Genomic DNA, 57,671 nt, shown 5'->3' on the forward strand with positions numbered 1-57,671 from the left:
GCTGAGGCTGAGGCTGAGGCTGAGGCTGAGGCTGAGGCTGAGGCTGAGGCTGAGGCTGAGGAAACGACCATTGACACAAATGAGGGTCAAGCCGATGTTGAGTTAACTGGTCCCGAATTGGAGGGGGCGATCGCTGACAACGATATCGATGCGGAACAATTCACGGTCGCTGATATGTCGGCAGCTTCTGATCAAGAAACAGTCACGGCAGAGAGTGTCGACGCGTCGGAGCCATTCAAAACGGACGAAAGCACGCAAACGCTGCCGGAGGCCGACGACCACGCAGATCAACCTGAAGACATTGAAGTTGGCAATGAGTCAGATGAGATGGTCGCGTTTGAGCAGGATGTTGAAACAACTTCAATTCCTGACGACCAAATGCCCGAGACAGAACCTGAAGCTATCGAAGCCTTGGCGGAACAGGCCGAGCCAGAAACGACCTCTGTGACGCCAAAGGAAGACGAAATATCGGCCGCAATCGATGACGCGCCGTTTTTTGATGAGGAGCCAGAAGCAGAAGACCATTCGGACAGCCCGCCACTGGACGCGACAGAGGTTGCAATCGATGCGGAAGAACGCCCCATTGGTGATGCCGATCCGCTCGCCGCCACGCCAGCAGAAGACACGAGAGCGACTTCTAATGAGAAAACACACGACGAAGCTGCGGAACCCCAGAAGGCGCCCACGCATGAATTTCCGACGATCTCGCCAGAGGAAGAGGAATTCGACAGCCGCCTTGCCGATCTGGTCCGCAAGGTCGAAGCGAAGCGCAAGTCGCGGGAAGCGTCCGCGACACGCGTAAAATTCACGGACGCGCGCTCGACCGCGTCAGAGGACGACGGACCCAAGGACGACTTTCTGGATTTCATGAGTGCGCCGACGCCCAACGACCGCAAGTCACTGCGAGCCGAAGTGAAGACGCCAGAGCCACAAGACCCAGCGGAAGAGAGCGTCGACGTTGAAAGCGAGCCGGCCCCTTCTGATGAAGCCGACTTCTCTGATTTCATGAGCGGCGGGCGCAAGTCAGCCCCGACCGGAGGTATTCCGGGGGCCGCCGGACTAGACCCAAAGGACGTCGAGTAAATGAAAAAGCGGCGCCGGTTTTACCGACGCCGCTTTTTTATTTGTGCAAAACTCGATTAGTTGGCTGGGGTTTTATCAAAGCCCAGAACCCGCAGCGCCAAGGGAACCTGACGACCTGTCAGAACAGGCCAGCGGAAATGCCCCCCTGCGCGGCCCGGTACGCTGAAATGCAGACCATCGGAAACCAGTGCGGAGGACTGTTCAACGCAGACTTCGAAGACATGCAGCGGAAGGCCGCGCTCTTCGACAACGATGGACCCGCCATTGACCAGATCAACCGCTTTGATCGCGACATCCGGTGCACCGAACAGATCGGCAAAACGGGGATGCGAGAAGATCAGCTTTTGATCGCCCGTAACCCAAGCGGTGCTGGGATTGCCCAAAGCACCGGCCGTGATGCGCACAAGAGCGGAGTCTTCTTTCATCCACGCCAGAAGTTCGCGGACCTGAATAACCTTTTGGAACCCAAGCTTGGCCGTGCAGACGAAGTCGCCTGCCTTCAACTGGGTGACCGGCGTCAGGCGCGACGGGGTGCGGACAAGAACCGAAGAGCCCAGAGCCTGCGCTGTGCTGGTGGCGATTTGCGGCGGCGCGAGATCGTCGTGATCAATCGCGTCATATGTTTCGTTCTGAGCGATCGAAGACTTGCGCGACACCACACTGCCTACGGCATCCGTGATAGAAAACAGCGCATTTACCAGCGATGGTGTCAAAGTCGGCAATCCCGATTGGTCTGTATTCGTCAAGCTGTGATTACGCGGCATAGAAACCCCCAAGTAACATTTCGCGTTCATTTATCGGTGTGCGAGAGGCCGTTTGGCGGACCCGCTGTGGAATTGTGCCTGCATTCTTCGTGCCAAGATCGCTTTGTTGAGTGGGTCATTAAGCCAACGCCAAAACGCTCAGAAAAAAGAACAAGGAAACTGCTAAAAGGCGGGTGACCTGAAACGGGGTCTGCGACGTCGCCGCATAAGCTTGGTTCTGTGCAGAATTCGTAGACCGCTTCATGGAAATGCCCTTTCACAAACGCACTCAAAAGTTGCGCGCTGAGATGAGGATAAGACCGCGATGGGTTATTACCTACATGCGGACGGTCTGTATAAAGGGGCGATATTGCTGTCTTAAGGTGGACTTAGCTCTTTCGATACAAGCCCAGTCGCACAGGATAAAAATTCTACCTATCTACTATAGATGGAATAGTCCGTAGGGATATCACGCTAATATGACCGGCGAGTCAGCCGTTATAAGTCCTTTGCTGGGATGCCCATGACAAGAGCGCTGATTCACTCTTCTTCCAGAGCGGTTTCAGGGCCTCGATTTCCGAATTGGACACCAGCGCCCCATTCTTCTTTTTGCCCTCGATCCCGTAAAGGGATTCCCGCAGACTGGTCAGACCGAAGCTTGCGCAGCTTCCGGCGAATTGGTGCACGACAGCCGCCAGTTCCGGATCGTTTGTAGACATCCCCATCAACCTGTCGGTTGTGGCGCTGCCTTCGGCGCGCAATCGGTTGATCAGGGTTTCGACCTGTTCGAACCCCAATGCACTTGCCAGTGCCTCAAGCTGCGACGGATCGAAATACGGCAACTTGGTTCCGTTCTGATGCGCGACCTTGTCGCTTGTAATCACCGCATTCGAATAGGCGACTTGCGCCAGAATACGCTTCAACGCGTTTCGTTCGATGGGCTTTGACAGGCAGTCCTGCATGCCTGACTTTAGAAATCCTTCGACCTCTTCGGGAAGGGCATGCGCTGTCACTGCGATGATCGGGGTGCCGGATGATGCCCCGTCCCCTGCCCTGATCTCGATTGTCGCTGCAACCCCGTCTTTGACCGGCATCGAGATGTCCATCAGGATCAGATCGAACAGGGTCTCATTGGCCAATTCAACGCCTTCTTGCCCGTTTGCCGCTTCGGTCACCTTGTGACCTTCCGAATTCAAAAGCTCGCGCGCAACGAACCTGTTGATCTCGTTATCTTCGACCAGAAGAACCGAAAGCGACCGCTCTCCGGTCGGAGTTGTGATCGGGACTTCGACGTCATCGTTGACCACATCCGAATGATCGACACTGTTGAACGGAATGCGCACCCAGAACAGGCTGCCCTCGCCGGGTTCACTTTCTGCACCGATTTCGCCGCCCATCATGTTCACCAGACGGCGCACAATCCCGAGGCCGAGACCAGTGCCACCGGCCTGACGTGCGTACGAGCTGTCGAGCGTTTCGAAGTCCTGGAAAATCCGTTCGATATCGTCTTCGTCGATCCCGATGCCGGTGTCGATGACACGGAACTCGATCGTTCCAGCCGGAGCATCCATTTCTTCGACTTCGATCTCGACCTCGCCGTTGCGCGTGAATTTCACGGCATTGCTGACAAGGTTCAAAAGGATCTGGCGCAGACGCCGTTGATCGCCTCGCACCCAGTTTCGTTCCGGACCGACCCATGACCAGTTCAGGCTGTCGCCATTTGCTGTCGCCATCGGACGGTTCGTATCCACGATGCCCTTCAGCAAATCCGGCAGCGCAAAGGCGCGGTCTTCCAGCGTCAGCTTGCCTGCTTCGTATTTGGACAGGTCCAACACATCGTTCACAAGGCTGAGCAACAAGCGGCCCGAACTTTCCATCCGGTCCAGAAGTTCATTTTCACGCTGGCCTGTCGATAAGGGCCTCAGCAACTGCATCGTGCCGAGAATGCCGTTCAGCGGCGTGCGCATTTCATGGCTCATTACAGCAAGGAACTCGGACTTGGCCTTTTCCCCCGCCAAGGCGCGGTCACGCGCATCGCGCAGGGCGTCCTCGGCATTTTTCCTGCGCGAGATGTCTCGGATATAGGCGACATACACTTGATCTTCGCCACCGCCAGATCGGTCGATGGAAACCTCAGCTGGGAAATAGATGCCGTCTTTGTGCAGCGACTGGATTTCAAACCGGCGGCTGCCGGCGGGCAAAGGTTTGCCGGTTCCGATGAAATCAAACTTTTCCTTGGTCTCGGTCGGCGAAAAGAGGTCTTTCAGATTTATGGTCGCGGGATCTTGAAGCGCCCCGAACATCGTATCCGCCGCGGGGTTTTGCGTAAGAATACGCCCACGGGAATCCGCCAGTACGATTGCATCCAGCGACGTTTCCACGATGGTTTTCAGCTGTTCGGACGCCTGTTCAACCTCGGCCGCGTGGCGCCGTGCGATGGTATTCATCTGCATCAGTTTGGCCGCAGCGACGATCAGAATGGCCAGCAGGATCATCACAAAGACGGCCAGAATAACCAGCGTCTTCATAACTTCCTGACGACGGTCGCGCGTGTTTTCCGCAAAAGCTGCCAGACCCGCCAAGGTCATTTCACGTGCGACAGGGGTAATTTCGACAGCAGCTTTTTGCAGATCGGGTAACGCGGCAATCAATTGCGGGTCATCGCCGTCAATGATTGGAACGGTTTCCTCTAGAAAGGTCAGAAGCCGCTCTAAAGATCCGGCGAAGTTTGGCGAGTTTCGCAACTGGATGAACGAATTGCCGTAAAGCAATGTCGACATACGGCTATAGAAAACATCAAAGCGACGGCGCAAATTCCGCAGGTCGGCCGGATCGCTGCCATCGGTTTCCAAAGCAAGCCGGTAGCGCAGCAGTTCGACATCTACCTGCGCGACGGTCCATTGGGCGTTGTCCGATGTTGCAGTGCTGATTTTATCGATCTCTTTCGAGATCATCCAGCTGAGGCCCACGACAAATGCCAGACAAACCACTACCGTTGCCGCTAGTAGTTTGACCGACATTAATCGACGCATTACAGCGCGAATTCTTGTGCCAACGGACACCAACGTCTCCCGCGCGATTAAGCACTAATTGTGCTACTCGACGATGATCCGGTCCAATTGCCAGATGCTTCGCGAGTAGATCACTTCGGTTTGATAATTCGGGGAACTGTCGTAGGGATATACGACCCACAACGGGCCTTTATCGCGTACGGACATTTCCTCGCCATTGTTTGAATATGCAACAATCGGACCATTCTCGACCCAGTCTTCCGCCGGGATTTCGACCGAATAGTCGTTAATGGCCGTTGCTTTCAAATTGCTGCCTGTGGCCCCCACCGCGTCCATCAGAACCTGCAAGGAAACACCTTCGAAAGACTGCTTGCCTTCTGTCCAGATAGTGGTCGTCTCGATGGTTTCCGCGCCAAGCGCCTGCAGCATTTCGCGATCGAACGCGGCATCACCATTGGAGGTATTTGAGTTCTCGATTGCGCCGCTGACCGTCAGCAACACAGGACCAGCCGGAGCATCAAGTTCGGCACTGAAACCCATGACCGGCAGAAAAGTTGCGACTGCAAATGCAACGCGCGAAATTACGGTATTAGTCATAGAACCAACCTTTCGATAACGCCGTTCAATATGGCAGGTTAAAAATAGCGCTGCAGTAGAGCATAAGTTGAAAATCAGTATCCATTGGTATAGGTTTTCACGACGCTAAATTCAAATTGCGTGTTAAAACACTGAAACCGATAGACGGGAATCTGCCACAATCCCTATCCTTTTAAATAGAACCTTCAGATACTGCAGATATACTTTGTTCCGGATCAGTGCGCTTTTGCACCAGTTCGTTGGGCTTACGACTGCGGCAAAATCGTAGGTTTGCTTAGGGAAGAAGCATGTTCTATCTTAAGATAAACAGACTGAAAGCAGAAAAGGCGGGTAGTCTAGGCATATGATGACCCTGAGGCGCATTCACAATGACTGAAAGCTCGCAACTGCGCATTCTGGTTGCAGACGATCATGACCTTCTCCGGGACATGCTTCAACTTTATCTCGGAAAAGAACCAGACATATCGGTCGAAACCGTCGCCGATTTCAACGCGGCATTTGAACGGGTCAAGGATGATCCGGTTTTCGATCTGGTTCTGCTTGATTACTCGATGCCCGGCATGACCGGTCTGGAAGGGATGCAGCGCATTCAGGACCTTCCCGGCGATCACCGTGTCGGTATCATTTCCGGCACAGCGACACGCGACGTGGCCCAAGAAGCCTTGGAAAAGGGCGCGGCGGGTTTCGTGCCCAAAACGCTGTCGGCCAAGTCATTGATCAACGCGGTCCGCTTTATGGCGGCGGGCGAACAGTTCACGCCCATTGAATTCCTCCGCGCCCCCGAGCCCGAACGGAACCATCCGCTGGCCCAAAAACTGTCGCGCCGCGAAATGGATGTTCTAAAGGGACTGACCGAAGGCAAATCCAATAAGGAAATCGCCCGCGATCTGGATATCCGCGAACCGACGGTAAAGCTGCACGTCAAAACGTTGTATCGAAAAATTGGCGTGGCAAACCGGACGCAGGCCGCTTTGATTGCCAAGGAACAAGGGCTTTACTGAGTCCGAAAGGCCACATCTGTTCTTGCATCGCTCTACTTTGTTGACACAAAACGAGAACATGAGTAGAACAAAATGCGACAAACTTGAAGGGGTGTCGCAATGCTTACGAAAAAACAGCTGGATCTACTGCACTTTATTCAAAAGCGCGTCGCCCGCGACGGCGTACCGCCCAGCTTTGATGAGATGAAAGAGGCGCTGGACCTGCGGTCCAAGTCCGGCATCCACCGCCTGATCACGGCCCTTGAAGAGCGTGGCTTTATCCGTCGCTTGGCGCACCGCGCCCGCGCAATCGAGATTGTAAAGCTGCCCGATACGCTGGCACCTTCTGGCGCGACCTTTACCCCGAAGGTCATTGACGGTGATCTGCCCGACAGCACACCTGCTGCGGCCAAGTCGATCACGATTGAAGCGACCGAACTGCCCGTGCTTGGCCGGATCGCAGCGGGTGAGCCCATTCAGGCCATCAACGACATCCCGCCGGAAATCGCTGTGCCCAGCCAGATGCTGAGCGGACCGGGCAAGCATTACGCGCTTGAGGTCAAAGGCGACTCGATGATCGATGCGGGCATCAACAACGGTGACGTTGTGGTTATCCGCGAAACATCGCATGCCAGCGACGGCGATATCGTGGTCGCGCAGATCGAAGGTTATGAGGCAACTCTGAAGCGGTTCCGCCGTAAGGGCGACGCGATCATGCTTGAGGCCGCGAACCCAGCCTATGAACCGCGCATTCTGCCGTCCGGATCTGTTTCGGTGCAGGGTCGTCTGGTCGGGCTGATCCGCACTTATTGATCTGTCCGCAACAGTCCGGTGATCCTTTGGTTTTCCGGACCTTCGGGAACATCCCCGTGCCACATGCGAACCCCTTTCCGATGGCGTGCGGTCACCGCGCGCCATTCTTTTTTGTCGCGATACAATGCGACAGCGCCCGTCTGACGCAAGGTCAACGCGTCAAAGATCAAACACCGCAAATTAGGCAGGGTCTGATTGCTGACAACCACCTCGCCCTGATGACAGCCTTCGAAACTTTGAAGGGCACGCTTACCCGATACATGCTGGATGCCTGTATTGTCGGGCCAAAGCGAAGCGGCCTCACTTTGCGAAAGTGCGGAGCCATCATTTTCCAACCAGATACGCGCAGCAAAACCTGCGCCTTTCGCTTTGCTTAGTGCCCTGCCCTGATCCGTCTGAACGCCAACCAGCCCGCCATCATGTGCAATCAAGACATCAGGCCGTGTGGCCCCGCCCCAAATCCAGGCGGCGATCACGGCCGGTGCTATCCCGATCCACCGCAATCTGCCCTGCCACAGTAGGCAAAACAGCCCGGCCATTGCGCCAATGGGCAACACACTTGCAGGTGGCGAAGGCACGAGTTTTACAGCCTCATCCCAACTGCTGACCTGATGGGCGACGGTTAAAATCCAGCTCAGCCCCCATTCCATCGCCCAAAGCCCGATACCTTCCAGTCCGAAAGGCATCAGCAAAGCCGCCAGAACACCTGCGGGCATAACCACAATCCCCATCGCCGGAACTGCGATGAGGTTCGCGATCAAGCCAAACTCAGCAAATCTGTTGAAATGCGCCATGGCGACCGGTGCTGTGGCCAAGCCCGCAATGAGCGAAGACAAAAATACAGCCGCGACAGGGTGCAACACCCGCGGGATTTTCTGCGTCACATCAGAGCGTTGCCATGCACCGAACACAGCGACCAACGCGGTCGTCGCCGCGAATGACATCTGGAAACCAGGTCCCAGCAGCGTCTCTGGCCTGAGGACAAGGACGATAAGCGCCGCCAACGCCAAGGCGCGAAACGACATCACCCGACGGTCAAAGATCACAGCCAAGAGCGCCACGGCCACCATGACGAAGGCCCTCTCGGTCGCGACGTTTCCCCCGGAAAGCCCTAGGTATCCGGCACCGACTGCCAATGCCGCCACCGCAGCCAGCTTTTTTACCGGCCACAAAAGCCCCCAAACCGGAACAAGCAACAAGACAAGGCGCAGGCTGGCGAAAACGAACCCGGTCAAAAGCCCCATGTGAAGTCCGGATATTGCCAACAGATGCGCAAGGTTGCTGTCGCGAAGGGCGTCCAGTGTTTCCCGCTCAATCGCGCTTCTGTCACCCGTCATAATCGCGGCAGCGAAAGCCCCGACCTGCCCTTCCAACTTTGCCTGCACACGTTCAGACAAAGCGTGCCGTGCCCGCGCCCACATCGGCCCGTCAGTCGGCGGCTCTAGGACCAGCGCAGGGATGCGGGTGTAGCCAACTGCCCCGATGCTCTGGAACCATGCATGCCTTTGGAAATCAAAACCATCCGGTTCCGCCGGACCCGGCGATTTCGAAAGATGCCCCGTCATGATCACGCGCATGCCCGGTTCAGGATCAATCCAACGCTGATCACCGTGCAAAGACACACGCACATGGTGCGGCGTTCGATCTGGGGCCATATCCTGTAGCACCACCTGATCCAGCAGCAATCGCGGCTTGTCGCTGGATGATCGGTCAATCGCTATGACACGGCCTTCAATCGGACCGTAATACCGGAACTCGATCAAGGGCGTCGCGACCATTTGCGCCCGAACGCCCGCAATCCCGAAGCCAGCCGCGAAGACCCCGATACAGACCAGACCGATTTGCAACGTTTCGTTTACAAAGCGTCGGGATAAAGCGGCACCTAACGCGACAAAGAACGCAAGCCCGATCAGCTCAGCAGACGGATCAGAGCGAAGTGAGAAGAATGCGCCGATGCCAATGGCAAGGACAACGGGAACCCAAGGAAACAAATGCCCGCGCTGCCGGGCGAGTTCGCTTTCCAGCAGGGTCCAAAGGCGTGGCATGCTTGTTCTTCATCCCCTTGCTGGGTATGGGTGCGCAACGCTAACCGCATCAAGCTTATCGAAAGGTTAAGCAATCCAATGTCTGACCAAGTCATCACCCGTTTCGCGCCGTCCCCCACTGGCTATCTTCACATCGGTGGCGCGCGCACTGCGCTGTTCAACTGGCTGTATGCACGCGGTCGCGGCGGCAAATTCCTGTTGCGGATCGAAGACACCGATCGCGCACGGTCCACACCCGAGGCGACCGAAGCCCTGTTGAAAGGTCTGGCATGGCTGGGGCTGGATCACGACGGCGAGGTGATCAGCCAGTTTGAACGCGCTGACCGTCATGCCGAGGTGGCCCACGAGCTGCTGGCCAAAGGTGCTGCCTATAAATGTTTTGCCACGCAGGAAGAGATTGAGGCCTTCCGCGAAGCTGCGCGTGCTGAAGGCCGTTCTACCCTGTTTCAAAGCCCGTGGCGTGATGCCGATCCAGCAACGCATCCCGACGCGCCTTACGTGATCCGTCTGAAAACCCCGCAGGATGGCCAGACAATCATCAAGGACGAAGTTCAGGGCGAGGTTAAGATCGGCAACGATCAGTTGGACGATATGATCCTGCTGCGCTCCGACGGTACGCCAGTTTACATGCTGGCGGTGGTTGTAGACGACCATGATATGGGCGTGACCCATGTGATCCGCGGCGATGACCACCTGAACAACGCTGCACGTCAGATGGGGATCTACACCGCAATGGGTTGGCCGGTGCCGGTTTATGCCCACATACCACTGATCCACGGCCCAGATGGCAAGAAGCTGTCGAAACGCCATGGTGCGGTCGGTGTCGAGGAATATCAGGTCATGGGCTACCCGGCGGCCGGTATGCGCAACTATCTGGCCCGTCTTGGCTGGAGCCACGGGGATGACGAATTCTTTACCGATGAGCAGGCAAAAGAATGGTTCAACCTTGAGGGAATCGGCAAAAGCCCGTCGCGTCTGGACTTCAAAAAGCTGGAAAACATCTGTGGACAGCACATTGCTGCGGCAGATGATGCTGCGCTGCTGCATGAACTTGAGGCGTTTTTGAAAGCCGCTGGCAAACCCGACCTTACGGAAGTGCAAAAAGACGGTATGCAGCGCGGAATGTACTGCCTGAAAGACCGGGCCAAAACATTCCCGGAACTTCTTGAAAAAGCTGAATTTATCATGGCTTCCCGCCCGATTCAGCCGGACGAGAAGGCCGCAAAGGCATTGGATGATGTATCCCGTGGTATACTGAACCAATTGACGTCGCAGTTGCAGAATGCTAGCTGGTCCCGTGAAGAATTAGAGGCGGCCGCCAACAGCGTCGCCGAAACGAACGGCGTCAAGTTTGGCAAAATGGCAGGCCCCATAAGGGCCGCTTTGGCCGGACGCGCAGTGACCCCGAGCGTATTTGATATGATGCTTGTTCTTGGCCAGCAGGAAAGCCTGCTGCGACTGGAAGAAGCGAGCGCAGGAGAATAGTGGCCCTAAAACGGTCCCCGTTCTTGGCGCTAATAGGATAAGCGCACAATCGGGCCCACCCCGGGCCCGATGTCGTAGCAAACGAAGGGATGAAACATGGCCGATACTCCGAAAACAGCCACGCTTACGATTGACGGACAGTCTTATGATCTGCCCATTTATTCGCCAACGGCTGGACCCGATGTAATCGACATCCGTAAGTTGTACGGTCAGGCAGGAGTCTTTACCTACGATCCGGGCTTCACCTCGACTGCGAGCTGCGATTCGACCATCACATTCATCGATGGCGACAAGGGCGAGCTGCTGCACCGTGGCTATCCGATCGACCAACTGGCCGAAAAATCGCACTACCTCGAAGTCTGCTACCTGCTTCTGTACGGTGCCCTGCCGACAGCTCAGGAACTGGAAAACTTCGAAAACATGGTGACACGTCACACCATGATACACGAACAGATGCACAACTTCTTCCGTGGTTTCCGTCGTGACGCACACCCGATGGCGACAATGGTTGGCGTCGTTGGTGCGATGTCCGCGTTCTACCACGACTCGACCGATCCGTCTGATGCCCGTCAGCGCGAAATCGCGTCGCACCGCCTGATTGCGAAGATGCCGACAATCGCTGCAATGGCGTATAAGTATTCGATCGGTCAGCCCTTCGTGTACCCGCGCAACGATCTGGATTACGCGTCGAACTTCCTGCACATGTGCTTTGCCGTTCCGGCGGAAGAGTACGTTGTTGATCCGATCCTGTCCCGCGCGATGGACCGTATCTTTACCCTGCATGCTGACCACGAACAGAACGCGTCGACATCGACAGTACGTCTGGCGTCGTCCTCGGGGGCGAACCCGTTCGCATGTATCGCAGCCGGCATCGCCTGCCTCTGGGGCCCTGCCCACGGTGGTGCGAACCAAGCCTGCCTCGAGATGCTGAAGGAAATCGGTTCCGTAGACCGCATTCCGGAATTCATCGCGCGTGCGAAAGACAAGAACGATCCGTTCCGTCTGATGGGCTTTGGCCACCGCGTTTACAAAAACTTCGACCCGCGTGCGAAGGTGATGAAGCAGTCCGCAGACGAAGTTCTGGACCTGCTGGGTGTCGAAGACAACCCTGTCCTGCAGGTTGCGAAGGAACTGGAAGCAGCCGCTTTGGCCGATCCGTATTTCGCAGAAAAGAAACTGTTCCCGAACGTGGACTTCTATTCGGGCATCATCCTCGAAGCGATGGGCTTCCCGACATCGATGTTCACACCGATCTTCGCTGTGTCCCGTACCGTTGGCTGGATCAGCCAGTGGAAAGAACAGCTGGGCGATCCGCAGATGAAAATCGGCCGTCCTCGTCAGCTGTATCTGGGCGATACTGCGCGCGACTACACAGACATCGAAAACCGCTGATTTCAGCGATACATCGACGACTGAAAGCCCGGCCAAACGCCGGGCTTTTTCGTTTCCGGCGCGCGTTAACTATGTGACTCGTTTCCTTTTGGTTAACGCGGGCGGTTTTCCTAAAATTTGTCTCAATGAATGGAAGGATTTGAGACAATGGAAGCTGCAACTTTGATGATCCTCGGCCTGATGGCTGCCCCGACAGACGACAAGCAGGCGCATTACTACGCCGGTGCGGCGGTCGCACAGGTCGCTCAGGAAAACGGATTGTCTGCTTGGGAAAGTTGTGGCCTGACGCTGGCTGCCGCCGCCGCGAAAGAAGCGTGGGACGCCAACAGTCATGGCACGGTCGATGGGTTCGACGGGCTGGCAACCATTGCTGGATGCCAGCTGACCTATCGGTTCTAAGCCTTAGCGGCCTTCAAACTCTGCAGGACGTTTCTGAACAAACGCCATGACGCCTTCCATGAAGTCACGGGTTTTGCCGCATTCGCCCTGCAACTTGGCCTCAAGCGCCAACTGTTCGTCCAGTGTGTTGCCAAAGCTTTCGCGCATGGCCTGTTTGACCCGCGTGTAGGCCGCTGTCGGACCCTTCGCCAGATGCGCTGCACGAGCCTTCCAGTGGTCCGCGAATTCGTCATCAGCGACGTATTCCCAGATCAGACCCCATTTATCGGCCTGCTCTGCCGTGATCTTGTCGGCAAACAGCGCGGCACCCATCGCCTTCGCCAGACCGATCTGGCGCGGCAACGCCCATGTGCCGCCCGCATCAGGGATCAGGCCGATGCGCGTGAAGGCCTGCACGAAATACGCGCTCTCGGACGCGATCACCACATCCGCCACCAGTGCAAGGTTCGCCCCTGCCCCAGCTGCCGGACCGTTGACCGCTGAAATGGTCGGCACGGGGCAATCCACAATCGCCTTCAGCATCGGCTCGTATTCGTCGCGCAGGGTGCGTTCGACATCAAAGCTGGCCATGGCTGAGCGGTCGCCCAGATCCTGACCGGAACAGAATGCTTTCCCATTGCCGGTGATCACGACAACGCGGGCGGTTTTGCCGGCCTCGGTGACAGCATGGGTAATCTCGGCCCGCATCTGGGTGTTCAAAGCATTCATCAAATCAGGGCGGTTGAGGGAAACGACAGCAACGCCGTCGACGACCTCATATGTAATGGCTTCGTATTGCATGATATCCTCCTGCCAAGTTGCCCGCATCAAACACGCCGCGCGGACAAAAGGCAAAGCCCAACGCGGCGTCACTGTGCAGGAAAACCGAAACGGCGATTACGCGCTGTCGCGACGTGCCACCCGTTTGATCAGATCAGCGGCCTCGGGCGGGATGGGCGCTTCTTTCCGCATATAGCGCGACCCATCCAGATTACGTTCAAGCGCACCGACTTCGATCAAGGTGCGCCGGATTTGGGCCGCGTCCCTGAAGGCGGTTTCCTGATCGATCAGGGCGCTGATTTCACGCTCGGTCATCGGCGTCCGTGCAGGCAAACGCGACCACACAACATAGCAGCACAGATGCTGGGTCAACGTGCGGGCGGGCCATTTGGCAAACCGCCCATCACCGTCAAAGTAACGCGCGGCGCGGGCCACTTGCGTACCATTCACCGGCGCAGTTGGCGTGTTTTTCGCCCGCAGGTGTTGATAGTTCCGATAGCCTGCCGCCTTGGAAATCCGGTCCAGAAATTCGGCATGTCCAAGGTCAGTTTCAATGTCCTTGCGCAACCGTTTGGCAAAGGACGACAGATCATCAAGGTGAAAAGAAATAACGTCGCGCGTCATAGCAATCTCCAACGCGATACCAGACCCGAAGGGTTGGATTGTCCGCCCTTGATCCAAGGTATCACAAAGGTGATGCCATTAGCGTCAATCAAACAGGTTTAGCATCGGCGGAGCCTGGGTGAACTGCGGACCCTGCGTGCACGCTAGCACAGGTCGCAGGCGGACCCAAGATCAGTCGTTCAGGATTTTGTTCAGCCGTTCTTGTTCGCTGTCGCTAAGGCCTTTGTCGTCAACGACCGGAGCAGCCGCACGGCCACGCACGTACAGCGCCCCCATCAGAAGCGCGATCAGGAACATAGCGGGGCCAGCCCACCACAGCAGGCGGTTCCAGCCATCCGTTGTCGGGTTCAGCAGAGCGAACTCGCCATAACGTTCGACAATAAACTCGACGACTTCGTCGTTAGTGTCCCCCGCCACCAGACGTTCGCGCACCACGATCCGCAGGTCACGGGCCAACGGCGCGTTGGATTCATCGATGCTCTCGTTCTGGCAGACCAGACAGCGCAACCCTTTCGAGATTTCGCGCGCCCGTTCTTCCAGAACCGGATCATCCAGCACCTCGTCCGGCAGCACGGCCCAAGCTGGTCCGGTGCTGACAAAGGTAGCGGACAGCAAAAGCGACAGGATCAGAACAAGTTGTTTCATTCTGCGGGCACCGCTTTTGCTGTGGTTTTCTTGGCACCGGCGGCCACACGGAACCGACGGTCTGTCAGGCTGATCAAACCACCCAATGCCATCAGGATAGAGCCACCCCAAATCCAGTTGGCCAGCGGCTTGATGTAGGTCCGCATGACCCAGCCACCGCCATCCTGCGGATCACCGATCACGACATAGACGTCGCGCAGGAATTTGTAGTCGATTGCGGCCTCGGTCGTCGGCATCTTGGCGACGGGATAGTCGCGTTTTTCAGGGTACAAATGGGCCACTTCCACGCCGTCGTCGTACACAGCGACTTCGGCCATGGTCGAGAAATAGTTCGGGCCACGCACCTGCTCGACGCCGATCAGTTCAAGCTCGTAGCTGCCAACTTCGAAACGCTCGCCAATGTTGGCCACGCGGATATCTTCGACCTGCCACGCCATCAGGCCCGCAACACCGACCATGGTGATACCGAGACCACCGTGGGCCACCGTTTTCCCCCAATCAGCGCGCGGAAGGCGCAGCAGACGGCCGATGTCACGGTTCTGGCCTGTGCGGCTCCATAGATCTGTCAAAGCACCGCCCACCAGCCAAGCGCCAAGGAACACGCCGACAGGGCCAAGGATCGTGCGGCCTGTCTGCATCGTCCAAACCAGCGCGGCCAGAAGAACAGCGATGACAAAGGCAGGTGCCAAGGCACGGATCACGCGACCCACTTTGGCCCGCTTCCACGGTAGCATCGCGCCAACCGGCAGGATCAAGCCCAGAACCAGCATGAACGGCGTAAAGGCAGAGTTGAAGAACGGCGGGCCAACCGACAGTTTCCGATCAAGGAACATCTCGGCCACCAAGGGCCACATGGTGCCGACGAAAACGACCAGCGAAGATACCGCCAGCAGGATGTTGTTCGCCACCAACGCGCTTTCGCGGCTGACCAGACCAAAGACACCCTTGGCCTGCATCGCATTGGCGCGGGCGGCAAAAAGCATCAACGCACCACCTGTGAAGAACACCAGAATACCAAGGATGAAGACGCCGCGTTCAGGATCGTTGGCAAAGGCGTGAACCGACGTCAGAAGGCCCGAGCGCACAATGAATGTCCCGATCAGAGAGAAGCCGAAGGCAAGGATCGCCAACAGGATCGTCCAGCTTTTCAGGCTCTCGCGCTTTTCGACCACGATAGCGGAATGCAGCAGGGCCGCTGCGAACAGCCACGGCATAAAGCTCGCGTTTTCAACCGGATCCCAGAACCAGAAACCGCCCCAGCCAAGCTCATAGTAAGCCCACCACGATCCCAGCGCGATACCGATGGTCAGAAACACCCACGCCGCCAGCGTCCAAGGGCGCACCCAACGGGCCCACGCCGCATCAACGCGTCCCTCAATCAATGCCGCCACAGCGAAGGAAAAGCAGATCGAAAGGCCCACATAGCCCAAATACAGGAACGGCGGATGGAAGGCCAAACCGGGATCCTGAAGCAGCGGGTTCAAATCCTGCCCGTCAAACGGCGGTACCGCCAAACGCAGGAACGGGTTCGAGGTGAACAGGATGAAGGCAAAGAAGGCCACGGCGATTGCGGATTGAACCGACAGAACCCGCGCCCGAAGTGTCGGCGGAAGGTTGCCGCCACACCACGCGGCCATCGCACCGAACAGTGTTACGATCAGCACCCAAAGCAGCATGGATCCTTCGTGGTTGCCCCATGTGCCGCTGATTTTATACAGCATCGGCTTGGCTGAATGCGAGTTCAGCACCACCAACCTGAGCGAAAAGTCCGACACGACAAAGGCATGCGTCAGCGCGCCAAAAGCCAGTAATGTCAGGATAAATTGTATTGTGGCTGCAGGTTCAGCCACCGCCATCCAACCGGACCAGCGTTTATGGGCCCCGATTGCCGGAACCACCATTTGAACGATCGCCACTAGAAAGGCGAGGATGAGTGCGAAGTGACCGAGTTCTGTAACCATGCCCAATGTATAGGGTCAGTCAGCGAACTCGGCCAATAGATTCGGCGTTCAAAAGTTGGTCAACTTGTCACGCGTCAGTTTTGCAGGCGCTTCCAGTCTTCCAGTGCACGATTTGCCGAAATCAAAGCCACTTCCGGAACAGGCTCTCGGCGCAGGTTCTCGATATCAGAAATATGCTGGACGACCTGCGGGGTGGCGACCATCGTAGCGGCGATATCTCTCTGGAATTGCTGCCCTTTCGCCTGATATCGCGCCCCGAAATAGAAACTGACAATCGCCCCCAAAAGCCACCAAAGCGGCTCTGGCACCAGCGCGATACCCGTCATGCGCGCAGCAAACCACACGGGGTCCACCATCGCAGACACAAACAACCCCAAGGTGCCCAGCGCCATAGCCGGTCGCGGCACGCGGTTCAGCGCGTCCATGAACCGGTCGAACCGGCCCTGTCGCATCAGGGCGAACTCGGACGCATACTGATCCAAAGACGCGGACTTCATTGTCATATCCCGCGCGGCCTGCGCTTCGGCGTTCACGCGGAAAACCTCGGCGGTTTCAACGACAACATTGCGTCCACCGCCAAACAGAAACTGCCACATCTGATTGATCACGCCCATGCCGCCACCCGTTTCTGAAACTCGGCTTGCGACAGGTGAAAACGGGGCGAGATGAATTCCTCGGCCCGTTTGATCCAACCGCCTTTACCCCCGCTACGGCTTCGGGCGAATTTGCGCGATGCGGGCCTACGATCCGCCAAGGCAAAATAATAGTTGCGACGCGCGATCCCGTAGGCATCCGCCAGATGATTAGGGGCCACAGAAATTGCCTTGGCCGCCGCCGCAATCGTCTGCGGGCCAATCACACCATCCACAGTAACCTGCATCCCCATGTCCGTCAGAAGCCGCTGCAAAATCTTAACCGCGTTGGCACCTGCGTTTACGTACATATCAAAGACAGACGCCTGCACCGCATCGGGCAGTTCACCGATCCGGGGTTCCACAAAGTAGTGCTGCAGGAAAATTTCGACGGCCTGATCCTTGGTCAAAGCCCGAACATCAGAATGATTCACCCGTCCGTCGCCATTATTATCGCGCCCCAACCGCACTAAAGTCGCAAGCGTGACCCCGAATTTCGTCGCCCCGCCGGGATCGTCTGGATCGTTTACATAGCCGCCTTCGCGGCCAACGATGTCTTCGGCGATCTGCCGAAGCCGTTTTTGCGCATTGCCCATATGAATTGCCTCATGTGTATTGTTTTATGAGGCCAGAGGCTCGCTGTTGCGGCCTTAAAACCGGCTGACAGCGCCGTTCGGTCAAAGTTTAAATTGGGTTACAGAATGCATGCCGACGACATAATCAAACTGCTTGAACTCGAACCGCACCCCGAGGGCGGCTATTACCGCCAGACGTGGGATGGCGAAGAAGAGCCAAGGGCAAGTGGCACTTGCATTTTTTTCCTGCTGAAGGCCGGTGAAAGCAGCCATTGGCACCGTGTGGATGCCACCGAAATCTGGCATTATTACGCAGGCGCACCGATTGAATTGTCGCTGTCTGCGACGGATGCCGGCCCTAAGGAAATCCACCGTTTGGGCCCCGATCTGATGGCAGGTGAACGACCCCAGATCATCGTGCAGAAAGATCATTGGCAAGCCGCGCGAACAACGGGTGAATGGACCCTTGTCGGCTGTACGGTATCGCCCGGTTTCCAATTTGCGGGCTTCACCCTCGCACCCGCAGAATTTGACATTCCCGGCAGCTAATCTGCCCAAAATTGCACCAATGCCTAAGTATTATGCGGTATTTTGAGGTTTCGCCCTAACTTTGCGCATCCGGAAAAACAATCAAACCGGATCTACTTAGGGAGGGACTAATGAATCTTGTAACTGCACTTGCCATCGTCATTGGCGCGCTTGCCGTTGTGGCAACCTACATCTGTCTTGGACTTGGAACAGGCCTGCAAATCTGGGCGCTGTTCATCGCTTGGGGCAGCTTCTTTCACACGGGCGGCGACAATGACGCGCTGGTGAAATCTCTGACAGCCCATGTTTGGGGCATCATCGTTGCAACCGTCGCGCTGTTCGTTGTGGGCACCGTTGGCGGTGGCGCTTTGATGGCGTCCGTAATCGTCGGCATCTCGGTTGTTGTGCTGATCCTTGGCGCGCATGTGCCTGCGCTCGGCGCGATTCCGGCGGGCGTTTACGGCTATGCGTCAACCGCTGCCTTCATGTTGCTGACAGGCGTTGCTCTGACAGAAATGAACGCGCTGCTGTCTGCGGCCGGTATCATCGCTGTTTCGATGATCCTTGGCGGTATCTTTGGCATCGTCAGCGGCAAAATCGCGGGCGCACTGGCCAAGTAAATGTCTTTTCCAGCCCCGTTTGACGCGGGGCTGGAATTTCTAAGTCAGTCTCCGCGATAGCGCAGAACGTAATCCACCAGACCACGGGTCGAGGCATCCTTGCCATCGCTGGGTTGTTCGCCCGTCACAATCGGACCCAAAGACGTGGCCAGCTCTTTGCCCAATTCAACGCCCCACTGGTCGAACGAATTGATGCCAAGGATCACGCCTTCGACGAACACGCGGTGTTCATAAAGCGCGATAATCTGGCCCAGCATTTCCGGCGTGAGCTTCGGATAAATCAGTGTTGTCGACGGGCGATTGCCTGGGAACACACGGTGACGCGCCTGACGCTCCAATTCGTCGCCTTCAAACTTATCCGCCACCTCGCCGCGTGCCTCGTCCAGACTGCGGCCTTTCATCAGCGCCTCGGATTGCGCCAGACAGTTGGCGACCAGTAGGTCATGGTGATGCTGCAAATTGGCCTCATGCCCTGTAGCAGCCACGAGGAATTCACAAGGGATCACCCGCGTGCCTTGGTGGATCAGCTGATAGAATGCGTGCTGCCCGTTCGTGCCCGGCTCGCCCCAGACCACGGGGCCAGAGTTCACGTCCAGATCGGCGCCGTCCATCGACACGCCTTTGCCATTGCTCTCCATCTCGAGCTGCTGAAGGTACGCAGGCAAGCGCATCAGTCGGTTGTCGTAGGGCAGAACCGCGCGGGTCGCGTGTCCCAGTCCCTGATTGTGGAACATCCCTACCAATGCCAAAAGCACAGGCATGTTTTCCGCCAAGGGTGCCGCGCAGAAATGACGGTCCATTGCCTGTCCGCCACGCAGGAACGCGCGGAAGGCATCCGGCCCGATCGCAATCATCAGCGACAGGCCAATCGGCCCCCACATGGAATAGCGGCCGCCGACCCAGTCTTCGAACCCGAACACACGATCTGCGGGAATACCGAACTCGCCGGCTTTTTCCACATTGGACGACAGCGCGATAAAGCGGCCTTCATCGCTCACACCCTTATCGGCAAGCCACGCCTTGGCGGTGCGGGCGTTGGTCATTGTCTCGATGGTGGTGAACGTCTTTGACGCGACGATGAACACGGTGGTTTCAGGGTTCAGACCGCGCAGGGTGTCCGCAATATCCGCGCCATCCACGTTGGATACAAAGTGGCAGCTCGGACCATCGTGATAAGGCGCCAAGGCCTTAACCGCCATCGCCGGACCAAGATCAGACCCGCCGATCCCGATGTTGACCACATCCGTCACATCGCTGGACCGGATCGTGTCGGACAGATCAGACATCCGGTTCAGCGTATCCAAAACCTCGGGCATCACATCCTGCCCGTCGACCATGACCGCATCACCATCAAGGTTGCGCAGCGCCGTGTGCAGCACCGCGCGCCCTTCGGTTTCGTTGATCTTTTCGCCTGCGAACATGGCGTCGCGACGCGCAGGCACTTCTGCTTTTTCCACAACATCCAAAAGCGCCGCCAGAATGTCGTCGTCGATTTGCGTCTTCGAGAAATCGAACAGCATATCCAGCGCGGTCAGGCTGTAGCGCGATGCACGGTCGGCATCCTTGGCAAACAGGTCTTCGATCCGGCGCGATTGGGTCGCATCGGCCAATGATTTAACGGTGTTCCACATGTTGTCTTACTCCGCCCAGTGAACGGTTGCGCCGTTTAGAACGGCGTTGATGGGTGCATCTTTGGGGGCTTTGCCCTTGGCATTTTCCAGCGCAGCGCGTTTCTCCGCGCCAAAGATCAGGATGTGCTTGGACATTGCGCCATCCAGCGCCTCGGCGCTTAGCGTGATGCGCGGCTCTGGCGCACCGGGGGCACGCATCGGCAAAAGGACAGGCGCATTCGGTGCCAAAGCCTCGTCCAACTTATCCGCCTCGGGAAAGATCGACGCCGTGTGCATATCCGCGCCCATTCCCAGCAGAACTACGGACAACGGCAACTGCGCTTCAATGCCTTTGGCCAGTTCGCCCAAGCCCTCTTCCGGTGTGTCGTACGGCGCGTAAAGCGGCAAAAGGTTTGCGGCGGCAGCCTTGTCGGTCAAAAGCCGTTCGCGCAGCAGGCGTGTGTTGGACCGGTCGCTATCTTCCGGAACCCAGCGTTCGTCGGTCAGCATGACATTGACGCGATCCCAATCCAGATCGACGGCGCAAAGGTCATCAAAGACCGGACCGGGCGATGTGCCGCCCGGAACTGCCAAAGTCGCACTATCGGACTGCGACAAAGCCGTGCGCAGTTCACCCGCGATCAGGTTTGCCAGATCAAGCGCCAGCATATCGCGGTCAGCGTATTCTACGAATTTGTAACTCATGCCTTGATCTCTCTCCAACGGCGACCGTCACGATGCATCAGCATCAGCGCGTCCTCTGGGCCCGAGCTTCCGGCATCATAGGGTTTCGGCACATCATTGCGCGCGACCCAGCTTGCTATGATCGGATCGGTCCATGCCCAGGCTGCCTCGACCTCGTCGCCACGCATAAACAGGGTCTGGTTGCCACGGATCACGTCCATGATCAGACGCTCATAAGCATCCGGCGCATCCTCGCCATCCGGCCCTAGTGCCTCGGCAAAGGACATGTCCAAAGGCACGTCGATCAGGCGCATACCGCCCGGCCCCGGTTCCTTAATCGTCACTCCCAGCGTCATTCCTTCGTTCGGTTGCAACCGGATCGACAGGACGTTGCGATGACGCCCTGCTTCCTCACCAAAGATGCTATGCGGCGCGTCTTTGAACACGACGGCGATTTCCGACGCGCGGGCACGCAATTGCTTACCTGTGCGGAGGTAGAAAGGCGTCCCCGCCCAGCGCCAGTTCGATACGTGCACCTTCATCGCGACAAAACTTTCGGTGCGCGACCGCGGGTTTTCTGCATGCACGCGGTAACCCGCCTGCTTTTCATCTGCACTGTACTGACCACGCACAACGTGATGCGGCTCGACCGGATCAAGTGCGCGAATGACCTTCAGCTTTTCGTCGCGAACAGCATCGGGGTCAAACTTGGCCGGCGGTTCCATCGCGATCAGGCACAGCAACTGCATCAGGTGGTTCTGAACCATGTCCCGCATTGCGCCGGATTTATCATAGTAGCCGCCCCGCCCTTCTACGCTGACGGTCTCTGCCACTGTGATCTGGATGTGATCGACGTATTGCGCGTTCCACAGCGGTTCGAACAGCATATTGCCAAAGCGTACGGCCATCAGGTTCTGGACCGTTTCTTTGCCCAGATAATGGTCGATGCGGTAAATCTGTGTTTCGTCGAAATGCTGCGCCAATGTCGCGTTCAGCGCCCGCGCGGTTTCCAGATCGTGGCCGAACGGCTTTTCCACAACGATGCGGCTATCTTCGTTCGCAAGGCCGAATGACCGCAGGCGTTCGGCGATATCCCCAAACAGCGACGGACCGACCGAGAAATAGAAAGCGCGGACGACTTTATCTCGCAGACGCCCTTTAAGGGCCTCCCATCCGCCTTCGCCTTTGGCGTCAACTGTTTCATAGCCCAAACGCTGCAGGAATTGGTCCAACTGGTCTTTTTCGTAATGCGTTCCGCCAAATTCCTGAACCGCTTCGCGAACGAACTGACGATAGCCGTCGTCATCCAATTCGCTTCGGGCTGCACCAATGATTTGCGCTTCGGGCGGCATTTGCCCTGAACAGAAACGGCGGAACAGACCAGGCAGGATTTTGCGGCGGGCCAGATCGCCCGTACCACCAAAAATAACAAGGTCGAAGCATTCGACAGGAATAACGCGTGAGACCATAGCGGCATCTACTCCGTTGTTTCTATGTGCGCCGAGAAGCGATCACATATTTTCGTTAGCGCTAACGCAAGCTTTCGCGACGTGCTTTACCGCAGGTTTGCGCAGGAGTCTAACACCTCGATGCATGAAATAAAGAAAACCGTTCAGTTTCATCGCATCCGCTTAGCAAAACTGCCTTTTGCGTATCGGCAAGTGATGGCCGATTGCCTGTTCTATACGCTTGTTTGTTTCTCGTATGCATGTCACGAAATGCCTTTGACACAAATCAGAGGCCGTTCATGCCCGCACGTAAAATCATCATCGACACAGATCCCGGACAGGACGACGCAGTTGCCATTCTTCTGGCTCTGGCCTCGCCGGAAGAGATCGACGTGCTGGGTATCACTGCTGTTGCGGGCAACGTGCCGCTTTCCCTGACACAGAAAAATGCGCGCATCGTCTGTGAACTGGCGGGCAAGCCGGACACCAAAGTGTTTGCAGGCTGCGACACGCCGATTGCACGAAAGCTGGTCACGGCAGAGCATGTGCATGGCAAAACCGGGCTTGATGGCCCCACTCTGCCCGATCCAGAAATGGAACTGGCGGATGGTCATGCCGTCGATTTCATCATCGACACGCTGCGTGCCGAACCCGAAGGAACAGTGACGCTTTGCCCGCTTGGGCCGCTGACCAACATCGCAACCGCTTTGACCAAGGCACCCGACATCGCGAACCGCATTCAGGAAATCGTGCTGATGGGCGGCGCCTACTTTGAAGTTGGCAACATCACACCCACGGCCGAATTCAATATTTACGTCGACCCCGAAGCCGCCAAGATCGTTTTCGCCTGCGGTGCACCCATCACTGTGATGCCCTTGGACGTGACGCACAAAGCGCTGGTAACAAAACCCCGCAACGATGCGTTCCGCGCACTTGGCACGCCGGTGGGTGTGGCCGTGGCCGAGATGACGGACTTCTTCGAACGCTTTGACAAAGAAAAATACGGCTCACAGGGCGCGCCCCTGCACGATCCTTGCGTCACCGCCTATCTGATCAAGCCCGAACTGTTCACCGGTCGCCACATCAACGTGGAAATCGAAACGTCCTCTGATCTGACGCTGGGCATGACCGTGGCGGATTGGTGGCGCGTCAGCGGGCGCGAACCGAATGCAACCTTCATGGGCGACATCGACGCCGATGGGTTCTTTGACCTTCTGACAGAACGATTGGCACGCCTGTGAAATCTTTGCACCTAGCAACCCCCGAAGATGCCGCGCGCCTCTTTCCTCTTGTGGCAGCGTTCCACACCGAACGCGGGTTCGAGACGACGGAAGAGCAGCAAAGCGCCGCTTTGACGCCGCTTCTGGAAGGCACGCCACATGGGGCCGTCTGGTTGATCGGCCCGCGCAAAGCGCCAGTGGGTTACATCGTGGTCACCTTCGGATGGTCCGTAGAATTCGGCGGGCTTGATGCGATTGTCGACGAACTTTACATCCGCCCGGCTGTGCGCCGTCGTGGCATGGGGTTCGAAGCCCTGAACGGTATTGCCAAAGCGCTGAAAGACGCTGGTGTTCGTGCGCTGCATCTGGAAGCGGACCGTGATGATGAAGACGTGCATCGCTTTTACGCCCGTGCGCGGTTCAAAGCGCGGGAAAACTACATGTTCATGAGCCGCGCCTTGTGATGCCCATGGCGCTGTCTGCCGCCGCGACCTATATCTAGGCCATGACAGTCCATATTCCCTTCGACAACACCTACGCCGCGCTGCCGGAAGGCTTCTATGCGCGCCAGAAACCTACTGCGGTTTCAACACCTGCGCTGATCGCGTTCAACAAGGATCTGGCCAAGGTTCTAGGCGTGACGCATGACGATCTGACCGATCTGGCGCAGGTCTTTTCCGGCAACGCGCTTCCCGACGGCTCCACCCCAATTGCCCAGCTTTATTCGGGCCATCAGTTCGGGCAGTACAACCCGCAGCTTGGCGACGGCCGCGCGATTTTGCTGGGCGAGGTTGTTGGATCAGACGGCCAACGCCGCGATATTCAGCTAAAGGGGTCTGGACAGACACCATTTTCCCGCATGGGCGACGGGCGTGCGTGGCTTGGTCCGGTCCTGCGCGAATACGTGGTCTCCGAGGCGATGCATGCGCTTGGCGTTCCGACCACACGCGCATTGGCGGCGGTTTCCACCGGTGATCCGGTCCTGCGCGAAACGCCCCTGCCAGGCGCGGTCCTAACCCGCGTCGCGCAAAGCCATATCCGCGTGGGCACGTTCCAAGTCTTTGCCGCGCGCCGCGATCTGGATCGCCTGCGCACGCTTTACGCCTACACCGTCGAACGGCATTACGCGAATGCAGAGAACCCGCACGATCTTCTGGATGAGGTGATCCAGAGGCAGGCAAAACTGATCGCCAAATGGATGAGTGTCGGTTTCATTCACGGCGTCATGAACACGGACAACTGCACCCTTTCCGGCGAAACGATCGACTACGGCCCCTGCGCCTTTATGGATGCCTACGATCCTGAAACGGTGTTTTCGTCGATCGACCGCTACGGCCGCTACGCCTATATCCGTCAACCTGACATCATCGTGTGGAACATGGCGCAATTGGCCACGGCGCTGGTGCCCCTGACAGACAATCCCGAGGCCTCGGTCGAACGGTTTACCGAACAGGTCCACGGGATGCCCGAACTGATCCGCGCGGAATACGAACGCCTGTTTAGCGCCAAGATCGGCATCACCAACCTACAAACCGGTGATGTCCCGATGGTGACCGATCTTCTGTCTCGCATGCATGAGAATAGTGCCGATTTCACCAACACCTTCCGCGCGTTGCTGACCGACAACGCACGTGATCAGTTCACCGATCCGATGGCCTTCGACCAATGGGCAGAAGGCTGGCAAGCCCGCATTGCCAGCGAACCAAACCCACAGGCCCTGATGCGCCAGACCAATCCGGCGATTATCCCGCGCAATCACCGCGTTGAAGAAATGATCGCGCGTGCTGTCGACGGCGATTTTGCCCCGTTCCATCGCCTGAATGCGGCCTTGGCAAACCCGTTCGAAGACAACGACGAATACGCTGATCTGACCCGTGCGCCGCTGCCGGACGAACGGGTTCTGGCCACCTTCTGCGGCACTTAAGGGGAACGGCGCAGAGTCAAAGCCCTTCCGCAAAGGGCTTTGACTACCTATCTTAGCGTCAAACACAGTTATCGGAGGACGGCGCATGAGCCTGATGAAAACATTGACCAAAGTGGCGCTTGGCTATGCGGTGGCCCGTGGGGTGGATCGCGTGTCATCTGGTGGTGGGCTTTCGGCGCTGCTGGGAGGCGGCGGCAACGCTCAGGTCAAAGGGCAACACCCAACAACCGAAGCCGGACGCCAGATGACCAACGCAATGGGCATGGGTGCAGGCAATCCGATGCAGTCCATGTTCCAGCAACTGCGCCAGACTGGTCTGAACATGCCGGGCCTCGGTGCCCCTGCCGCGAAACCCGGTGGCGGCCTTTTGTCGTCTCTACCTGCAGGAGGCGTTGCAGCTGCAGGCGCGACCGCAGCGGCGGGTGCCGGCGTTGGCGCGCTGTTCGACCAATTCAATGATGCCGCTGACAGCGGCCAGTCCGAAGCCGACGCGGCCCTGATGTTGCGCGCGATGATCCAGGCGGCAAAGGCCGATGGTCATATCGACGAACAGGAAAAAGCAGCCATTCTGGACGTCGTGGGCGACGACGCGACCGAAGAAGACATCGCCTTCCTGAAAGCCGAACTGTCTGCACCGCTTGATCCCGAAGGTCTGGCCGCAGATACGCCGGACGGCCAGAAGCTAGCGTTGTATTCCGCGTCGCTGATGGCGATCCGCGTCGATACGGATGAAGAGGCGCAATATCTTGATCGCCTTGCCCGCGCTCTTGGGCTGGATGAACCCACGGTTAACGCCCTGCATGTGCAGATGGGCAACTCCGCCCTTTACGCTTAAATCCCGAACAGGCCCGCCCATCGCGCGGGCCTATTTTTTATCAAAACGTAAAAATTTCTTCAGACCTCTGGTCAGCTGTTCCGAAACGGAATAGCCCTATGCTTCTGCATTCACAGGAGCCAGTCTTGGACAACCTTCGCGGCATCATTTTCATGGTTCTCGCCATGGCGGGCTTCGCCATCGAAGATGCGTTCATCAAAACCGTCGCCGATCAAATCCCGCCGGGGCAGATCCTGATGATCATCGGTGGATTGGGCGGCATAGTGCTATGGGGCATCGCCGCGTTGCAGGGCATTCCCGTCTGGACCAAAACTTTCTGGATGCGCCCCGTTCTGATCCGCAACCTGACCGAGGTTGTAGGCACATTGGGCTTTGTAAAGGCGATCACCTCGATCCCCCTTTCGGTTGCCTCGACTATCGCGCAAGCCATGCCACTGGTGATCACCATGGGCGCCGCGCTGATTTTCAAAGAAGCCGTGGGTTGGCGCCGTTGGAGCGCGATTGGCGTCGGGCTTTGTGGCGTGCTGATCATCATGCGCCCAGGCTTTGAAGGCTTTGACCCGAACGCGCTTTGGGCGGTGCTGGCGGTGTTCGGGCTGGGCGGCCGTGATCTGGCGTCGCGGGCGGTGCCGCGTCAGGTGCCAAACACACTTCTGACCGCCTACGGGTTTTTCATGCTGGTCCCGACCGGCGCGATACTTCTTGCGTTTTCCGGTGGCGCGGGCACGCCCACGACACAAAGCTGGCTGATGCTGACCGCCGCAATCAGCGTCGGCATTCTGGCCTACTACGCGATCACGCTTGCGTCCCGCATCGGCGAATTGTCGGTTATCTCGCCCTTCAGATACACGCGGATTGTATTCGCTCTGATTTTGGGAATCACCATCTTTGGCGAACGCCCTGATTTGCTTACATACGTTGGCATGGCGCTGATCGTCGGTTCTGGCATCTATACTGTGCTGCGAGAGCGAAGATTAAAGAAAAGACAGCGCTAACAAAGCCCGCCGCAAACTTGTTACCGCTAACAGTTTAGTTTACTTCGCCTTCGCCTCTGCTATAGAGCGGTCAAACAGGCCATGCGAGGGACTAGCCATGAGCACCATCATTGATATTCACGCACGCGAAATTCTGGACAGTCGCGGCAACCCCACCGTTGAAGTCGACGTTCTGCTGGAAGACGGCACAATGGGCCGCGCGGCGGTTCCGTCAGGTGCTTCGACCGGTGCCTATGAAGCCGTAGAAAAGCGTGACGGTGACAAGTCCCGTTACATGGGCAAAGGCGTTCTGGATGCCGTTGCCGCCGTAAACGGCGAAATCGCGGAAAACATCGTTGGCTTCGATGCGACCGAGCAGGTCGAGATCGACATGGCGATGATCGAACTGGACGGCACCGACAACAAAGGCCGTCTGGGCGCGAACGCGATCCTTGGTGTGTCCATGGCCGTTGCCAAAGCCGCAGCCGAGTTCACAACACAGCCGCTGTTCCGCTACATCGGCGGCACATCCGCCCGCACCCTGCCCGTTCCGATGATGAACATCATCAACGGCGGCGAACACGCGGACAACCCGATCGACATTCAGGAATTCATGATCATGCCGGTCGCTGCGGAAAACATCCGCGACGCTGTGCGCATGGGTTCCGAAGTATTCCACACTCTGAAAAAAGAACTGTCCGCCGCTGGCATGTCCACAGGTCTGGGTGACGAAGGCGGCTTTGCCCCTGAACTGGGTTCGACCCGCGACGCCTTGGACTTCATCCTGAAATCCATCGAAAAAGCTGGCTACAAGCCGGGCGAAGACATCTACCTTGCTCTGGACTGTGCCGCGACCGAATACTTCAAAGACGGCAAGTACGAACTGAAGGGCGAAGGCAAATCTCTGACATCCGCAGAAAACGTTGCCTACCTTGAAGCGCTGGTAAACGATTACCCGATCATCTCGATCGAAGACGGCATGTCCGAAGACGACTGGGACGGCTGGAAAGCCCTGACAGACGCCATCGGCGACCGCGTTCAGCTGGTGGGTGACGACCTGTTCGTGACCAATCCTGCCCGTCTGGCAATGGGGATCGAGCGTGGCTCGGCGAACTCCATGCTGGTGAAAGTGAACCAGATCGGCACGCTGACAGAAACGCTGCAGGCCGTCGACATGGCCCACCGTGCACGCATGACAAACGTTATGTCGCACCGCTCGGGCGAAACCGAAGACGCGACAATTGCCGATCTGGCGGTTGCAACGAACTGTGGCCAGATCAAAACCGGTTCGCTGGCGCGGTCCGACCGGTTGGCAAAGTACAACCAACTGATCCGCATCGAAGAGATGCTGGGCGACACGGCCATCTACGCAGGCCGTTCGATCCTGCGCGGCTAAATCAGCCTACCCAGACAAACAAAAAGGGGCCCAAGTGGCCCCTTTTTTTCATGTCCGGTTTTCGAACCGATCAGCTTTCGGGTTCCTGATAAACGCCCTGCTCTTTCAGCGCGTCCACCACCTCTTTCGGCATGTAGGTTTCATCGTGCTTAGCAAGGATTTCCGACGCCTCGAAACGGCCATCGATAAAGCGGCCAGTGCCAACCATACCCTGATTTTCTTCAAACAAATCAGGCAGAACGCCCGCATAGACCACAGGGATGCTGGCACCGCCGTCGGTCACATTGAACGTAATCTCTTGCCCTTGTCCCCGGACCAGAGTGCCTTCTTCGACCAACCCGCCGATGCGGAACACCTCGTTCGGGGTTGGCGGCTCTTCTGCGACCTGACTGGGGGACCGGAAATAGTTGATCCCGTCGCGCATCGAATAGCCGATCAGGGCAGTTGCACCGATCAGGGCGACAACGGCCAAAGCGACCACCTGAATACGCCGGCGTTTTTTGAGCGATTTAAGAGCCATCAAGTCCTCCCACGGGGTTTGCCCATAACATAGGTGCTAACCCCCGCTTTGAGGAGAGGCAAGGTCGCGACCAAGCGCCGCGAACCTTGCGATTGCTTACGCAGCAGGCATCCGACGTTCCGCGATCTCGGCCCACCACGAACACCCGACCGGAATAGCGTCGTCATTGAAGTTGTATTCGGGGTTATGCACGTCGGCGCTATCGCCGTTGCCCACCAGAATATATGCTCCCGGGCGTTCCTCCAGCATGAAGGCGAAATCTTCGCCGCCCATGACCAAGGGCGCCTCTTCACACTGGCCGGACACTGCGCGCGCAACCTCTGCGGCGAATTCGGTTTGGTCATCGCTGTTGATCATGACCGGATAGTTCCGCTTATAGTTCACGGTCGCCTTTGCGCCATATGCGGCCGCGATGCCGTCGCAAATCTCGGAAATACGCTTTTCGGCCAGATCGCGGATCGCGGGGCTAAGTGTGCGGACCGTTCCCTTCATCGTCACCCGCTGCGGGATCACGTTGAACGCTTTGGAGGATGTCTCAAAGCTTGTGATAGACACCACCAGTTGTTCAACCGGATCAGCGTTACGGCTGGCAATGCTTTGCAGACCCAGAACGATGTGCGACGCCACAACCGTGCTGTCGATGGTTTCATGCGGTTTCGCGGCGTGACCACCACGGCCCTCGATCTCGATCTCGACCAGATCGGCTGCGGCAAAGAACGGACCCGGACGAATGGCAAAGGTGCCGATATCGTGCCCCGGCCAGTTGTGCATGCCGTACACTTCCTGAATACCGAATTTTTCCATCATGCCGTCGGCACACATTTCACGGCCACCGCCGCCGCCCTCTTCTGCGGGCTGGAAGATCACCACGACGGTGCCATCAAAGTTGCGCGTCTCGGACAGGTACTGAGCCGCGCCCAGCAACATAGCTGTATGGCCGTCATGACCACAGGCGTGCATCGCCCCCGGCGTTTTTGAGGCATAGTCCAAACCGGTTTGTTCATGGATCGGCAGCGCGTCCATATCCGCACGCAGACCGATCACCTTGCCAGAGGACGTCGATTTACCTTTGATTACACCGACAACGCCCGTGCGCCCGATGCCTTCGACCACCTCATCGCAGCCAAACGCGCGCAGCTTGTCGGCCACGACCTTGGCAGTGCGAACCGTGTCGAACAGGATTTCAGGATGCTCATGCAGGTCGCGGCGCCAAGCTGTAATTTCGTCGTGCAGTTCGGCGAAACGGTTTTTGACAGGCATGTGAGACTCCGAATTTGATCATTTGATCAAACCACCCTACGCCGATCAAATGCCGCTGCAAGCGGTATCCACGCAAATGCGCTTTGCACAGGAATGCGAAAGGTCAGGCGCCCAAACAAGTGGCGTCAGATGTTAGGCCCTGGACGCATGGCGGAACCATCTGCAAAGCGGTTGAACCGGAACCGCGTCAGATCGTGTGACAGGGTCTGACCTGTCAGCAATTGCGCCGCGATCTTGCCAAAGGCAGGCCCGATGCCAAAGCCATGGCCACACATCCCAGTCGCCACAGTCAGCCCTTTGATATCGGGCACATTATCAACCACCGGAACGACATCCGGCATAACATCGATCATCCCCGCCCAGATGGCTTTGGCTTTCACGACGCCAACTTCTGGAAAGGCCGCTGCCATTTCATTCATACATTCCTGCGCTTTTTTCAGGTTCGGCGCGGGGTTCAGGATGCGCATCTGCTCAAACGGGCTGACCTCATCTTCGCCCCATCTGCGCGGCGTGCCCCATGCATCCGGAAACCCCTTGGGCGCATGGGTTTTCAGACGCACATCAAACCCACCCTGTTTCAGCAGGGGCAAGTATTTGAACATCGTGCGAAAGGCATCCGGCCCGATGTAGAGCTCGGACAAGGTTGAGGGGGCCAATGTGTACCCGCCATCCTGCCTTGGCCGGAAAGCAACCTTACTGTCGACCGCGGCAATCCCCGTGACCTGCGGCAGTGGTTCGGTCGCCAGCGCCGTTGACCGAACCGAAAGCTGAGGGATGCTGACACCGTGGCGTCGCAAAAACAGCGCTGACCACGCGCCAGCGGCAACCAGGACGTTTGAAGACACGATGCGTCCACGTTCGGTCACGACACCTGATACACGCCCAGCCGAGATATCCAGCGCACGCGTGGCGCAGTTTTCAATGATGGTCGCCCCTGCCTCACGCGCCATGCGGGCAAGTGTAGGTACGGCCACCCAAGGTTCTGCCTTCAGATCGGTAGGGGTCCACAGCGCACCGGCCCAGGGTTTTTGCGCCTCGGGCAAAATGCCCTTCAATCCGGCTTTATCCACCAGCTTCGAAGACACGCCAAAGGCCGCAGCGTCGTTAAGCCAGTCCTGATAAGCGGCCATGTCCTTGTCCGACTTCGCCAGATAGGCCACACCCACCTGCCGCAAGCCCAGCGCGCCGTTTGCTTCGCCTTCCAACTCTTGCCACAGGCGCTGCGCCTCTTGCGCGATCGGAATTTCATCCATGTCGCGGCCCTGAACACGGATCCAGCCCCAGTTGCGCGAAGACTGTTCTGCCGCGACGCGCCCTTTGTCCAGCACCGTCACCTGCACACCCTGCCGCGCTAGCCAAAGGGCCGTCGTGATGCCAATCACACCAGCACCGACGATGACCACATCCGATGCCTTCGGTAGAACAGCCTGATGTTCAGGCGGGGTCTGAAGCTGGAAGGGAAAGCTCATGCGCCACAGGCCTTCAAAAGTCGCTCCATAAACTTCTGACCAGCGTTCAACTGGGAAATCTCAATGTATTCGTCCGGTTGATGCGCAATGCCGATATCTCCCGGCCCACAAACCACGGCATCGTAACCGGCGGCCTGAAAATGGCTGGCTTCCGTTCCATAACTGACATGATGCTGCCCGTTGTCGCCCGTGATCTGGCGCACCAGTTCTTCGGCCAGATTGTTCTGGGTGGGCGCAAAGGCTGGCAATGTGAACGTTTCCGAAACCTCGATCCAAGCCTCTGGGCAGACAGCCTGCATCTGCGCCTCGACCCTACGCACTTCTTCAAAGAACGCGTCGCGCCATGTGTCGGGACTTTCGCCGGGAATGATGCGGAAACCGAGGTGGAATTCACAATCCTTGGCGGTGATGTTGTGGGCTGTTCCGCCATTGATCGTGCCCACATGCACGTTCGTACAGGGCGGATCAAACAGCGCAGCCATTTCCGACGGCGTCGCAGCCATCTGCGCATCGTTCACACGATTGGCCCACGTGATCAGTTCCGCGCCATACATGATCGCGGATACACCTTTGTGCAGGATCGATGAATGCACCTCGATCCCGTGAACATGGACGTGAAAACTGACACCGCCTTTGTGGCCTGTCACCGCGCCCATCATGGTCGGTTCGCCTATGATCGCGACATCAGCACGCGGCACGACACCCTGCATCGCGTCAATCAGTGGCGGTGCACCGGTGCAGCCGATCTCTTCGTCATAGGACAGCGCAATCTGGAGCGGACGCGTGACGCCCGCGTACTGCGCCTCGACCAGCGCCCAAATTGCCAGCGCGTCAAACGCCTTCATATCGGTGCTGCCACGCCCGTACAGCCGCCCGTCCCGTTCGGTCAGGTCCCACGGCGATGTCGTCCATTCCTGCCCGTCCACAGGCACTACATCAGTGTGACCGGACAGGATCACGCCCCCTTCCTGATCGGGCCCCACATGCGCGAACAAAGCGGCCTTGTCACCACTTTCATCCCAATGGCGATGGCATGTGATCCCGTGCCCTTGAAGATACTCTTCGACCCAATCGATCAACGGCACGTTTGTGTCACGACTGACTGTGGGAAAACCGACTAGCGTTTCAAGGATGTCTCGGGGGGAAAGCCGCGTGGTCATGTGCGCCTCTTGTTTATTTCGAGGCCGAGGAAACGCGCTTCTTACCCTAAGCGCAAGGGGCGCCTAGGGGTTTTTGATCAAAATATCAGGCAGAATGCCCAGCGATTGGGCATGCAAGACGTGGGCAGTTACGCCTTTTCAAACGTGATCTTACGGCGCAGGAACTGTGTCGCCTGACCGGATACCTTCTTCGGATCACCCGTCGTCAAAAACTTGGATTCTGTACCCGAACCGACCATCTGCGGATGGCGTTCAAGATAATCCGCCAAGCTTTCCGCAACCAATGTCGCCTGCGAATAGACCTTTACGTCATCGCCCAATGCGTCACGGAAGATGTCTTCCATCAGCGGATAATGCGTGCAGCCCAGAATTGCGGCGTCAGGATCGGGCATTTTACGCTTCAGCGCGTCGACGTGGGACCGCACCAAGGCATCAGCCAAAATCATGTCGCCGTCTTCGATCGCATCAACCAGACCGCCGCAGGCCTGCGCTTCGACATCCACACCAACAGCACGGAACGCGAGTTCACGTTGGAACGCGCGGCTGCGCACAGTGGCAGGCGTTGCAAACAATGCGACGTGTTTCACTGCCACCTCGCGCGGGGGCGAGTTGTCGCCCCACTGGCGTTCGGTCAGCGCCTCGATCAGGGGCACGAATACGCCTAGAACCCGCTTATCCTTGGGAATCCAGCTCTCCTGCATCCGGCGCAGGGCCGCAGCACTTGCCGTGTTACAAGCAAGAATAACCAGATCGCAGCCCTCGGCCCAAAGGCGTTCGACCGACCATGTCGTCAGATTGAAGATGTCTTCCGCATCCCGCACGCCATAGGGCGCATGTGCGTTGTCCCCCAGATAGACAAAGGGCACATCAGGCAGACGCTTGGACACAGCGTCAAGAACGGTCAGACCGCCCAATCCGGAATCAAAAATACCAACTGCCACGGTCGATGCCTCTCTGCCTGTGCCGCCTATTTATATGATTTAACTACGGCGGTGTTTTTCTTCAAACTCGAAACCTGCATCGAAGGATTCGAGAGGTGTCGGAGAAAGCTCATATGTGGCTTTCCGTAGAAAATCCATCATTCCGCGCGCATCCGATGACCGCGTGGCAAGTTCTTGCGGCGATATAGGCTTTCCGATCACAAGCCGGACCGGTTTATCCACCCTGCGCCGGAATTCATGGATCAGCAGCCCCATGCGCAAATTGGTGTGCATGTGGCTCGCCAACTGGAACAGTCGCGAATTGTGGCCTTCGAAAAAGATCGGCACGACTGTTGCGCCGGACTTCGCGATCATGCGTGCGGTGAAACTGCGCCAGTCCGGATCCATCGGGCGCATCATCGGGCGTAAGGCTGTCGAAACAGTGCCGCCGGGAAAAATACCGATACAGCCGCCATCCCCCAGATAGGACAGCGCCGTCTTGCGGGTTTGCAGGTTCAGAGCGACGGCTTCTTTGTTCTCATCAAAGGAAATCGGCAGGATAATCTTGTTCAGGTCTTCGGCCTTGCGGAACACACGGTGCGCCAGAATGCGGAAATCGCCCCGTGTGACCGACAGCAAGTGGCCATGGATCAGCCCATCCAGAATGCCATAAGGGTGGTTGCCGACGACAACCAAAGGGCCCGTTTTGGGGATGTTGTCCAGCGCCCCCCCGACCACATCCAGTTCAAGCCCGTAGCGGTCGACCATGACCTGCCAGAAATCGCGCCCCTGCGCGACCTCATGTTCATAGCCCTGCGCCCGCTTGATCAGGCTGATCCGGCCTGTCGCATTTTCCATGAAACGGATCAGTGCCTGTCCGCTCTTGCTGCGGGCAGAATGTGAATAGGAAATTTCCCGGGCGACCTGACGCGCGCGTTGCATCAAACCAGCCTCCTCAACACGGTTCGCTTGGCAAATTGCTGAAGCGAACCGCGAAAGGTGTAAAGGAAAAAGGACGTTACTCCGCCGCTTTGTCGTAGGGTGTGCCGCCAGCTTTTAATGCTGCGATGAGCTCTTCGCGCTCTTTCTCGGCCTTGGACAGATTGGCGAGTTTGACCGGACCGAACCCGCGAATTTTCAGCGGCAATTCGGCCAAAGCAACCAGCGCGTCCATCGTGTTTGCATCCGCCTTGGGCAGCCACTCGGCCATATCCCTTTCGTATTGCTTGATCAGAGCGCGTTCCATCCGGCGCTCTTCAGTGCGTCCGAATGGATCAAACGGCGTCCCGCGTAGGCCCTTTAGCCGCGTAAGGATTTTGAAGCCTGTCAGCATGCCTTCGCCAAACTCACGTTTCTGCGGACGCCCGTCAGGGCCATCCTTGCTGATCATCGGAGGGGCCAGATGATAGGACAGGCTTACATCGCCGTTGAACTCTTTCTCGACCTTTTCACGGGTCTTCAGATGAAGTCGGGCAACTTCATATTCATCCTTATATGACAACAGCTTATGATAGCCTTTTGAGACAGATTCTTTCAGATGGACATCCTGAATAGGATCGACCATTTTACGGAAGCGCTTGGCAAGACGCGTACCCTGATACTCCACCAGATGATCCGCGCGCATCGCAATTTTTTCGTCCAGAGTCTTGGGCTTAGCGACCACCTTTTGAGTCATCAGCCCTTCGGCTTCCTCGGGGTACAAAACGGCCCAACGACCGATTTCAAACGCCTTCTGGTTTTTTTCAACCGCTGCGCCGTTCAGCTGGATCGCATCCAAAATCGCCTGTTTCGGCAACGGCACCAGTCCACGTTGCCATGCGGCACCAAGGATCATCATGTTGGAAAAGATGCTGTCACCAAGCGTGGTTTTCGCCAGCTCAGATGCGTCAAAGAACCGAACACCATCTTTAAGTCGCGCTTCAAGAGAAACCCGCAACCTATCAGCAGGTAACGAAAATTCCGTATTTCTTGTAAAATCACCCGTGATGATTTCGTGGCTATTCACCACCGCACCAGTGCGCCCGTTTTTCGTCAGCCCAAGCGTCTTGGACCCTGCGCTGACCACCAGATCACCACCGATCAACGCATCCGTTTCGCCGGTGGCGACACGAATGGCCGAGATGTCGTCAGGCGACTTGGCCAAACGCAGATGGATGTGAACCGCGCCGCCCTTTTGGGCCAGCCCCGCCATCTCCATCATGCCGGCACCCATGCCGGCAATCTGCGCAGCTTGCGCCAGAACAGCCCCGATAGTGACAACACCCGTGCCGCCCACACCTGTCACAACGACGTTCCACGTCTTGGCAATTTCGGGCAGCGCCGGCTCAGGCAAATCCGGCAGGTTCAAGTCCATCGCCTCGCGCTTTTTCAGCTTGGCCCCTTTGACGGTGACAAAGGACGGGCAGAAGCCCTTGAGGCACGAGAAATCCTTATTACAGGACGACTGGTCAATCGCCCGCTTGCGGCCGAATTCGGTTTCGACCGGAACGATAGACACACAGTTGGATTGCACCCCACAATCGCCGCAACCTTCACAGACATCCGTGTTGATGAACACGCGACGGTCCGGATCGGGGAACTGCTGACGCTTGCGGCGACGGCGTTTTTCGGCGGCGCAGGTCTGAACATAAATGATGGCTGTCACACCGGGAATGTCGCGCAGACGTTTCTGAACAACATCCATTTCCGCACGCGGATGCCAGTCCACATCAGACGGGAAATCTTCGCGCCGCGGCTCTTCTTTTTCGTCAAAGACAACGGCAACATGCTCGATGCCCATTGCCTTAAGTTCGCGCGCAATCCGGTCGGGGCCCAGCCCGCCTTCGTTCTTCTGACCGCCGGTCATGGCGACCGCATCGTTGAACAGGATTTTATATGTGATGTTGGTGCCCGCCGCGACGGCCGCGCGAATGGCCTGAATGCCCGAGTGGTTATACGTGCCGTCGCCAAGGTTCTGGAACACATGCTCGCGTTTCGAAAACGGCGCTTCGCCGATCCAGTTGGCCCCTTCCGCCCCCATGTGCGTAAAGCCAAGTGTGCTGCGGTCCATCCACTGCACCATGTAATGGCAACCGATGCCCGCGTAGGCCCGCGACCCTTCCGGTACTTTGGTTGACGAATTGTGCGGACAGCCCGAACAAAAATACGGCAGGCGCGCTGCGATTTCTTCGGCATTGTCGGCCTTCCGCGCGTCCGCCAGCTGGGAAAGGCCCGCGCGGATGGCATCGGTGTCGCGCCCTTCCTCGATCAGGATATTGCCCAGCTTTTCCGCGATCCAAACGGGATCAAGTGCGCCATGGACCGGAAACAGTTCTTCACGATGGAGCGCACCTGCCCCGCCCTTGTACCAGCCATAGACCCGACGCCCGCGACGGTCGTCAAAGATGGCTTCTTTGATCTGCACCTCGATCAGCTTGCGCTTTTCTTCGACGACGACGATCAGATCCAAACCTTCGGCCCAGTCATGGAACGTTTCCATATCCAGCGGCCACGTTTGCCCCACTTTGTAGGTGGTGATCCCTAAACGTTCGGCTTCGTTTTCATCGATGTTCAGCAAAGACATCGCATGGCACAGATCAAGCCAGTTCTTACCCGCCGCGACAAACCCGATTTTCGCGCCGGGCTTACCCCAGACGCGCTTATCCATTTTGTTGGCCCTCGAAAACGCCTCGGCCGCGTCACGTTTGTGCTGGATGATCCGTTGTTCCTGCGCATGCGGTGTATCGCCCAGACGGATGTTCAGACCGCCCTCGGGCATCGGATAGTCTGGCTGTACCAATTGAAGCCGATCCAGACGCGCATCGACCACCGCCGTCGCCTCGACCGTGTCTTTCATGGTTTTTAACCCAACCCACAGGCCGGAAAACCGCGACAAAGCCAGACCATATAGACCGTAATCCAGAATTTCCTGCACACCCGCTGGTGACACGACAGGCATATACACATCGACCATGGCCCAGTCAGATTGATGCAGTACGGTCGAGCTTTCGCCTGTGTGGTCATCGCCCATAGCCATCAGCACACCACCATGTGGCGACGTGCCTGCCATATTCGCATGGCGCATCACATCGCCCGAACGGTCCACCCCAGGGCCCTTGCCGTACCAAAGTCCGAAAACGCCATCATAGCGCCCCTCGCCCCGAAGCTCGGCCTGTTGCGATCCCCACAGCGCCGTGGCCGCAAGGTCTTCGTTCAGACCTTCCTGAAAGGTGATGTCGGCCTCTTTCAGCCATTTGCTCGCGCGGGTCATTTGCATGTCGACCGCCCCTAGGGGCGAGCCGCGATAACCGGTCACATAACCGGCTGTATTCAGCCCAGCGGCACGGTCCCGCGCCTTTTGCATCAACATCAACCGAACAAGCGCCTGCGTGCCGTTTAACAGCACACTTTCCTTGCTAAGATCGAACCGGTCATCCAAAGAAATTTGCTGAATGCCCATCGTACGCCTCCCGTCGCTCAATGTTCATGCACGTAGGGTAAATATAGGTCACAATTTCTGACCTGCCTAGAATTTTTTACAGAAACCATTGGCGTCCTGTATATTTACACCCTAAGTGGGTCGTTGTTTCGTGCAGGATAGAAAAAGCGCAGGATTGTAAGTTAAATGGATTGGGACAAGCTAAGAATATTTCACGCGGTGGCCGATGCGGGTAGCCTCACGCATGCCGGTGAACAGCTGCACCTGTCACAATCTGCGGTTTCACGCCAGATTCGCGCGCTTGAAGAAGCCCTCGATACCACACTTTTCCATCGCCACGCACGCGGACTGATTCTGACCGAGCAAGGCGAACTGCTGTTTGATGCGACCAAGTCGATGAACAAACGCATTGATGCGGCAACCGCGCGCATCCGCGACAGCGAAGAAGAAATCTTCGGTGTTCTGCGTGTGACGACGACCACGGGCTTTGGCTCTTTGTGGCTCGCCCCGCGCCTTCCCAAGCTCTACGAAAAATACCCCCAGCTGAATATCGATCTGATGCTGGAAGAACGCGTTCTGGACCTGCCGATGCGCGAGGCCGATGTTGCCATCCGTATGAAAGAGCCAAGTCAGGCTGACTTGATCCGCAAGCGGCTTATGAACATCAAGATGAAGCTCTATGCGTCGCCGGACTATCTGAAGGAACACGGCACGCCCCAGACGCTGGAAGACCTGAGCAATCACCGCCTGATCTGCCAGAACACCCGCACCGCACAGGTCAATGCGGGCCTTCAGCTGGTCCAGATGTTGATGACTTATGACATCAAAGCGACCCTGTCCGTGAACAATTACTTCGGTGTGTTGCAGGCCGTGATCTCGAATCTGGGGATTGGAGTGTTGCCGGATTACATCATCGAGGATTTCCCCTCGGTCGTGCGCGTTCTGCCCGACGTGGAATCCGGCGAAGTGCCCGTATTTTTGGCCTATCCGGAAGAATTGCGCCATTCCAAGCGGATAGAAGCGTTCCGCGACTTCGTTCAGGAAGAAATCATTGCCCACCGTCGGCATTTGCAGGCCATGGCCAGCAGTTCAACTTGAGGTATGCACTAGGCGCATAGCAGAAATGCTGCGCCTGCGGCATATCGTTTCTTGATCGACTCATTTCCGATCACTAAATGAGCAATTGAACGATGTAGCGCCTCTTGGCGCAGCGTCTTCAAACCTCCCTGTTGGACTATGGCCGAGCTTTGCTCGGCCTTTTTTTTGGTTTGATGTAATTTGAACAGTTATCCGCGTTTTGGCGGGATCGAGTAGGTCAAGTTCGCACGGGCCACCGGTTCGGCCATGCCTTCGGAATAAAGCAGCACATCACAAACGCTCAGTGCGCGGCCCAGTTTCAGCACGCGGCATTCCGCCAGCACGTCTTTGCCAGACTCGGGCTTGCGCATGAAATCGATCGAACAGTTCGTGGTCACGGCAAGCGCCTCTTTCCCGATCCGCGCCATCGTCGCGACGTAAGCCGCGACATCGGCCAGCGCGAACATCGCAGGGCCGGATACCGTACCACCGGGGCGCAGGTGCTTTTCATCCTCGAACAGACGCATCACCAACAGATTTTCGTCCAAACGATCGATTCCGAACATGCCCCTGACCTGCGGAAACACCTGATCAAGATAGGGCATCATTTCATCTTTGGTGATCTTGATCGTCATTCTGCTTTCCTCCCGCTTTTCGTTCGCTAAGCTGGCCCGCAAAGGGAGGGAGAACAAGATGGCAATATTGGAACGTCGCGACACTGGCGCCATTGCACATTTGCACATGAACGCGCCGGAACGGCTGAACGCTTTGTCCGATGAAATGTTGGCCGCGCTGCAAGAACAATGTGATGCGCTGATGCAGGATCGCACGATCCGTGCGGTGATCCTGTCAGGCGAAGGCAAGGCATTTTGCGCAGGCCACGATCTGAAACAGATGACGGCCGCGCGCCAGAACGAAGACGGCGGCAAAGCCGCGTTCAAGGATCTGTTCGACCGTTGCGCCCGATTCATGCAAAGCCTGAACAAACTTCCCCAGCCCGTCATCGCACAGGTCCATGGCATTGCCACGGCCGCTGGATGCCAGTTGGTCGCGACCTGCGATATGGCCGTCGCTGCCGAAGGAACGCGCTTTGGCGTGAACGGCGTGAACATCGGCCTCTTCTGTTCGACCCCGATGGTCGCGCTTAGCCGAAACATCCCGCGCAAACATGCGTTTGAAATGCTGACAACAGGCCAGTTCATCGACGCCAGCCGCGCGCAGAAACTGGGGCTGGTGAACCGTGTTGTTCCCGCTGACCAGTTGGAAAGCGAAACATGGGCGTTGGCCGAACTGATCGCCTCCAAACTCGGGGCAGCTATGAAGATCGGGAAAGAGGCATTCTACAACCAGATCGATCTGCCCTTGGCCGAGGCATACAGCTATACCGGCGACGTCATGGTCGAAAACATGCTGCATCGCGACACAGAAGAAGGCATCGCCGCCTTTCTGGAAAAACGCGATCCGGATTGGGATCAGGACTAACACCCCGTGACAATGCAGGGCAGAGACACTATCTGCCCTAGCATGACAAAAACGCTTCATATCATCGGCGGCGGTATGGCCGGATCCGAGGCCGCATGGCAGGCCGCACAGATGGGTGTGCCCGTGGTCATTCACGAAATGCGCCCCAAGGTCGAAACCTTTGCCCACCAGACGGGCAACTTCGGCGAAATGGTTTGTTCCAACTCGTTCAGATCGGACGACCATGAACAGAACGCTGTCGGCCTGCTGCATTGGGAAATGCGTGCCGCAGGTGGCCTGATCATCTCGACCGCCTATGACCATCGCCTGCCCGCAGGCGGTGCGCTGGCCGTTGACCGCGATCCTTTCGCGGAATCCGTGACCAAGGCCCTGATGGATCACCCGCTGATCAGCGCGTCTTATGAAGAAATCACCGAACTGCCTGAAGACGGCCATTGGATCATTGCGACAGGCCCCCTGACCTCTCAAGGTCTGGGTCAGGCGATTGCGAATGAGACGGGCGCCGAGTCTCTGGCGTTCTTCGATGCCATCGCCCCCATCGTCTACGCAGACAGCATCGACATGTCGAAAGCGTGGATGCAGTCCCGCTATGACAAGGGCGAGTCCGAGGAAGAGCGCAAAGCCTACCTCAACTGCCCGATGGACAAAGACACTTACGAGGCCTTCATCGACGCGCTTCTGGCCGCCGACAAAACCGAATTTCACGAAGGTGAAACGGCTGGCTACTTTGACGGCTGTCTGCCCATCGAAGTGATGGCAGAACGCGGCCGTGAAACGCTGCGCCACGGCCCGATGAAGCCTGTTGGCCTGACAAACCCGCACGCACCCGAAGAAAAGGCATATGCCGTTGTGCAGCTACGCCGTGACAACGCGCTGGGTACGCTGTTCAACATCGTGGGTTTCCAGACCAAGATGAAATACGGCGCACAGACAGACGTGTTCCGCATGATCCCCGGTCTCGAAAACGCGCGTTTCGCGCGACTGGGCGGCATCCACCGCAACACCTTTATCAACTCGCCCACGCTGCTGGATGCGCAGATGCGTCTGAAATCGCGCCCGAACATTCGCTTCGCGGGTCAGATCACAGGTGTCGAGGGCTACGTTGAATCCGCCTCGATGGGCCTTCTGGCGGGTCGCATGGCCGCCGCCGAAATCCTTGGCATCGAACTGCCCGTCGTCCCCCAAGACAGCGCTCATGGCGCGCTTGTGCACCACATCACAGGCGGGGCCGAGTCCAAGACCTTCCAGCCCATGAACGTGAACTTCGGCCTGTTTCGCCCGCTTGAGGAAAAGGTCAAAGGTGGTCGTCGTGGCCGCAAGGACCGCTACAAGCTTTATACAGATCGCGCTAAGGCAGTCTGGACGGAATGGCTTGAACAGGCACCGCAAAAGGAGGCCCCAGAATGAACTATGTGCTCGCGCTTTTCCTGCCCCCTCTGTCGATCCTGTTGGCGGGCCGCCCGTTTGTGGCGATCATCACCTTCATCATCTGGATCCCCGCGATCATCTTCTCTGGCGGTCTCACGCACCCGATGTTCATTCTTCTGGCGTGGATTCTGATCTACCAAAGCCACGAAGACCGCCGCGCCCGCCGGATGAATCGCGACTAGGCCAATGCGCACGCGCTTTGCCCCCTCACCGACCGGCCCTTTGCACTTGGGCCACGCCTATTCAGCCTGTTTGGCCCATGACATGGCAGTCGCCGAGGGGGGCACTTTCCTTCTTCGGATCGAAGACATCGACCAATCCCGTGCCCGCCCTGAGTGGGAGGCACAGATTTACGACGATCTGCACTGGCTGGGGCTGAACTGGCCCACACCGATGATGCGCCAGTCCGACCGGATGGCGGCCTATGACGCGGCGCTCGATCAGCTCTGGGATGCAGGCCTACTATACCCATGTCACTGCAATCGTCGCGATATCCTTGCCGCCTTGGACACCCCGCAGGAAGGTGTCGAGCCACCTGTAGGCCCCGATGGCGTGATCTATCCTGGCACGTGCCGCCCCACCACGGCCCCCTCAGGCCCGCGCCCCAAAGATGCAGCGCTACGTCTGAATATGGCCCTCGCATTGGAACGGCTGGATACGCCGATCACCTATTCGGAAACCGGCACCGTCCCGATGATCGTCAGCGCAAATCCTTTGGCTGAAATAGGCGACATCGTCCTCGCCCGCCGCGACATGGGCACCTCTTACCACCTGTCCGTCACGGTCGATGATGCGGAACAAGGCATCACCCACGTCGTTCGCGGCGCTGATCTGGCCGAAGCCACACAAATCCATGTGCTGCTACAGCGCCTGCTGAACCTGCCGACCCCGACCTACCATCACCACAAACTGATCAGGGACGAAAACGGCAAACGGCTCGCCAAACGGGACGACGCCAAGGCCATCGCGCTCTACCGAGAACAAGGCAAAAGCCCTCAAGATGTCCGTCAAATGGTAGGACTGTAATTCAATCCAAAGGCGTCATCAGCTCGACTTCTTCGCCATCCCGAACGGCCGTGTAAAAACAGCTTCGGCGGTTCGTGTGGCACGCGGGCCCCACCTGACGCACAACGGCCAACAGGCAATCACGATCGCAATCCAATCGCAGGTCCACCAACGTCTGCACATGCCCCGAGGTTTCGCCCTTCACCCAGAACGACTGACGCGAACGCGACCAGTATGTCACCTTGCCCGTCTCTAACGTCCGGGCTACGGATTCGGCGTTCATCCACGCCATCATCAAAACCTCGCCCGTCCCCTCATCCTGAGCGATACAGGGGATCAGGCCACGATCGTCATAGACCAAGGTCGCAGGATCAAAGGACATGGGCAAAAACCTTTTTGAAAGATGCGCGCGAACGCTTATCTAAAGAAGACCACGGGAAAGGGAAAGCCATGGCAGGCGACAGCGATCTGATCAAACTCTACTCTCAGCGCATTCTGGCGCTGGCTGCGGATATTCCCAACACAGACCGGCTTGAGGCCCCTGATGCAACGGTCAAGAAACGCTCACCCCTGTGCGGATCGACCGTCACCGTTGATCTGAAAATGACCGATGGCCGCGTCAGCGCCTATGGCCAAGACGTCAAAGCCTGCGCTTTAGGTCAGGCCGCCGCGTCCGTCGTCGGCAGCGCTATCGTCGGCTGCACTCACGAACAAATTACAGCGGCACGCGATGCCCTGAAAGAGATGCTCAAAAACGACGGCCCCACGCCACCCGCCCCCTTCGAGGAACTCGAAGTTCTGCGTCCCGCGGCGTCCTACAAAAACCGACATGCATCGATCCTGCTGGCACTGGATGCCGCCAGCGAGGCTGCGGAAATGGCGCTGTCTGAAAAAACCGCCTAACCGCGCGCCTGCACCAAACATCCCCAAACAGACCATCCCGAGGCTCTGGCCAACAGCCAGAGCCGAGATAGACCTGCGCATGACCGCAGGTCATGCCCTGCTGGGAAACGCCCCATCCAAAAGAAAAAAGACCGCCCCTCGGGAAAAGGGCGGTCAAAGTGGCGTGTCTCACGTGGGATCCGGTTGTTCCGCAAAGCGATGGGGACAGGCGTGTCAGTCGCTGGCATCAACTAGGGCAGAGATGCAAAAGGCGGTCCGGCGTAAGGACGCAGGCAGAAAAGCAATCAGACTCAGAGATGAAGCGCCCCGACAAGGATCACAACCAAAGACAAAGCGCCCAACGCATCCTGCAGGATTGTATCGCGCGACCGGTCCATCGTGGTTTTGATCTGCTTAATCATGGCAACCTTCCTCATTGTCTGGTTGCCCTTTTGTTCTCATAGATTCGCCCTCATGTAAAGAACTTTTTAAGAACATTTGAGAACATTACAGAACAAACAGGAACAAATCGGGTTAACCGACCTTGATCAAACGGATCGCCTCATCCTGCCGCATCAGCCACAAAAGCGTTCTTGCGGCTTCTCCACGCGGGCTTTTCAGTTGTGGGTCATCCGCCATCAATCGCCGCGCATCGCTTTGTGCCGTGGCCATCAAACCGGCCTGATGTTCCATATCCGCGATGCGGAATCGCGGCAGTCCGGACTGCGCCGTGCCGATCAAATCCCCTGCCCCGCGCATTTCCAGATCCACCTCGGAAATCCGGAACCCGTCTTCGGTTTCGCGCATCGTCGTCAGGCGCTTCAATCCCCCTTCGCTTAAGGGCGGTTGATAGAGCAGCAAACAGGTCGAGGCCTGATCGCCCCGCCCGACGCGCCCGCGCAACTGATGCAACTGGGCAAGACCAAAGCTTTCGGCGCGTTCGATCACCATGATCGTCGCGTTGGGCACGTTCACCCCCACCTCGATCACCGTTGTCGCGACCAGAACAGCCGTTTTGCCGGCCACGAACTTGGCCATCGCTGCGTCTTTGTCCGCCGCAGGCATCTGCCCGTGGACCAAACCCACGACATCGTCACCTAAAACCGCGCGAAGGCGTTTGAACCGTTCATCCGCTGCGGTCAGATCAATGCTTTCGCTTTCTTCCACCAGCGGGCACACCCAGTAGGCCTGACGCCCTTCATCAATCGCCTTACGCAGGTGATCAACGACCTCGTCCATGCGTTCGTTTGACAACAAAGCTGTCTTGATCGGCTTCCGACCGGGCGGTTTTTCGTCCAGCACGGACACGTCCATGTCGCCATATTGCGCCAAGGCCAGACTGCGCGGGATCGGCGTGGCCGTCATCACCAGAACATCAGCCACCGGTCCCTTTTCACCCAGCTCAAGCCGCTGCCGGACGCCAAAGCGATGCTGTTCGTCCACGATGGCCAGCCTCAGGTCGTGAAACACCACATCCTTCTGAAACACCGCATGCGTGCCCACCAGCACATGGATATCGCCACGCGCCAACGCCGCCAGTTTGGCGGCCCGTTCTTTGCCCTTGTCGCGCCCCGTCAGGATTTCGATCACAACGCCCGCGTCTTCCGCCAAGGGCTGAAGGCTTTCGAGATGCTGCCGCGCAAGGATTTCCGTAGGCGCCATCATGACGCCCTGCCCTCCAGCCTCGACCGCGATCAACAACGTCATGAAGGCCACCAACGTTTTGCCCGCGCCTACATCCCCTTGCAAAAGCCGGTTCATCCGCTGCGGCGAGGCCAGATCAGCGGCGATATCCTCCATCGCGCGTTCCTGTGCACCCGTCGGCCGATACGGCAATGCTGCCAAAACCTTGGATCGCAACCGCCCGTTTCCTACGGTCGCCCGCCCCGGGCTGGCCTTTCGCGTGGCCCGTGCGATCGCAAGCGTCAGCTGATGCGCCATGAACTCATCATAAGCCAACCGCCTGCGGATCGGTGACGTGGGCAGCACATCATCCATCCGCTCGGGCCGATGGGCCGCCCGCATGGCATCCGCCCAAGACGGCCAGCCCTCTTTCTCTTTTTGTGCAGGATCGATCCATTCCCGCAGATCAGGCAGCTTGGACAACACATCGCTGCTGGCCCGCGTCATCAGCTTTTGCGTCACACCCGACGTCAGATGGTAAACCGGTTCGAATAAAGGCAGTTCGTCCGCCTCGCTTTCGCGCAGAATATGATCCGGATGCACCATCTGCGCGATACCGTCGAAAAACTCGACCTTGCCCGAGACTATGCGCGTCTGGCCTGTGGGCAGCACCTTGGACAGGTAATCACCACGCGCATGAAAGAACACAAGCTGGAAACTGGTCTGCGCATCCTCGACGTTGATCCGGTAAGCCCCGCCTTTATTCCGCGCCGGACGGTGGTCGCCCACTGTGACTTTGACGGTCAAAACCTTAGGCAATTCGGCACCTTGCACCGTGTCCACCGGACGGCGATCGATCATCGAATAGGGCAGCGTGAACAACAGATCACGCGGCGCTTCTATGTGCAGGTGTTGCAGGTTCTGGGCAATCTTGGGCCCGACACCGTCCAGCGTCTTTAAATCCGCGAAAAGCGGGAAAAGTATCTCGGGACGGCCGCTCATGCCTGTCCGATCAGATCCAGCCAAGCGTCTTCATCAAGGATTTCGATCCCCAATTCTTGCGCCTTCTTTTCTTTCGAACCGGCACCGGGCCCCGCAATCAGAATATCGGTCTTCTTGCTGACGCTGCCGGATACTTTCGCGCCCAACGCCTCGGCCCGCGCTTTGGCTTCCGCGCGTGTCATTCGCTCTAAAGTGCCGGTAAAAACAACGGTCTTGCCCGCGACAGGCGACCCATCAGTCTGCGGTTTGGCCGCCTCTTGAACATCCAGATGGGCGACAAGCCGGTCAATGGATTCCCGCTCGGCCGGTTGGTTCATGGTCGACACCAGAGATTGAGCCAAAACCTCGCCCACGCCATCGATGGCGATCAGATCTTCCCACGCAGGACCGGAAAAATCGGCCGCTTCGGTGACCGCTGTTTCAAACGCGGACCATGTCCCATAGTGGCGCGCCAGAAGATTTGAAACGACCTCGCCAACGTGGCGGATACCAAGGCCAAAGATCAATCGACCCAAGGCAATTTTCCGACGCTCATCAATCGCGTCGAACAGGTTGTTGGCTGATTTTTCACCCCACCCTTCGCGGTTCTTCAATTGCTGAAGGCCCGAGCTGTAGTTTTCCCGCAAAGTGAAGATATCGGCAGGCTCTTTGATCCAGCCATCGCGATAGAACTGCTCGACCTGCTTGGCGCCCATGCCTTCGATATCGAAAACAGCACGAGACACAAAGTGCTTCATCTTTTCAACGGCTTGCGCGGGGCAAATCAAGCCGCCAACACACCGGCGGACAGCGTCGCCTTCCTCACGGATCGCCTCGGACCCGCACTCTGGGCAGCTGTGCGGAAACTGATAGGGCTCGGCATCGGCGGGGCGTTTGGACAAATCCACATCAGCGACCTTCGGGATCACATCGCCTGCGCGATAGACCTGAACCCAGTCACCGGCGCGGATATCCTTGGGATTGCCGTTTTCATCAGGCCGGATGACTTCGCCCTTTGCGCCAAGGCCCGCGATATAATCTTCGTTGTGCAATGTCGCGTTCGACACCACGACACCGCCCACCGTCACCGGTTCAAGACGCGCCACAGGGGACAAAGCGCCTGTACGACCGACCTGAATGTCGATCCCCGCCAGCCGTGTCCACGCCAGTTCCGCGGGAAACTTGTGTGCCGTCGCCCAGCGCGGCGTCGTCGACCGGAACCCAAGACGGTGCTGCAGCGCCAGATCGTTTACTTTGTAGACCACGCCATCGATGTCGTAGCCCAAGGTGGCACGCTGTTCTTCGATGGCTTTGTAATGCGCCAACATCTCGGACGGGCCGTCGCAGAGTTGGGTCAGAGGATTGGTTTGAAAGCCCAGCGCTGCCAGCCTTTCGATGGATTGCATTTGCGTTTCCGCAAGAGGTTCAGAGTGATCACCCCACGCATAGGCAAAAAAGCGCAAAGGCCTCGCGGCTGTTATTTTCGCATCCAACTGGCGCAGGCTTCCGGCTGCGGCGTTGCGCGGGTTTGCGAAAGTCTTACCCCCAGCGGCCTCTTGCCGTTCGTTCAAGGCCGCAAAATCTTCGTGGCTCATGTACACTTCGCCGCGCACCTCAAGAACCTCGGGCGCGCCCTTAATTTCTTGCGGGATGTCGGCAATCGTTCGGGCGTTGGCTGTTACATTTTCACCGACCGAACCGTCACCGCGCGTGGCCGCTTGAATGAGCCGACCATTTTCGTATCGGAGGCTAAGGGAAAGACCGTCGATTTTCGGCTCAGCCGTGTAAACAAGTTCCGCCTCGGCCGAGAGACCAAGATAGCGGCGGATACGGTCATCGAATTCCGCGACCTCTTCTTCCTCAAAAAGGTTCGACAATGACAACATCCGGACTTTGTGTTCGATCTTGTCGAAACCCGATGCCGGAGCTGCGCCAACTTGGTCGCTTGGGCTGTCTTCTCGTTTCAGATCGGGAAAACGCGCTTCGATCTCGGCATTGCGCCGTTTCAGACGGTCGTACTCCGCATCGCTGATTTCAGGGGCGTCGTCCGTGTGGTACGCTTGGTTTGCCTCGGCAAGCAGGCCAGAAAGGCGCTCCAGTTCGGCACGCGCCTCATCAATTGTCAGCTTTTCGATTGAAATCTCAGTCGCGGTCATACCAGTGCGTCGCCCATCAAAACAGTTCTACAGATGTGATAGGGCTGTGATCCGCATTTATCCAGTGCCCGTGGCAAAGAGCCTGCCATTCGCAGCACGTGGGTCCGAAATTCTTAAAAATGAATGCCCCGCACCTTATAAAGGCACGAGGCATTTCCCGGGGACGCGGGAGGAGACTTCAGGCGCTGGCGGCCAAAGCGGGCTCTTGCCCTGCGCTCGACTGAGGATCACGCAGAACGTATCCGCGGCCCCAGACGGTTTCGATGTAGCTCGGTTCACCCGTTGCTTCGCTCAGCTTCTTGCGCAGCTTGCAGATAAAAACGTCGATGATTTTCAGCTCGGGCTCGTCCATTCCACCATAAAGATGATTCAGAAACATTTCTTTTGTAAGCGTCGTGCCCTTCCGCAGGCTGAGCAGTTCAAGCATCTGGTATTCTTTGCCCGTCAGATGAACCGTTTCGCCACGTACATCGACCGTCTTCGCATCCAGATTTACGTTGATCAGACCCGTCGAGATAATCGATTGCGAATGACCTTTGGAACGGCGAATGATCGCGTGGATACGTGCGACCAGTTCTTCGCGATGGAACGGCTTGGTCAGATAGTCGTCCGCCCCGAACCCGAAACTTTTCAGTTTACTTTCAGTGGCATCGTCACCCGACAGGATCAGGATCGGCGTGCTGACCTTAGCGTTCCGCAACTGGCGCAACACCTCGTGGCCGGTCATGTCCGGCAAATTGATGTCCAGCAGGATCAGGTCATAGTCGTAGAGTTTCGCCAGATCGACGCCCTCTTCGCCCATGTCCGTCGAATAGACGTTCAGATTCGCATGGGTCAGCATCATTTCGATGCTTTTGGACGTGGTCGGATCATCTTCGATCAGAAGGACGCGCATTTTTTTCGTCTCCGCGGGTTAGGTCGTGTGTCGGAGGGAGTTTGGGGCTTATTGGTTAATCACCCCTTACTATACATGCGCAAATTAAAAACACAACTTAAAGTTGATTTCTTTCCGGGTGCCAAGTTGCGTGTAAAGCTGCTTTGCCATCAGCAAGGTAGGACGAAATCCATTCGCCCAATTCATCCTCGCTCAAATCATACTTCTCATATGCTTGTTTTTTAGTAATCAACCCGAACATGACGCCTTTGACAACCAAAAGTTTACGCGACGCCACCCAACGCACGGTATTCGTGGGTGGCAGGTCGGCCCGCGTCATCACGGTTCCGTCTGGCAGTGAAACGGCCCTTGGCCCTTCGATCTTCTTCAGATACATGTGTCGCTTCCGTTTTCGGTTCGCAGTCATCTGCGGACATCCTACTTAAAGAGCAGTGAAAGCGGTCCTTGAGAGTAGTTCGGATTTTCCTATATTTTGTCCGACCTGAAAGGAGGTCGCGATGGCCCTCGACACGACACAACTGAACTCCCTTGGCTTCCCCAAGCCCCCATCCGAGACCCGTGTGGTCGTCGCCATGTCCGGCGGCGTCGACAGTTCGGTTGTGGCTGCGCAGCTTGCAGAGGAAGGCTATGACGTCGTTGGTGTGACCTTGCAGCTTTATGATCACGGGGCTGCTTTGGCCAAAAAAGGCGCGTGCTGTGCGGGCATCGATATCCACGACGCGCGGCGCGTGGCCGAGGAAATGGGCTTCCCACACTACGTTCTGGATTATGAGAACATTTTTAAGGATGCGGTGATTGACGAGTTCGCCGAAAGCTATCTGGCGGGCGCAACCCCTGTCCCCTGCATCCGTTGCAACGAACGGGTAAAGTTCAAGGATCTTCTGGAAACCGCCAAAGACCTAGAAGCCGACTGCATGGCGACCGGTCACTATATCCAGCGCAAGATGGGCGCGAACGGGCCGGAACTGCATTGTGCCGAGGATGCGAACCGCGATCAAAGCTATTTCCTGTTCTCGACCACGCCGGAGCAGCTTGATTACCTGCGCTTTCCGCTGGGCCATCTGCCGTCCAAGGATGCGACCCGCGCCTTGGCGTCCAAATACGGCCTGCCGGTTGCTGACAAGCCCGACAGTCAGGACATCTGCTTTGTCCCAGACGGCAACTACGCAAGCGTCATCGAAAAGCTGCGCCCCGGTGCTGCTGAACCTGGCGACATCGTACATGCCGATGGCCGCGTTCTGGGCACACATCGCGGCGTGATCCACTACACGATCGGACAGCGCCGCGGTCTGGGTATCGGCGGACTGGATGAGCCGCTTTATGTGGTCAAACTGGACGTGGACACGAAGCAAGTTGTTGTCGGCCCGAAGGAAATGCTGGCTACCCGCACCATTCCTGTGCGCGAAATCAACTGGCTCGGGGACGAGCCGTTCACTTCGCAAAAGGAATGGCATCTGTCGGTCAAGGTCCGTTCGACCCGCCCGCCGACCGAGGCCGTGATCCGCCCTATTTCGGAAACTGAGGCCGAGGTTGAACTGATGGTTGCCGAAGAAGGCATCTCTCCCGGTCAGGCTTGCGTGTTTTATGCCAACGAAGGATCGCGCATCTTTGGTGGCGGCTGGATCTGGCGCGGGTATTGATCCGACATTCTGAACGGTGTCTGTCCTATCCTTCCAAACATGTTTAGGCTGATTGAAATCAATTGGCCTGAACAAAACACATTTGGAAAACGGATATCATGATCGCCTATGTCACCGTCGGCGCGAACGACATTTCTCAGGCAAAGCGTTTCTACAATGCGATCCTGCCTTCGCTTGGCTATGCGCTGACTGAAAATCACGAGGGCCTAAGCTATTCATTGCCCGTGCCTCAGGGTGAAACACCTGTTTTTCCGGATTTCTATGTAAAGCCGCCTTTTGACGGACAACCGGCCTCGGTCGGCAACGGCAACATGGTCGCGTTCGAGGCGCCTTCCCAACACGTGGTCCGCGAACTGCATACCTCGGCGTTGAAGGCTGGTGGAACGAACGAAGGTGATCCCGGGTTTCGCGAAGCGTATAGTCCTACCTTCTATGTCGCCTATCTTCGTGATCCCGAGGGCAACAAGATCGCGCTGTTTTCAAGCAATCCAAATGAACCGACGCGCGACGAATAGCCGGGCAAGCTCAGGCCACCTATCCCAACGGCAGCGGCGCGTCCGCCTTGGGCTGATCCATAACGATCTGACTATGTACGCGGCTGACGACGGGATTGGCCAGCAGCACCTCGTGGATCAGTCGGTTCAGTGACGCCAGATCAGGACAATAAACACGTAGCAGGTAATCGGCCTCGCCCGTCATCGTCCATGCCGAGGTGATCTCGGGCCGTGTTTTCAATAGCCGTGCAAAGCTTGCCCCGTGTTCGGCTCCGTGGCGATCCAGTTGCACCTGCACAAAGGCCTGCACCGACAGCCCCAGTTTCGCCGGATCAAGCCGCGCGGCGTAGTGATGGATGACACCGGTTTCTTCCAGCTTCTGACGCCTCCGTCCTGCCTGACTGGCCGAAAGGTGCAGAACCTCACCCAGCTCTTGCGCTGTGGCCTGACCGTTTTTCTGAAGGTGCTCCAGCAAACGCAAATCGACCGGATCAAGAATCATGCGCAAACTCCGCGTCATTTCACAAATCTATGCGCAATATATACGATTTTTCAAAATCCATCACCCACAATACGCACAACCCGCATCAAATCAGAGGGATACTGGCCTAAAATAACAGGAGGTTCCCATGGGCCCATTTCCACACGACGCACCACAATCCACAATTACACCCGAAAACCCCGCAGGCACCGACGGGTTCGAATTTGTCGAATTCGCCCATCCAGAGCCGCAGGAACTGCGCGATCTGTTCACCAAGATGGGCTATGCCCACGTCGCCAATCACAAGACAAAACAAATCGAGCTTTGGCAGCAAGGCGATATCACCTACGTGCTAAACGCCGATCCTGACAGCTTTGCGGCCAAGTTTGTGGAAGAACACGGCCCCTGTGCCCCGTCGATGGCGTGGCGCGTTGTCGACGCCCAACATGCCTTTGAACATGCCATAAAAAACGGCGCAGAGCCCTATGAGGGCGATGACAAAACCGTCGACTGGCCCGCGATCAAAGGGATCGGTGGCAGCCTGCTGTATTTCACGGATCAGTATTACGACACCTCGCCGTACAACGCGGAATTCGACTGGATCGAGCAAAGCAAACCGCGCGGCGTGGGCTTCTATTACCTCGATCACCTGACCCACAACGTGTTCAAAGGGAACATGGACAAATGGTTCGGCTTTTATGGCGAGCTGTTCAATTTCCGCGAAATCCGGTTCTTTGACATCGAAGGCAAATACACCGGTCTGTTCAGCCGCGCCCTGACGTCGCCCTGCGGTCGTATCCGCATTCCGATCAACGAAGATCGCGGCGAAACCGGCCAGATCGTTGCCTATCTGAAGAAATACAAAGGCGAAGGCATCCAGCACATCGCCGTGGGCGCGCGCGACATCTATGACGCCACTGACGCGATTGCTGACAATGGACTGAAATTCATGCCGGGCCCGCCGGACACCTACTATGACCTAAGCTTTGATCGCGTCTCGGGCCATTCCGAGCCACTGGACCGCATGAAAAAGCACGGCATCCTGATTGACGGCGAAGGTGTGATTGATGGCGGCGAAACCAAAATCCTGCTGCAGATTTTCTCGAAAACCGTGATCGGCCCGATCTTTTTCGAATTCATCCAGCGCAAAGGGGATGACGGCTTTGGTGAAGGCAACTTCAAAGCCCTGTTTGAAAGCATCGAACGGGAACAGATCGAAAATGGGGAACTGACGGCTGCGGAATAATCCGCAGCCCCCTCAGAATTTTTGAAGCGCCAGAACCGCGTTCAAACCACCAAAGGCAAAGGCGTTCGAGAGGGCGGCTTTGACCTTGGCCTCGCGCGCTACGTTCGGCACCACATCCAGCGCGCATTCCGGATCGGGTTCTTCATAGCCAATCGTCGGCGCGATGATCCCGTCTTTCAGTGCCATGATGCAGGCCAACAGCTCAACCGCGCCTGTGCCCCCGATCAGGTGACCGTGCATGGATTTGGTCGACGACATCATCAGTTTATCCGCATGGGTCCCGAATACATCCGCAACAGCGGCGGATTCGGTTTTGTCATTGGCTGCCGTGCCTGTTCCGTGTGCGTTGATATAGCCGACGTCGGATTTGTTAAGGCCTGAGTTTTTCAACGCCCCAGAGATCGCCCGCGCGGCCCCCTGCTTGGATGGCATAACGATGTCAGCGGCATCCGATGACATGGCGTACCCCACGACCTCGGCCAAAATCTCGGCCCCGCGTGCTTTGGCATGTTCGTATTCTTCAAAGACAAAGATGCCCGCACCTTCGCCCTGCACCATGCCATTGCGTGTCGCGGAAAACGGGCGGCAGGCGTCTTTGGACATAACGCGCAGCCCTTCCCACGCTTTGATCCCGCCAAAACACAGCATGGACTCGGACCCGCCTGTGACCATGACAGGCGCCATGCCGGAGCGAACAAAGGAAAACGCCTGCGCCATTGCGTGGTTCGACGACGCGCAGGCAGATGCCACGGTAAAAGACGGGCCTTTGATGTTGTACTGCATGGAAACGTGGCTACAGGCCGCGTTGTTCATCAGTTTGGGCACGACAAAGGGATGAACGCGGTTCTTCCCCTCTTCATACACAGCGCGATAGTTTTCGTCCTGCGTGGTCAGGCCGCCACCCGATGTACCCAGAATAACGCCTGAAGTCGCCGCCAGCTCGCCCTCGAACCGGATACCGGACTGCTGGATCGCCTCTTCCGCGGCAATCAGGGTGAACTGGGTATAGCGGTCATACAGCGCGATTTGCTGGCGATTGAATCGCTCTTCAGGCTCATATCCATGAACCTGCCCGCCGATCTTGATGCCCAGACGGTCCACATCGCGAATATCCAACGGGCCGATCCCGCAGCGGCCTTCGCGCATGGCCTCGAAAGTGGAAGGAACGTCATGGCCCAGCGCGTTGATCGTTCCCGCGCCGGTGATAACGACGCGTTTCACGACTTCTGCTCGCGGATCAGCTGCTCGACCCCTGTCACGATGGACGCGACCGAGGATATATCAAAATCGCTTTCTTGCGGGTCGTTGGCATTGAAGGGGACCGAGATGTCAAAGGCCTCTTCAATCGCGAAAATGCATTCGACAAGGCCCAAGGAATCAATGCCCACGTCTTCCAAGGACATATCGACAGAGACGTCAGAGGGTTCCAACACAGCCTGTTCGGCAATGATTTCAATCACCTTCTCAGTCACGTTGGCCTGATCTGTCATTTGGGTCGCCCTTTGGTCTGCGCGTTCTGCGAACGATTTAGGTATTAGATTCGCCGTTTGAAACAGATTTTCGTAACAAAGATACGTCACGGAACAAGCGCGGCAAACGACGAAGCCCTTTGTAGACTTCGATGTGCGTTTCCATCTTCATGGCGGGATAGCCCAGCATCACGCGGCCTGCTGGAATGTTCGACAGAACAACGGTGCCACCGCCAGTGATGACGTTCTCGCCAATGTTCAGGTTGTCACTGATTCCGGTCTGTCCGCCCAGAACAGTCCCTCGCCCGATCTTGGACGATCCGGCCACACCGGTTTGAGCACAGATCAGACAGTCATCTTCGATCACCACGTTGTGGCCGATCTGGACAAGGTTATCGAACTTTACACCGTTGCCGATAAACGTGTCGCGCACAGTGCCACGGTCGATACAGGAATTTGCGCCGATCTCGACGTCATTGCCGATAGTGACACCGCCCAGCGAATGGATACGCGCCCATTGCTGCGCATCCGTCGCGCCTTCGGCCCCCAGACTTTCGCGCGCCTTTTCTACGCCCGACGGCTCAGGCGTGACGAATGAGAACCCATCACCACCGATGGCTGCCCCTGGCTGGGCGATAAAGCGATCGCCAATGGTCACACGCGCGCCGATTTTCACACCAGAGTGCAGAACCGCACCAGCACCCAGTCGCGCGTTCCAGCCGACGTGGCAATGCGGGCCAATTACAGAATTGTCGCCAATCACAGCCTCGGGGCCGATCACAGCCAATGGGCCGATCGTCACATTCGCGCCAATCTTTGCAGAAGGGTCAACGACCGCCGACGGGTGAACGCCGCTGCCATAGCCCTGCCCCGGATCCATCATGCCCGACAGTCCCGCCATCGCGAAACGCGGACGCGGGGCAACAATCGCGGCTTTCAGGCCGAACGCCCGCCAGTCGGCCCCATCCCACATCATGGCTGCTTGCGCCTGACCATCTGCCAATGTCTCGGCAAACTCGGGCTTGATCGCCATCGCCAGTTGATCTGGGCCGCAGGCAGCCGGTTCGTTTACACCGGTCACGACCAGTGTTTCATCGCCATGCACGGCTGCACCCAGCGCTTTGGCAATTTCACCCAAACTGTATTTCATGGCAGGCTCCGGTCTGACTGACCGCTGGTTTAGCTTTCTCCGGAGATAAGAGCCACCCCTGCCCGTTCAAGCGCCGACCATACCGCTGCGTCACGCCCGTAGATGTCGTCACGGTACTGGGTGCGGCCTTTGGCCTGCGTAAAGGCCGTGCGGTAGATCAGGTGCACCGGAACGGGCGCTTCCAGATTGACGCGGGTTTCGCGGCCGGTTCGCAAATGTGATTGGAACACACCAACCGGATCGGATTCTTGCTTGGCCAAAAGCGCGTAGGCAAAGTCGAACGGATCGTTAAGACGCACGCAGCCATGCGAATACGCGCGCACTTCCCTTTGGAAGAGGCTCTTGGCAGGCGTGTCGTGCAAGTAGATGTTGTACTTGTTCGGGAACATGAACTTAACCAGTCCCAACGCATTGCGCGGGCCCGGAGGTTGACGCATCGCAAAAGGAAAGCTTTGTGCCGAATATTGCGAAAATCCATTGCCTCGGTTTACTTTGCGACCACGGCTGTCTGTGATCTCTAGATGCCCGACAGCCCCCGGATTGCTTCGAAGAAGGGGCAAATATTCCTTCACAACGATGGACCGCGGCACGTACCAGCTGGGGTTCACAACCATGAACTCCATAACATCGGAAAACTCGGGCGTCCGGCGGTCGGCATTGCGGGCACCTACCACGGCGCGGGTTTCAAACGTGACTTTCTGGTCGTCATAGATACGCGCCATGAATTCGGTTAGGTTCACCTTGATGTGGCGCTGCCCCCAACCTTCCGGCTGGTTCAGCCAGCGTTCACGTTCCATAGCGACAAGAACAGATTTCAAACGATCCTCGGCGCTGACGTTCAGCGCCTTCAGGGTTGCGTCACCCGCGACACCGTCTGCTTCCAGACCATGATCCAGTTGAAACGCCTGAACCGCAGACACAATACTGGTTTCA

53 protein-coding genes and 1 pseudogene (1 of these 54 running past the window's edge) are annotated in these 57,671 nt (G+C 57.4%); 23 read left to right on the forward strand and 31 right to left on the reverse strand.

Features of this window, described 5'->3' with window-relative positions:
- A pseudogene (locus tag AC4FIA_RS04640) lies at positions 1–1,083 on the forward strand (hypothetical protein); the annotation flags it as partial.
- 56 nt (positions 1,084–1,139) lie between these two features.
- Here AC4FIA_RS04640 and AC4FIA_RS04645 read toward each other — a convergent pair.
- The 3 genes from AC4FIA_RS04645 to AC4FIA_RS04655 form a co-directional block, all read right to left on the reverse strand.
- Positions 1,140–1,796, reverse strand: a complete 657-nt coding sequence (locus AC4FIA_RS04645) for a Hint domain-containing protein (protein ID WP_160006701.1) — start codon at positions 1,794–1,796, stop codon at positions 1,140–1,142.
- Positions 1,797–2,317: 521 nt separating this feature from the next.
- Positions 2,318–4,846: a hybrid sensor histidine kinase/response regulator gene (locus AC4FIA_RS04650; RefSeq protein WP_490364901.1), complete on the reverse strand. Its 2,529-nt coding sequence runs from the start codon at positions 4,844–4,846 to the stop codon at positions 2,318–2,320.
- Between the two features lie 75 nt (positions 4,847–4,921).
- Positions 4,922–5,434 (reverse strand): putative pterin-binding protein, encoded by a 513-nt coding sequence (locus AC4FIA_RS04655; RefSeq protein WP_490364902.1) that lies wholly within the window; start codon positions 5,432–5,434, stop codon positions 4,922–4,924.
- A 368-nt stretch (positions 5,435–5,802) separates the two neighbouring features.
- On the opposite strand from AC4FIA_RS04655, the gene AC4FIA_RS04660 reads away from it, so the two are divergent.
- Positions 5,803–6,435: a response regulator gene (locus AC4FIA_RS04660; protein ID WP_234994646.1), complete on the forward strand. Its 633-nt coding sequence runs from the start codon at positions 5,803–5,805 to the stop codon at positions 6,433–6,435.
- 99 nt (positions 6,436–6,534) lie between these two features.
- Complete coding sequence (lexA, locus tag AC4FIA_RS04665) at positions 6,535–7,227, forward strand: transcriptional repressor LexA (protein ID WP_490364903.1); 693 nt, start codon at positions 6,535–6,537, stop codon at positions 7,225–7,227.
- Here the strand turns inward: lexA and AC4FIA_RS04670 are convergent.
- On the reverse strand, positions 7,221–9,272 hold the full coding sequence (locus tag AC4FIA_RS04670) for a ComEC/Rec2 family competence protein (RefSeq protein ID WP_490364904.1): 2,052 nt from the start codon (positions 9,270–9,272) through the stop codon (positions 7,221–7,223). The genes lexA and AC4FIA_RS04670 overlap by 7 nt on opposite strands.
- A 78-nt stretch (positions 9,273–9,350) precedes the next feature.
- On the opposite strand from AC4FIA_RS04670, the gene gltX reads away from it, so the two are divergent.
- The 3 genes from gltX (at position 9,351) to AC4FIA_RS04685 (ending at position 12,548) form a co-directional block, all read left to right on the forward strand.
- The gene (gene gltX, locus AC4FIA_RS04675; RefSeq protein WP_490364905.1) at positions 9,351–10,757 is read left to right on the forward strand and encodes a glutamate--tRNA ligase; all 1,407 of its coding nucleotides are present in this window, start codon (positions 9,351–9,353) and stop codon (positions 10,755–10,757) included.
- Positions 10,758–10,853: 96 nt separating this feature from the next.
- Positions 10,854–12,149, forward strand: a complete 1,296-nt coding sequence (locus AC4FIA_RS04680) for a citrate synthase (RefSeq protein ID WP_103908539.1) — start codon at positions 10,854–10,856, stop codon at positions 12,147–12,149.
- A 147-nt stretch (positions 12,150–12,296) separates the two neighbouring features.
- Positions 12,297–12,548, forward strand: coding sequence for a hypothetical protein (locus AC4FIA_RS04685; RefSeq protein ID WP_490364906.1), 252 nt, complete (start codon positions 12,297–12,299; stop codon positions 12,546–12,548).
- A 3-nt stretch (positions 12,549–12,551) separates the two neighbouring features.
- On the opposite strand, the gene AC4FIA_RS04690 is transcribed toward AC4FIA_RS04685, so the two are convergent.
- The 6 genes from AC4FIA_RS04690 to AC4FIA_RS04715 form a co-directional block, all read right to left on the reverse strand.
- Positions 12,552–13,328 carry an enoyl-CoA hydratase-related protein gene (locus AC4FIA_RS04690; protein ID WP_287473151.1) on the reverse strand — a complete coding sequence of 259 codons (777 nt, stop codon included), beginning with the start codon at positions 13,326–13,328 and terminating at the stop codon, positions 12,552–12,554.
- Between the two features lie 96 nt (positions 13,329–13,424).
- Positions 13,425–13,931 (reverse strand): DUF2087 domain-containing protein, encoded by a 507-nt coding sequence (locus AC4FIA_RS04695; protein ID WP_490364907.1) that lies wholly within the window; start codon positions 13,929–13,931, stop codon positions 13,425–13,427.
- 171 nt (positions 13,932–14,102) lie between these two features.
- Positions 14,103–14,576 carry a cytochrome c-type biogenesis protein gene (locus AC4FIA_RS04700; RefSeq protein WP_103908543.1) on the reverse strand — a complete coding sequence of 158 codons (474 nt, stop codon included), beginning with the start codon at positions 14,574–14,576 and terminating at the stop codon, positions 14,103–14,105.
- Entirely contained in the window at positions 14,573–16,537 is a 1,965-nt protein-coding gene (locus tag AC4FIA_RS04705) for a heme lyase CcmF/NrfE family subunit (protein ID WP_490364908.1), read from the reverse strand. The genes AC4FIA_RS04700 and AC4FIA_RS04705 overlap by 4 nt, the downstream gene beginning before the upstream one ends.
- A 74-nt stretch (positions 16,538–16,611) precedes the next feature.
- Complete coding sequence (locus AC4FIA_RS04710) at positions 16,612–17,151, reverse strand: holin family protein (RefSeq protein ID WP_490364909.1); 540 nt, start codon at positions 17,149–17,151, stop codon at positions 16,612–16,614.
- Complete coding sequence (locus tag AC4FIA_RS04715) at positions 17,142–17,765, reverse strand: holin-associated N-acetylmuramidase (protein WP_490364910.1); 624 nt, start codon at positions 17,763–17,765, stop codon at positions 17,142–17,144. Before AC4FIA_RS04715 ends, AC4FIA_RS04710 begins: the two co-directional genes overlap by 10 nt.
- Before the next feature lie 105 nt (positions 17,766–17,870).
- Between AC4FIA_RS04715 and AC4FIA_RS04720 the strand changes: the two genes are divergently transcribed.
- Both AC4FIA_RS04720 and AC4FIA_RS04725 read left to right on the forward strand, forming a co-directional pair.
- On the forward strand, positions 17,871–18,293 hold the full coding sequence (locus AC4FIA_RS04720; RefSeq protein ID WP_490364911.1) for a cupin domain-containing protein: 423 nt from the start codon (positions 17,871–17,873) through the stop codon (positions 18,291–18,293).
- Positions 18,294–18,403: 110 nt separating this feature from the next.
- Positions 18,404–18,892, forward strand: a complete 489-nt coding sequence (locus AC4FIA_RS04725; protein WP_103908548.1) for a DUF1097 domain-containing protein — start codon at positions 18,404–18,406, stop codon at positions 18,890–18,892.
- 44 nt (positions 18,893–18,936) lie between these two features.
- Here AC4FIA_RS04725 and pgi read toward each other — a convergent pair whose 3' ends face one another.
- Genes pgi through zwf form a run of 3 tightly spaced genes read right to left on the reverse strand, consistent with a single transcriptional unit; the run spans position 18,937 to position 22,655 of the window.
- Positions 18,937–20,523: a glucose-6-phosphate isomerase gene (gene pgi / locus AC4FIA_RS04730; RefSeq protein ID WP_490364912.1), complete on the reverse strand. Its 1,587-nt coding sequence runs from the start codon at positions 20,521–20,523 to the stop codon at positions 18,937–18,939.
- Positions 20,524–20,529: 6 nt separating this feature from the next.
- Positions 20,530–21,207, reverse strand: coding sequence for a 6-phosphogluconolactonase (gene pgl / locus AC4FIA_RS04735; protein WP_490364913.1), 678 nt, complete (start codon positions 21,205–21,207; stop codon positions 20,530–20,532).
- The gene (gene zwf, locus AC4FIA_RS04740; protein ID WP_473031552.1) at positions 21,204–22,655 is read right to left on the reverse strand and encodes a glucose-6-phosphate dehydrogenase; all 1,452 of its coding nucleotides are present in this window, start codon (positions 22,653–22,655) and stop codon (positions 21,204–21,206) included. The genes pgl and zwf overlap by 4 nt, the downstream gene beginning before the upstream one ends.
- Positions 22,656–22,933: 278 nt before the next feature.
- Here zwf and AC4FIA_RS04745 point away from each other — a divergent pair, with 278 nt between their 5' ends.
- The 6 genes from AC4FIA_RS04745 to eno all read left to right on the forward strand — a co-directional run bounded on the left by AC4FIA_RS04745 (position 22,934) and on the right by eno (position 28,983).
- A complete protein-coding gene (locus tag AC4FIA_RS04745) occupies positions 22,934–23,875 on the forward strand; it encodes a nucleoside hydrolase (protein ID WP_490364914.1) in 942 nt (313 codons plus the stop codon).
- Positions 23,872–24,318, forward strand: a complete 447-nt coding sequence (locus AC4FIA_RS04750; RefSeq protein WP_490364915.1) for a GNAT family N-acetyltransferase — start codon at positions 23,872–23,874, stop codon at positions 24,316–24,318. Before AC4FIA_RS04745 ends, AC4FIA_RS04750 begins: the two co-directional genes overlap by 4 nt.
- A gap of 41 nt (positions 24,319–24,359) precedes the next feature.
- Entirely contained in the window at positions 24,360–25,778 is a 1,419-nt protein-coding gene (locus AC4FIA_RS04755; protein ID WP_490364916.1) for a protein adenylyltransferase SelO, read from the forward strand.
- A gap of 85 nt (positions 25,779–25,863) precedes the next feature.
- Positions 25,864–26,613: a DUF533 domain-containing protein gene (locus AC4FIA_RS04760; RefSeq protein ID WP_490364917.1), complete on the forward strand. Its 750-nt coding sequence runs from the start codon at positions 25,864–25,866 to the stop codon at positions 26,611–26,613.
- A gap of 125 nt (positions 26,614–26,738) precedes the next feature.
- On the forward strand, positions 26,739–27,608 hold the full coding sequence (locus tag AC4FIA_RS04765; protein ID WP_490364918.1) for a DMT family transporter: 870 nt from the start codon (positions 26,739–26,741) through the stop codon (positions 27,606–27,608).
- A 97-nt stretch (positions 27,609–27,705) separates the two neighbouring features.
- Positions 27,706–28,983, forward strand: coding sequence for a phosphopyruvate hydratase (gene eno / locus AC4FIA_RS04770; protein ID WP_287473166.1), 1,278 nt, complete (start codon positions 27,706–27,708; stop codon positions 28,981–28,983).
- Positions 28,984–29,053: 70 nt separating this feature from the next.
- Here the strand turns inward: eno and ccmE are convergent, their stop codons facing one another.
- The 7 genes from ccmE to AC4FIA_RS04805 all read right to left on the reverse strand — a co-directional run bounded on the left by ccmE (position 29,054) and on the right by AC4FIA_RS04805 (position 38,750).
- Positions 29,054–29,503, reverse strand: a complete 450-nt coding sequence (gene ccmE, locus AC4FIA_RS04775; RefSeq protein ID WP_103908557.1) for a cytochrome c maturation protein CcmE — start codon at positions 29,501–29,503, stop codon at positions 29,054–29,056.
- Between the two features lie 96 nt (positions 29,504–29,599).
- A complete protein-coding gene (locus AC4FIA_RS04780; protein WP_287473167.1) occupies positions 29,600–30,763 on the reverse strand; it encodes a M20 aminoacylase family protein in 1,164 nt (387 codons plus the stop codon).
- 125 nt (positions 30,764–30,888) lie between these two features.
- The gene (locus AC4FIA_RS04785; RefSeq protein WP_490364919.1) at positions 30,889–32,232 is read right to left on the reverse strand and encodes an NAD(P)/FAD-dependent oxidoreductase; all 1,344 of its coding nucleotides are present in this window, start codon (positions 32,230–32,232) and stop codon (positions 30,889–30,891) included.
- Entirely contained in the window at positions 32,229–33,392 is a 1,164-nt protein-coding gene (gene argE, locus AC4FIA_RS04790) for an acetylornithine deacetylase (protein ID WP_490364920.1), read from the reverse strand. Before argE ends, AC4FIA_RS04785 begins: the two co-directional genes overlap by 4 nt.
- Positions 33,393–33,520: 128 nt before the next feature.
- Positions 33,521–34,333 (reverse strand): glutamate racemase, encoded by an 813-nt coding sequence (gene murI, locus AC4FIA_RS04795; protein WP_490364921.1) that lies wholly within the window; start codon positions 34,331–34,333, stop codon positions 33,521–33,523.
- Positions 34,334–34,372: 39 nt separating this feature from the next.
- Positions 34,373–35,254, reverse strand: a complete 882-nt coding sequence (locus tag AC4FIA_RS04800) for a lysophospholipid acyltransferase family protein (protein WP_490364922.1) — start codon at positions 35,252–35,254, stop codon at positions 34,373–34,375.
- Between the two features lie 76 nt (positions 35,255–35,330).
- Positions 35,331–38,750, reverse strand: coding sequence for an indolepyruvate ferredoxin oxidoreductase family protein (locus AC4FIA_RS04805; RefSeq protein ID WP_490364923.1), 3,420 nt, complete (start codon positions 38,748–38,750; stop codon positions 35,331–35,333).
- A gap of 165 nt (positions 38,751–38,915) precedes the next feature.
- On the opposite strand from AC4FIA_RS04805, the gene AC4FIA_RS04810 reads away from it, so the two are divergent.
- On the forward strand, positions 38,916–39,827 hold the full coding sequence (locus tag AC4FIA_RS04810; protein WP_490364924.1) for a LysR family transcriptional regulator: 912 nt from the start codon (positions 38,916–38,918) through the stop codon (positions 39,825–39,827).
- A 188-nt stretch (positions 39,828–40,015) separates the two neighbouring features.
- Here AC4FIA_RS04810 and AC4FIA_RS04815 read toward each other — a convergent pair whose 3' ends face one another.
- Entirely contained in the window at positions 40,016–40,441 is a 426-nt protein-coding gene (locus AC4FIA_RS04815) for a PaaI family thioesterase (RefSeq protein WP_490364925.1), read from the reverse strand.
- Positions 40,442–40,499: 58 nt separating this feature from the next.
- On the opposite strand from AC4FIA_RS04815, the gene AC4FIA_RS04820 reads away from it, so the two are divergent.
- From AC4FIA_RS04820 to gluQRS, 4 genes are read left to right on the forward strand one after another with little or no spacing between them, the layout of a single operon-like run.
- A complete protein-coding gene (locus tag AC4FIA_RS04820; protein WP_490364926.1) occupies positions 40,500–41,288 on the forward strand; it encodes an enoyl-CoA hydratase in 789 nt (262 codons plus the stop codon).
- A gap of 42 nt (positions 41,289–41,330) precedes the next feature.
- Positions 41,331–42,695, forward strand: a complete 1,365-nt coding sequence (trmFO, locus tag AC4FIA_RS04825) for a methylenetetrahydrofolate--tRNA-(uracil(54)-C(5))-methyltransferase (FADH(2)-oxidizing) TrmFO (protein WP_490364927.1) — start codon at positions 41,331–41,333, stop codon at positions 42,693–42,695.
- Positions 42,692–42,898 carry a hypothetical protein gene (locus tag AC4FIA_RS04830; protein WP_103908567.1) on the forward strand — a complete coding sequence of 69 codons (207 nt, stop codon included), beginning with the start codon at positions 42,692–42,694 and terminating at the stop codon, positions 42,896–42,898. Before trmFO ends, AC4FIA_RS04830 begins: the two co-directional genes overlap by 4 nt.
- Positions 42,899–42,902: 4 nt before the next feature.
- Positions 42,903–43,742, forward strand: a complete 840-nt coding sequence (gluQRS, locus tag AC4FIA_RS04835) for a tRNA glutamyl-Q(34) synthetase GluQRS (protein ID WP_490364928.1) — start codon at positions 42,903–42,905, stop codon at positions 43,740–43,742.
- A 1-nt stretch (position 43,743) separates the two neighbouring features.
- Here gluQRS and hisI read toward each other — a convergent pair whose 3' ends face one another.
- Positions 43,744–44,103 carry a phosphoribosyl-AMP cyclohydrolase gene (gene hisI, locus AC4FIA_RS04840; RefSeq protein WP_490364929.1) on the reverse strand — a complete coding sequence of 120 codons (360 nt, stop codon included), beginning with the start codon at positions 44,101–44,103 and terminating at the stop codon, positions 43,744–43,746.
- 68 nt (positions 44,104–44,171) lie between these two features.
- Between hisI and AC4FIA_RS04845 the strand changes: the two genes are divergently transcribed.
- Complete coding sequence (locus tag AC4FIA_RS04845) at positions 44,172–44,624, forward strand: iron-sulfur cluster assembly scaffold protein (RefSeq protein ID WP_490364930.1); 453 nt, start codon at positions 44,172–44,174, stop codon at positions 44,622–44,624.
- Positions 44,625–45,137: 513 nt separating this feature from the next.
- Here AC4FIA_RS04845 and recG read toward each other — a convergent pair.
- From recG to AC4FIA_RS04865, 4 genes are all read right to left on the reverse strand, one after another.
- Complete coding sequence (gene recG, locus AC4FIA_RS04850; RefSeq protein WP_490364931.1) at positions 45,138–47,228, reverse strand: ATP-dependent DNA helicase RecG; 2,091 nt, start codon at positions 47,226–47,228, stop codon at positions 45,138–45,140.
- The gene (gene ligA / locus AC4FIA_RS04855; protein WP_490364932.1) at positions 47,225–49,363 is read right to left on the reverse strand and encodes an NAD-dependent DNA ligase LigA; all 2,139 of its coding nucleotides are present in this window, start codon (positions 49,361–49,363) and stop codon (positions 47,225–47,227) included. Before ligA ends, recG begins: the two co-directional genes overlap by 4 nt.
- Positions 49,364–49,541: 178 nt before the next feature.
- Positions 49,542–50,258, reverse strand: a complete 717-nt coding sequence (ctrA, locus tag AC4FIA_RS04860; RefSeq protein ID WP_103908572.1) for a response regulator transcription factor CtrA — start codon at positions 50,256–50,258, stop codon at positions 49,542–49,544.
- Between the two features lie 97 nt (positions 50,259–50,355).
- A complete protein-coding gene (locus AC4FIA_RS04865) occupies positions 50,356–50,634 on the reverse strand; it encodes a DUF1153 domain-containing protein (protein ID WP_103908573.1) in 279 nt (92 codons plus the stop codon).
- Between the two features lie 121 nt (positions 50,635–50,755).
- Here AC4FIA_RS04865 and mnmA point away from each other — a divergent pair, with 121 nt between their 5' ends.
- The gene (gene mnmA, locus AC4FIA_RS04870) at positions 50,756–51,898 is read left to right on the forward strand and encodes a tRNA 2-thiouridine(34) synthase MnmA (RefSeq protein WP_287473179.1); all 1,143 of its coding nucleotides are present in this window, start codon (positions 50,756–50,758) and stop codon (positions 51,896–51,898) included.
- Between the two features lie 98 nt (positions 51,899–51,996).
- Positions 51,997–52,413 (forward strand): VOC family protein, encoded by a 417-nt coding sequence (locus tag AC4FIA_RS04875; RefSeq protein ID WP_490364933.1) that lies wholly within the window; start codon positions 51,997–51,999, stop codon positions 52,411–52,413.
- Positions 52,414–52,432: 19 nt separating this feature from the next.
- Here the strand turns inward: AC4FIA_RS04875 and AC4FIA_RS04880 are convergent, their stop codons facing one another.
- Positions 52,433–52,891, reverse strand: a complete 459-nt coding sequence (locus AC4FIA_RS04880; RefSeq protein WP_103909366.1) for an Lrp/AsnC family transcriptional regulator — start codon at positions 52,889–52,891, stop codon at positions 52,433–52,435.
- A 130-nt stretch (positions 52,892–53,021) separates the two neighbouring features.
- On the opposite strand from AC4FIA_RS04880, the gene hppD reads away from it, so the two are divergent.
- A complete protein-coding gene (hppD, locus tag AC4FIA_RS04885) occupies positions 53,022–54,119 on the forward strand; it encodes a 4-hydroxyphenylpyruvate dioxygenase (protein ID WP_490364934.1) in 1,098 nt (365 codons plus the stop codon).
- Positions 54,120–54,131: 12 nt separating this feature from the next.
- Here the strand turns inward: hppD and AC4FIA_RS04890 are convergent, their stop codons facing one another.
- The 4 genes in view from AC4FIA_RS04890 to AC4FIA_RS04905 are tightly spaced (at most 37 nt apart) and all read right to left on the reverse strand, a layout consistent with a single transcriptional unit that may run on beyond the window.
- Positions 54,132–55,340, reverse strand: a complete 1,209-nt coding sequence (locus AC4FIA_RS04890) for a beta-ketoacyl-[acyl-carrier-protein] synthase family protein (RefSeq protein ID WP_287473182.1) — start codon at positions 55,338–55,340, stop codon at positions 54,132–54,134.
- Complete coding sequence (locus AC4FIA_RS04895) at positions 55,337–55,609, reverse strand: acyl carrier protein (protein ID WP_103908578.1); 273 nt, start codon at positions 55,607–55,609, stop codon at positions 55,337–55,339. The genes AC4FIA_RS04890 and AC4FIA_RS04895 overlap by 4 nt, the downstream gene beginning before the upstream one ends.
- Before the next feature lie 37 nt (positions 55,610–55,646).
- Complete coding sequence (gene lpxD / locus AC4FIA_RS04900; RefSeq protein WP_490364935.1) at positions 55,647–56,738, reverse strand: UDP-3-O-(3-hydroxymyristoyl)glucosamine N-acyltransferase; 1,092 nt, start codon at positions 56,736–56,738, stop codon at positions 55,647–55,649.
- A 29-nt stretch (positions 56,739–56,767) separates the two neighbouring features.
- A protein-coding gene (locus AC4FIA_RS04905; RefSeq protein ID WP_490364936.1) for a L,D-transpeptidase family protein crosses the window boundary here: on the reverse strand, positions 56,768–57,671 show its 3' portion. 710 nt of this gene lie beyond the right edge of the window; only the last 904 of its 1,614 coding nucleotides appear in the window; its start codon lies beyond the right edge, outside the window; the stop codon is at positions 56,768–56,770.

This window comes from Thalassococcus sp. (assembly GCF_982780845.1).

Coding starts and splice junctions, on each gene's coding strand:
- lexA (WP_490364903.1), top strand. CDS start 6,535: ATGCTTACGAAAAAACAGCTGGATCTACTGCACTTTATTCAAAAGCGC.
- AC4FIA_RS04660 (WP_234994646.1), top strand. CDS start 5,803: ATGACTGAAAGCTCGCAACTGCGCATTCTGGTTGCAGACGATCATGAC.
- recG (WP_490364931.1), bottom strand. CDS start 47,228: ATGAGCGGCCGTCCCGAGATACTTTTCCCGCTTTTCGCGGATTTAAAG.
- AC4FIA_RS04780 (WP_287473167.1), bottom strand. CDS start 30,763: ATGCCTGTCAAAAACCGTTTCGCCGAACTGCACGACGAAATTACAGCT.
- AC4FIA_RS04745 (WP_490364914.1), top strand. CDS start 22,934: ATGCCCGCACGTAAAATCATCATCGACACAGATCCCGGACAGGACGAC.
- AC4FIA_RS04685 (WP_490364906.1), top strand. CDS start 12,297: ATGGAAGCTGCAACTTTGATGATCCTCGGCCTGATGGCTGCCCCGACA.
- mnmA (WP_287473179.1), top strand. CDS start 50,756: ATGGCCCTCGACACGACACAACTGAACTCCCTTGGCTTCCCCAAGCCC.
- eno (WP_287473166.1), top strand. CDS start 27,706: ATGAGCACCATCATTGATATTCACGCACGCGAAATTCTGGACAGTCGC.
- AC4FIA_RS04815 (WP_490364925.1), bottom strand. CDS start 40,441: ATGACGATCAAGATCACCAAAGATGAAATGATGCCCTATCTTGATCAG.
- AC4FIA_RS04655 (WP_490364902.1), bottom strand. CDS start 5,434: ATGACTAATACCGTAATTTCGCGCGTTGCATTTGCAGTCGCAACTTTT.
- pgi (WP_490364912.1), bottom strand. CDS start 20,523: ATGTGGAACACCGTTAAATCATTGGCCGATGCGACCCAATCGCGCCGG.
- argE (WP_490364920.1), bottom strand. CDS start 33,392: ATGACCACGCGGCTTTCCCCCCGAGACATCCTTGAAACGCTAGTCGGT.
- AC4FIA_RS04760 (WP_490364917.1), top strand. CDS start 25,864: ATGAGCCTGATGAAAACATTGACCAAAGTGGCGCTTGGCTATGCGGTG.
- AC4FIA_RS04830 (WP_103908567.1), top strand. CDS start 42,692: ATGAACTATGTGCTCGCGCTTTTCCTGCCCCCTCTGTCGATCCTGTTG.
- pgl (WP_490364913.1), bottom strand. CDS start 21,207: ATGAGTTACAAATTCGTAGAATACGCTGACCGCGATATGCTGGCGCTT.
- ligA (WP_490364932.1), bottom strand. CDS start 49,363: ATGACCGCGACTGAGATTTCAATCGAAAAGCTGACAATTGATGAGGCG.
- trmFO (WP_490364927.1), top strand. CDS start 41,331: ATGACAAAAACGCTTCATATCATCGGCGGCGGTATGGCCGGATCCGAG.
- ctrA (WP_103908572.1), bottom strand. CDS start 50,258: ATGCGCGTCCTTCTGATCGAAGATGATCCGACCACGTCCAAAAGCATC.
- hisI (WP_490364929.1), bottom strand. CDS start 44,103: ATGTCCTTTGATCCTGCGACCTTGGTCTATGACGATCGTGGCCTGATC.
- AC4FIA_RS04710 (WP_490364909.1), bottom strand. CDS start 17,151: ATGGGCGTGATCAATCAGATGTGGCAGTTTCTGTTTGGCGGTGGACGC.
- AC4FIA_RS04670 (WP_490364904.1), bottom strand. CDS start 9,272: ATGCCACGCCTTTGGACCCTGCTGGAAAGCGAACTCGCCCGGCAGCGC.
- AC4FIA_RS04715 (WP_490364910.1), bottom strand. CDS start 17,765: ATGGGCAATGCGCAAAAACGGCTTCGGCAGATCGCCGAAGACATCGTT.
- AC4FIA_RS04755 (WP_490364916.1), top strand. CDS start 24,360: ATGACAGTCCATATTCCCTTCGACAACACCTACGCCGCGCTGCCGGAA.
- ccmE (WP_103908557.1), bottom strand. CDS start 29,503: ATGGCTCTTAAATCGCTCAAAAAACGCCGGCGTATTCAGGTGGTCGCT.
- AC4FIA_RS04695 (WP_490364907.1), bottom strand. CDS start 13,931: ATGACGCGCGACGTTATTTCTTTTCACCTTGATGATCTGTCGTCCTTT.
- AC4FIA_RS04805 (WP_490364923.1), bottom strand. CDS start 38,750: ATGGGCATTCAGCAAATTTCTTTGGATGACCGGTTCGATCTTAGCAAG.
- gluQRS (WP_490364928.1), top strand. CDS start 42,903: ATGCGCACGCGCTTTGCCCCCTCACCGACCGGCCCTTTGCACTTGGGC.
- AC4FIA_RS04875 (WP_490364933.1), top strand. CDS start 51,997: ATGATCGCCTATGTCACCGTCGGCGCGAACGACATTTCTCAGGCAAAG.
- lpxD (WP_490364935.1), bottom strand. CDS start 56,738: ATGAAATACAGTTTGGGTGAAATTGCCAAAGCGCTGGGTGCAGCCGTG.
- AC4FIA_RS04895 (WP_103908578.1), bottom strand. CDS start 55,609: ATGACAGATCAGGCCAACGTGACTGAGAAGGTGATTGAAATCATTGCC.
- AC4FIA_RS04800 (WP_490364922.1), bottom strand. CDS start 35,254: ATGCAACGCGCGCGTCAGGTCGCCCGGGAAATTTCCTATTCACATTCT.
- AC4FIA_RS04690 (WP_287473151.1), bottom strand. CDS start 13,328: ATGCAATACGAAGCCATTACATATGAGGTCGTCGACGGCGTTGCTGTC.
- AC4FIA_RS04700 (WP_103908543.1), bottom strand. CDS start 14,576: ATGAAACAACTTGTTCTGATCCTGTCGCTTTTGCTGTCCGCTACCTTT.
- AC4FIA_RS04810 (WP_490364924.1), top strand. CDS start 38,916: ATGGATTGGGACAAGCTAAGAATATTTCACGCGGTGGCCGATGCGGGT.
- AC4FIA_RS04680 (WP_103908539.1), top strand. CDS start 10,854: ATGGCCGATACTCCGAAAACAGCCACGCTTACGATTGACGGACAGTCT.
- zwf (WP_473031552.1), bottom strand. CDS start 22,655: ATGGTCTCACGCGTTATTCCTGTCGAATGCTTCGACCTTGTTATTTTT.
- AC4FIA_RS04845 (WP_490364930.1), top strand. CDS start 44,172: ATGGCAGGCGACAGCGATCTGATCAAACTCTACTCTCAGCGCATTCTG.
- AC4FIA_RS04725 (WP_103908548.1), top strand. CDS start 18,404: ATGAATCTTGTAACTGCACTTGCCATCGTCATTGGCGCGCTTGCCGTT.
- gltX (WP_490364905.1), top strand. CDS start 9,351: ATGTCTGACCAAGTCATCACCCGTTTCGCGCCGTCCCCCACTGGCTAT.
- AC4FIA_RS04785 (WP_490364919.1), bottom strand. CDS start 32,232: ATGAGCTTTCCCTTCCAGCTTCAGACCCCGCCTGAACATCAGGCTGTT.
- AC4FIA_RS04705 (WP_490364908.1), bottom strand. CDS start 16,537: ATGGTTACAGAACTCGGTCACTTCGCACTCATCCTCGCCTTTCTAGTG.
- AC4FIA_RS04650 (WP_490364901.1), bottom strand. CDS start 4,846: ATGTCGGTCAAACTACTAGCGGCAACGGTAGTGGTTTGTCTGGCATTT.
- AC4FIA_RS04720 (WP_490364911.1), top strand. CDS start 17,871: ATGCATGCCGACGACATAATCAAACTGCTTGAACTCGAACCGCACCCC.
- AC4FIA_RS04820 (WP_490364926.1), top strand. CDS start 40,500: ATGGCAATATTGGAACGTCGCGACACTGGCGCCATTGCACATTTGCAC.
- AC4FIA_RS04865 (WP_103908573.1), bottom strand. CDS start 50,634: ATGTATCTGAAGAAGATCGAAGGGCCAAGGGCCGTTTCACTGCCAGAC.
- hppD (WP_490364934.1), top strand. CDS start 53,022: ATGGGCCCATTTCCACACGACGCACCACAATCCACAATTACACCCGAA.